At 65.5% G+C, this 57671-nt stretch carries 49 protein-coding genes (1 of these 49 running past the window's edge); 10 read left to right on the plus strand and 39 right to left on the minus strand.

Translation table 11 applies throughout. From position 1 onward, the window contains the following. The 3 genes from WBR68_RS22640 to WBR68_RS22650 all read right to left on the minus strand — a co-directional run. The coding region (locus tag WBR68_RS22640; RefSeq protein WP_230695316.1) for a two-partner secretion domain-containing protein at positions 1-6641 on the minus strand (6641 nt) is incomplete at its 3' end. A gap of 25 nt (positions 6642-6666) precedes the next feature. Further along, entirely contained in the window at positions 6667-8385 is a 1719-nt protein-coding gene (locus tag WBR68_RS22645; RefSeq protein ID WP_230695317.1) for a ShlB/FhaC/HecB family hemolysin secretion/activation protein, read from the minus strand. A gap of 264 nt (positions 8386-8649) precedes the next feature. Then, the gene (locus WBR68_RS22650) at positions 8650-11094 is read right to left on the minus strand and encodes a DNA internalization-related competence protein ComEC/Rec2 (protein ID WP_230695318.1); all 2445 of its coding nucleotides are present in this window, start codon (positions 11092-11094) and stop codon (positions 8650-8652) included. A gap of 308 nt (positions 11095-11402) precedes the next feature. Here WBR68_RS22650 and WBR68_RS22655 point away from each other — a divergent pair, with 308 nt between their 5' ends. Beyond that, positions 11403-13505, plus strand: a complete 2103-nt coding sequence (locus WBR68_RS22655; RefSeq protein ID WP_230695319.1) for a TonB-dependent siderophore receptor — start codon at positions 11403-11405, stop codon at positions 13503-13505. Positions 13506-13547: 42 nt separating this feature from the next. On the opposite strand, the gene WBR68_RS22660 is transcribed toward WBR68_RS22655, so the two are convergent. From WBR68_RS22660 to WBR68_RS22800, 29 genes are all read right to left on the minus strand, one after another. Then, entirely contained in the window at positions 13548-14342 is a 795-nt protein-coding gene (locus tag WBR68_RS22660) for an SDR family NAD(P)-dependent oxidoreductase (RefSeq protein ID WP_230695320.1), read from the minus strand. 18 nt (positions 14343-14360) lie between these two features. Further along, positions 14361-14867, minus strand: coding sequence for a 2,4'-dihydroxyacetophenone dioxygenase family protein (locus WBR68_RS22665; protein ID WP_050445352.1), 507 nt, complete (start codon positions 14865-14867; stop codon positions 14361-14363). Positions 14868-14892: 25 nt separating this feature from the next. Then, entirely contained in the window at positions 14893-15921 is a 1029-nt protein-coding gene (locus WBR68_RS22670) for a LacI family DNA-binding transcriptional regulator (protein ID WP_230695321.1), read from the minus strand. A gap of 60 nt (positions 15922-15981) precedes the next feature. Further along, positions 15982-16512, minus strand: coding sequence for a VOC family protein (locus WBR68_RS22675; protein WP_050445350.1), 531 nt, complete (start codon positions 16510-16512; stop codon positions 15982-15984). Between the two features lie 9 nt (positions 16513-16521). Further along, positions 16522-17286, minus strand: coding sequence for an SDR family NAD(P)-dependent oxidoreductase (locus WBR68_RS22680; RefSeq protein WP_230695322.1), 765 nt, complete (start codon positions 17284-17286; stop codon positions 16522-16524). Between the two features lie 60 nt (positions 17287-17346). Next, positions 17347-18306 carry a Bug family tripartite tricarboxylate transporter substrate binding protein gene (locus tag WBR68_RS22685; protein WP_230695323.1) on the minus strand — a complete coding sequence of 320 codons (960 nt, stop codon included), beginning with the start codon at positions 18304-18306 and terminating at the stop codon, positions 17347-17349. A 73-nt stretch (positions 18307-18379) separates the two neighbouring features. Beyond that, complete coding sequence (locus WBR68_RS22690) at positions 18380-18820, minus strand: nuclear transport factor 2 family protein (protein WP_230695324.1); 441 nt, start codon at positions 18818-18820, stop codon at positions 18380-18382. Between the two features lie 137 nt (positions 18821-18957). Further along, positions 18958-20130 (minus strand): RhtX/FptX family siderophore transporter, encoded by a 1173-nt coding sequence (locus WBR68_RS22695; protein ID WP_255696218.1) that lies wholly within the window; start codon positions 20128-20130, stop codon positions 18958-18960. A 45-nt stretch (positions 20131-20175) separates the two neighbouring features. Further along, positions 20176-20613, minus strand: a complete 438-nt coding sequence (locus WBR68_RS22700) for a cupin (protein ID WP_050445346.1) — start codon at positions 20611-20613, stop codon at positions 20176-20178. A 67-nt stretch (positions 20614-20680) separates the two neighbouring features. Beyond that, positions 20681-22723 carry a TonB-dependent siderophore receptor gene (locus WBR68_RS22705; RefSeq protein WP_370641268.1) on the minus strand — a complete coding sequence of 681 codons (2043 nt, stop codon included), beginning with the start codon at positions 22721-22723 and terminating at the stop codon, positions 20681-20683. A gap of 217 nt (positions 22724-22940) precedes the next feature. Beyond that, entirely contained in the window at positions 22941-23816 is an 876-nt protein-coding gene (locus WBR68_RS22710) for a helix-turn-helix transcriptional regulator (RefSeq protein WP_230695327.1), read from the minus strand. A 69-nt stretch (positions 23817-23885) separates the two neighbouring features. Next, positions 23886-24698, minus strand: a complete 813-nt coding sequence (locus tag WBR68_RS22715; protein WP_230695328.1) for an N-acyl homoserine lactonase family protein — start codon at positions 24696-24698, stop codon at positions 23886-23888. Between the two features lie 13 nt (positions 24699-24711). Beyond that, a complete protein-coding gene (locus WBR68_RS22720; protein ID WP_050445342.1) occupies positions 24712-25425 on the minus strand; it encodes an ABC transporter ATP-binding protein in 714 nt (237 codons plus the stop codon). Further along, entirely contained in the window at positions 25412-26194 is a 783-nt protein-coding gene (locus WBR68_RS22725) for an ABC transporter ATP-binding protein (RefSeq protein ID WP_050445341.1), read from the minus strand. Before WBR68_RS22725 ends, WBR68_RS22720 begins: the two co-directional genes overlap by 14 nt. Then, the gene (locus tag WBR68_RS22730; protein WP_230695329.1) at positions 26191-27165 is read right to left on the minus strand and encodes a branched-chain amino acid ABC transporter permease; all 975 of its coding nucleotides are present in this window, start codon (positions 27163-27165) and stop codon (positions 26191-26193) included. The genes WBR68_RS22725 and WBR68_RS22730 overlap by 4 nt, the downstream gene beginning before the upstream one ends. Before the next feature lie 3 nt (positions 27166-27168). Further along, positions 27169-28038, minus strand: coding sequence for a branched-chain amino acid ABC transporter permease (locus WBR68_RS22735; RefSeq protein ID WP_050445339.1), 870 nt, complete (start codon positions 28036-28038; stop codon positions 27169-27171). Positions 28039-28056: 18 nt separating this feature from the next. Beyond that, entirely contained in the window at positions 28057-29220 is a 1164-nt protein-coding gene (locus tag WBR68_RS22740) for an ABC transporter substrate-binding protein (RefSeq protein WP_083447227.1), read from the minus strand. A 50-nt stretch (positions 29221-29270) separates the two neighbouring features. Next, complete coding sequence (locus WBR68_RS22745; RefSeq protein ID WP_230695330.1) at positions 29271-30119, minus strand: alpha/beta fold hydrolase; 849 nt, start codon at positions 30117-30119, stop codon at positions 29271-29273. Next, complete coding sequence (locus WBR68_RS22750; protein ID WP_230695331.1) at positions 30116-30511, minus strand: hypothetical protein; 396 nt, start codon at positions 30509-30511, stop codon at positions 30116-30118. The genes WBR68_RS22745 and WBR68_RS22750 overlap by 4 nt, the downstream gene beginning before the upstream one ends. A gap of 111 nt (positions 30512-30622) precedes the next feature. Next, complete coding sequence (locus WBR68_RS22755) at positions 30623-31294, minus strand: 3-oxoacid CoA-transferase subunit B (RefSeq protein ID WP_050445336.1); 672 nt, start codon at positions 31292-31294, stop codon at positions 30623-30625. Then, complete coding sequence (locus WBR68_RS22760; RefSeq protein WP_050445335.1) at positions 31284-31976, minus strand: 3-oxoacid CoA-transferase subunit A; 693 nt, start codon at positions 31974-31976, stop codon at positions 31284-31286. Before WBR68_RS22760 ends, WBR68_RS22755 begins: the two co-directional genes overlap by 11 nt. A 35-nt stretch (positions 31977-32011) precedes the next feature. Continuing rightward, positions 32012-33184 carry a thiolase gene (locus tag WBR68_RS22765; protein WP_230695373.1) on the minus strand — a complete coding sequence of 391 codons (1173 nt, stop codon included), beginning with the start codon at positions 33182-33184 and terminating at the stop codon, positions 32012-32014. Further along, entirely contained in the window at positions 33184-33582 is a 399-nt protein-coding gene (locus WBR68_RS22770; protein ID WP_127184938.1) for a Zn-ribbon domain-containing OB-fold protein, read from the minus strand. Before WBR68_RS22770 ends, WBR68_RS22765 begins: the two co-directional genes overlap by 1 nt. Before the next feature lie 55 nt (positions 33583-33637). Beyond that, positions 33638-35725 (minus strand): 3-hydroxyacyl-CoA dehydrogenase NAD-binding domain-containing protein, encoded by a 2088-nt coding sequence (locus WBR68_RS22775; protein ID WP_230695332.1) that lies wholly within the window; start codon positions 35723-35725, stop codon positions 33638-33640. Between the two features lie 7 nt (positions 35726-35732). Continuing rightward, positions 35733-35945 carry an acetyl-CoA carboxylase biotin carboxyl carrier protein subunit gene (locus WBR68_RS22780; protein WP_050445332.1) on the minus strand — a complete coding sequence of 71 codons (213 nt, stop codon included), beginning with the start codon at positions 35943-35945 and terminating at the stop codon, positions 35733-35735. Positions 35946-36011: 66 nt separating this feature from the next. Continuing rightward, entirely contained in the window at positions 36012-37376 is a 1365-nt protein-coding gene (locus tag WBR68_RS22785) for an acetyl-CoA carboxylase biotin carboxylase subunit (RefSeq protein WP_157055328.1), read from the minus strand. Between the two features lie 20 nt (positions 37377-37396). Next, positions 37397-38944 (minus strand): acyl-CoA carboxylase subunit beta, encoded by a 1548-nt coding sequence (locus WBR68_RS22790; protein WP_230695333.1) that lies wholly within the window; start codon positions 38942-38944, stop codon positions 37397-37399. Positions 38945-39005: 61 nt separating this feature from the next. Beyond that, complete coding sequence (locus tag WBR68_RS22795; RefSeq protein ID WP_230695334.1) at positions 39006-39986, minus strand: Bug family tripartite tricarboxylate transporter substrate binding protein; 981 nt, start codon at positions 39984-39986, stop codon at positions 39006-39008. A gap of 84 nt (positions 39987-40070) precedes the next feature. Beyond that, the gene (locus tag WBR68_RS22800) at positions 40071-41039 is read right to left on the minus strand and encodes a Bug family tripartite tricarboxylate transporter substrate binding protein (protein WP_230695335.1); all 969 of its coding nucleotides are present in this window, start codon (positions 41037-41039) and stop codon (positions 40071-40073) included. 170 nt (positions 41040-41209) lie between these two features. Between WBR68_RS22800 and WBR68_RS22805 the strand changes: the two genes are divergently transcribed. From WBR68_RS22805 to WBR68_RS22815, 3 genes are all read left to right on the plus strand, one after another. Then, positions 41210-42664, plus strand: a complete 1455-nt coding sequence (locus tag WBR68_RS22805) for an aldehyde dehydrogenase (protein ID WP_050445328.1) — start codon at positions 41210-41212, stop codon at positions 42662-42664. A 75-nt stretch (positions 42665-42739) separates the two neighbouring features. Continuing rightward, positions 42740-43642: an NAD(P)-dependent oxidoreductase gene (locus tag WBR68_RS22810; RefSeq protein WP_342490515.1), complete on the plus strand. Its 903-nt coding sequence runs from the start codon at positions 42740-42742 to the stop codon at positions 43640-43642. Positions 43643-43659: 17 nt separating this feature from the next. Next, positions 43660-44376, plus strand: a complete 717-nt coding sequence (locus WBR68_RS22815) for an IclR family transcriptional regulator (RefSeq protein ID WP_050445326.1) — start codon at positions 43660-43662, stop codon at positions 44374-44376. A 15-nt stretch (positions 44377-44391) separates the two neighbouring features. On the opposite strand, the gene WBR68_RS22820 is transcribed toward WBR68_RS22815, so the two are convergent. After that, on the minus strand, positions 44392-45297 hold the full coding sequence (locus WBR68_RS22820) for a LysR substrate-binding domain-containing protein (protein WP_050445325.1): 906 nt from the start codon (positions 45295-45297) through the stop codon (positions 44392-44394). A 103-nt stretch (positions 45298-45400) separates the two neighbouring features. Here WBR68_RS22820 and WBR68_RS22825 point away from each other — a divergent pair, with 103 nt between their 5' ends. Genes WBR68_RS22825 through WBR68_RS22835 form a run of 3 tightly spaced genes read left to right on the plus strand, consistent with a single transcriptional unit; the run spans position 45401 to position 47831 of the window. Beyond that, entirely contained in the window at positions 45401-46384 is a 984-nt protein-coding gene (locus tag WBR68_RS22825) for a Bug family tripartite tricarboxylate transporter substrate binding protein (RefSeq protein WP_230695337.1), read from the plus strand. A 26-nt stretch (positions 46385-46410) separates the two neighbouring features. Next, positions 46411-47133 (plus strand): PIG-L deacetylase family protein, encoded by a 723-nt coding sequence (locus tag WBR68_RS22830; RefSeq protein ID WP_050445404.1) that lies wholly within the window; start codon positions 46411-46413, stop codon positions 47131-47133. Beyond that, the gene (locus WBR68_RS22835) at positions 47130-47831 is read left to right on the plus strand and encodes a 4-carboxy-4-hydroxy-2-oxoadipate aldolase/oxaloacetate decarboxylase (protein WP_230695338.1); all 702 of its coding nucleotides are present in this window, start codon (positions 47130-47132) and stop codon (positions 47829-47831) included. Before WBR68_RS22830 ends, WBR68_RS22835 begins: the two co-directional genes overlap by 4 nt. An 85-nt stretch (positions 47832-47916) precedes the next feature. On the opposite strand, the gene WBR68_RS22840 is transcribed toward WBR68_RS22835, so the two are convergent. Further along, entirely contained in the window at positions 47917-49179 is a 1263-nt protein-coding gene (locus WBR68_RS22840; protein WP_230695339.1) for an alpha/beta hydrolase family protein, read from the minus strand. A gap of 244 nt (positions 49180-49423) precedes the next feature. Between WBR68_RS22840 and thiM the strand changes: the two genes are divergently transcribed. Together thiM and WBR68_RS22850 are read left to right on the plus strand one after the other, a co-directional pair. Next, complete coding sequence (thiM, locus tag WBR68_RS22845) at positions 49424-50245, plus strand: hydroxyethylthiazole kinase (RefSeq protein WP_230695340.1); 822 nt, start codon at positions 49424-49426, stop codon at positions 50243-50245. Positions 50246-50370: 125 nt separating this feature from the next. Then, entirely contained in the window at positions 50371-51588 is a 1218-nt protein-coding gene (locus tag WBR68_RS22850; protein ID WP_050445320.1) for an MFS transporter, read from the plus strand. Between the two features lie 15 nt (positions 51589-51603). Here WBR68_RS22850 and WBR68_RS22855 read toward each other — a convergent pair whose 3' ends face one another. From WBR68_RS22855 to WBR68_RS22875, 5 genes are all read right to left on the minus strand, one after another. Further along, positions 51604-52362, minus strand: coding sequence for an iron ABC transporter ATP-binding protein (locus WBR68_RS22855; RefSeq protein WP_230695341.1), 759 nt, complete (start codon positions 52360-52362; stop codon positions 51604-51606). Then, a complete protein-coding gene (locus tag WBR68_RS22860; protein ID WP_370641270.1) occupies positions 52359-53243 on the minus strand; it encodes an iron chelate uptake ABC transporter family permease subunit in 885 nt (294 codons plus the stop codon). The genes WBR68_RS22855 and WBR68_RS22860 overlap by 4 nt, the downstream gene beginning before the upstream one ends. 100 nt (positions 53244-53343) lie before the next feature. Further along, complete coding sequence (locus tag WBR68_RS22865; protein ID WP_230695376.1) at positions 53344-54285, minus strand: ABC transporter permease; 942 nt, start codon at positions 54283-54285, stop codon at positions 53344-53346. A gap of 97 nt (positions 54286-54382) precedes the next feature. Then, on the minus strand, positions 54383-55333 hold the full coding sequence (locus tag WBR68_RS22870) for a siderophore ABC transporter substrate-binding protein (protein ID WP_230695342.1): 951 nt from the start codon (positions 55331-55333) through the stop codon (positions 54383-54385). Positions 55334-55389: 56 nt separating this feature from the next. Further along, positions 55390-57411: a ligand-gated channel protein gene (locus WBR68_RS22875; protein ID WP_230695343.1), complete on the minus strand. Its 2022-nt coding sequence runs from the start codon at positions 57409-57411 to the stop codon at positions 55390-55392. A 210-nt stretch (positions 57412-57621) separates the two neighbouring features. Here WBR68_RS22875 and WBR68_RS22880 point away from each other — a divergent pair, with 210 nt between their 5' ends. Further along, a protein-coding gene (locus WBR68_RS22880) for a response regulator transcription factor (protein ID WP_230695344.1) crosses the window boundary here: on the plus strand, positions 57622-57671 show its 5' end (the start). The gene runs 664 nt beyond the window's last position; 50 of the gene's 714 nt are visible here — the first part of the coding sequence; it begins with the start codon at positions 57622-57624; its stop codon lies beyond the right edge, outside the window.

A 57671-nucleotide genomic window follows, 5' to 3' on the forward strand; every position in this document is an offset into this window, starting at 1 on the left:
GCGCCGATGGTGCCGCTGTTGTTGATGTCGCCGTCGGCCGCAAGCTTGACGTCGCGGCCGGCCATCAGGGTGCCGTCGCCCTTCAGGTCGCCTTCGCGCACCAGCAGGTAGACCTGCGGCACCAGCACGGTCTCGGTGGTGCCGTCGGGCAGTGTGACGGTCTGTTCGACCAACCAGACCAGGTCGGTGGTCAGTTGGCGTTGCTGCGCTTCGGTCAGCGCCGCGCCAAGCTTGATGCCGTTGTCCAGGGCGAATTGCGCGCCGTTGGCAAGCAGCTGCTTGTACTGGCTGTCGTTGTCGCCAAAGCCTTCCAGGAAGCGCTGGCCGGTGGTGGCCAGGATCTGATCGGCGACTAGCTTCTGTTCATAGAAGCCGTCGCCCAGGCGACGGGGCTGGCCGGACGGGGTCAGGAATTTTGCGCCGGCGGGAATCAGGGCGTTCAGGCCGCCGGGGCGGCTGCCCAGGCCGGCGTTGACGGAACCGGACGCGCCAGCGTTGCCGACGGGTGCGCCGGGCTGTTGCAGCAGGTCGAACAGATAGTCGCTGGAAACTGTTGGGCGGTTGCCGACAAAGCGCGGATCGGTAGCGACGACGTAGGGCGCGTCGGGTGTACCACCCACGGCGAAAAGTTGGCTGTCCGGGATGGTGGCCGGGTTGGATACGCTGCGCACGACGCTGCCGCCAGGCAGGCCAAGGCTGGCGATCAGGACGGGGCCGGGCGCGGTGGCGCCGCTGGCGCCGGGGGCCGCGCCGCTCAGCGAGACAGAGACGTTGCCGCCGGAAGTGCCGACCGGCAGTTCAATGGCCTGCGCAGCCAGGGTTTGCTGGTAGGCGCTGGAATATTCCTTGCGGTCGCGGTCACGGGCCTGGGTGACGGTGGCCGTCCCTGTCCTTGTGACGATTCGCTGCCCGCCGGCGCCGATGTTGTTGATGGCGGGACCAGAGACGGTCAGGGCGCCGCCCGCGGCGATCTGGCTCTTGTCGTTGGTGACGGTGCCGCTCAGCGTCATGGCGCCACCCGACAGGATCTTGCCGGGGTCGGACGAGACGGTGCGGGTTTCTGTGACGGTTTCTTCGACCTGGTAGTAGGTGAAGGTGGCGACCAGGCGGTTGTTGAAGTCGGCGTTGAATTCGCGAATGCGCCGGTCCAGCTCAACATGCGGAGCTTTATACGCGGCGTAGGCATCTTCGTAGGCCTGGCGGCGGGCCGCTTCAGCAGCGCATGCCTCCTTGCCGCGGCACTCCTGCTGCGGCGGCACCCAGACCGGCATCGACCCGGAAGGCGGCGTGACGCCGAAGACGGCCCATACACGAGCATCTGAGCTGTAGACGAATGATTCGGGAATGGTCCAGCAATCGCCACCGTTATCCCCGCCAGAACACGTTACGGATTCGGGGATATGGGTAATTGGTATTGGCGCGGTCTCGCCGGCGCGGCCCTTTTTGCTCTGCACGTAATCAAACGGCGGCCCGTATCGCGATGCCGGATACTTGCTCGAAGGCAGCAGGAAACGGCGCTCGGGATCGTCATCCAGCCATTCCGGAACCTTGCCGCACATCGGTGTGACCTGGTCGCAGAACCAGTTGGTCTCCATGTCGTACACGTCGGTCGTGCCCGCCGGTGTCACGTACAGCTTGGGGACCGTCATCACAGGCACGACCTGGCTGACGTAGTTCGTGTTGACGTTCTGCAAAGACGCAGCCGAAATCGCCGCGTTCCCTGCCGCCTCGATCGTGGCCGATGCGTTCAGCAACGACGCGGCCTGGCCGATGGCTTTGCGGTTGGCATCCAGCGCGCCGCCGATGCGCAAGTCCGCGCCGGAATAGATCAGCGCATGGCTGCGGTTCACCAGCGATCCCACGCCCAGGTCCAAATCGCCGCGTGAGGCGATGACGGCGCCGCCGCCGGCGCCCGCGCCGTTGACGAGTTCACCCGCGCGAATGGCGATGGTGTTGCCATAGATGCGGCCGAAGTTGTCCAGGCGGCCGGCGGTGATGTTGGTAGCGCCGCCATCGATCAGGCCGGAATTGGTCAGGCCATTGGCGACGTTGATGGTGTTGGTGCGCCCGGCCAGCAGTTCGCCACTGGCCTGGTTGTTGAGCGAGGCGGCCGTGATGCTCAGGTCACGGCCGGCACTGACGGTGGCGCTGTTGTCCATGACGCCGCCGACGGACATGCTCAGGTCGCGGCCGGCGGCAATGGTGCCGGTCTGGTTGAGCGAACCCGTGTAGGTAAAGGACAAATCTTGCGCGGATTGCAGGGTGCCCAGACCTTGCAGGTTCTGGATCATGACGGCAAGACGCTCGCCCGCCATGACCTTGCCCTGGTGGTTCTTCAGGACGGCGGCCTCGACCGTGGCGTAGCGCTGCGCGGCGACTTCGCCGCCGGCGTTGTCCAGTTCGTCGGTGGTGACGGTCAGGTCCTGGCCCGCGCTGATGGAGCCGCCCTGATTGTTGACGCGGTCGGCAACGATGGCGGCCACCTTGGCAAGCACCCCTTTGGGCGGCGCGGCGGCGGCGGTCAGCGTGGCGCTGTTGTCCAGGCTGGTGGCGCTCAACGTCAGGGTACCGTCGGCCTGGATCAGCCCCCCCCGGTTGTCAACGGCCCCGGCCGTGGTCAGGGTGAGATCCCCGCCCGCCAGCGTGCCGCCGGCATTGCCGACGCGCGCCGCTTCAATTTGCACGTTGCTGGCGGCGGCGATCAGTCCCGCGGTGTTGTCCAATTCGCCGCCCAGCTTCAACGTGGCGTCGCCGGCAGACGTCAGCTTGCCGCCCTGGTTGCGCAGGTTGGCGGCGGTGATGTCAAGGCTGCCGCCATGCAGGACGGCGTTGCGCGTGGCAAGGTCGCCGGGCGAATTCAGCGCCAGCTTGCCGATGGCGGAAAGGTTGCCGCCGGACAGGTCCATGCCGTCCGCGACAAGTGTCATGTCCTTGCCGGCCGCGCTGATGCCCGGATGGGTGATGAAGGCGGCGGTCAGGTTGACGCTGCCCGGCAGGCTAAGCGTGCCGTCTGCGCCCACGCCCGCGATAAAGCGGCCGGTGTTGCCCAGCGCACCGCTGGTGACGGCGTTGACATCGCCGCCCGCCAGCACCGAGCCGGCGTTATCAAGCGTGGTTCCCGCGCGCAGGCTGGCCGCGCCCGCCGCCGACAGGATGCCAGCGTTCTGCAGCGCGCCGCCTGCTTGCAGATTGATCGCGTCAGCGGCCTGGATGCGGCCATCGGCGGTGGTAGTGAGATTGCCGTTCGCGTTGATGGTCACGTCGCCCGCCTGCGTGGCGGCGATGCCGCCCAGCGTGGCGTCCGTGCCCGCGCGCAGCGTCATGCCTTGGCCGGCGGCGGTCGATCCCAAGGCGGTGAGCGCGCCGCCCGATGTGGCGGTCAGTGTTGCGCCCGCCTGCAGATTCGACGCGGCGCCCATGACCAGGTCGCCGCGCTGCGTGTCCAGCGTCAGGTCGCCCTGCAAGGCCGCGACGGTGCCATCCACGGCCATGCCGTCGCCCGCGCTGAGCGTTTGCGTGATGCCCGCCAACATGCTGCCCGCGGCAAGCAGCGTGCCCTGTGCGGTAGTGGTGAGTGTGCCCGCGGCTTGCGCCAGACCCGCCACGCCAACCGCGATGTTGCGGCCCGCCATCGTCAGGTTTGCGTCGCTGGCCGCCGTGCCGTCCACGCGCGCATCGCGCGCGGCGGCCAGAATCATGTTCTGTACCGAGGCCAGTGCGCCGGTGGCGACCAGGTCGCGCTGGGCTTGTGCCGTCAGCGTGCCCGCGGCCTGCACCTGCCCGCCCTGCTTGACGATCACATCGCGCCCGCCCACCAGCAGGTTGCCGGCCATGGCGTCGCCCAGCGCGGCCGCCGTGCCGCCCAGGCGCGCATCGCCCGTCGCCATCAGCGTCAGGGCGCCGCCCGCGACGATGACGCCGTCAGAGTCCAGGTCACCGCCTGATTGGGCGCTCAGGTTCTGCGCCGCCTGCATGCGGCCGTTTGCGCCCACGCGCAACTGTCCGCCAGCGTCAGCCGTCAGGGTGCCCGCCAGCGCCGCCACCGTACCGTCGACGCCAAGGTCGCGCGTGGCGGACAGGCTGGCGGGCGTGCCCGCCGTGACGGTGCCGGTCACGAACAGGTCGCGCGCCGCTTGGGCTTGCAGGAAGCCACCCGCGCCCGGCACGGCTTTGGCGGTGCCGGCCGTACCGGCGATGCGCAGGTCTTGGCCGGCGCCCAGGATCAGCGTGTTGCTGCCTTGCGCCAGCCCGCCTTGGGCTACCGTCAGGTCCGCGCTGGCTTCTGCGCGCAGCGTGCCGTTGGCGACCGTCTTGCCGTTCAGTTCGGCGTTTGTACCGGCGGACAGAAGGACGTCTTGTTCACCGGAAATCGTGCCGTCCGCGATCAGCTTGCCGCTGGCCTGGGCGTTCAGTTGCTGGCCCGCCTGAAGGACGCTGGTGCTGCCCAGCGCCATGTCGCCGCCGCTTGCGATCTTGAGCGTGCCTGCGTCGGCAAGCATCGTGCCGTCCACGCGCAAATCGCCTTGCGTGCTGACTTGCGCGGACTGGCCCGCGATGAACAAACCTGCCAGCGATGCGCTGGCTGCATCCGCCACGACCGAGCCATCGGCCTGCACCCGCGACGCGGCCGATGCCGTCATGGCCTGCCCCGCCTGTAGCCGCACGTCGCCAGAAGCCAACGCCTGCCCGTCCAGCGTGAGGTCGCGCGCGGCTTGCAGCGTCACGTCCTTGAGGGACGTGATCTTGCCAGCGTTTTGAAGGCTTTCGTCCGCGGCAAGGCCCACGCTTTCAGCTGCGGCGATCTGGCCTTGGGCACCGACTTCGATATCGGCACCGGCCGCGGCATTGACGCCGCCAGCGGCCGCTGCAAGCGTGCCGTCGACGGAAAGCTTGCCCCCCGCCGACAGGTCCAGGTCGCCGTTGGCGCGCAAGGTGCCGGCCAGCGCCATGGCGCCGCCGGCCTTGGCCGCCGCGCCGCCTTCCGCTTCCCATTGCGCGGGCGCATCCATGCGCAGGTCGCGCGCTGCATCGATGGCGACGCGGCCGGTGGACGCGCCCTTGCCCGACACCCGCGCGTCGCGCCCCGCCATCAACGAAACGTCGCCGCGCGCACCGACCATGCCGTCCAGGTTGAGGTCGGCGGCGGCGCGCAACTTGGCCGATCCGCCTGATTGCAGTTGGGCGCTGGCGCCCGTGGTCAAGTCGCCCCCCGCCTGCGCGTGCAGCGCACCGACGGCAGTCACCTGGCCGGGCAGCACCATGTCGCGTCCGGCCGTCAATGCGACCGCGCCGCGGGCGGTGACCAAGCCGCTGGCATTGGTGCCCGCCTGCGCCGCGCCGGTGGTGGTGTTTGATGCGGTGCCGCCTGTGCCGGAAGCACCGCCGCCCGCGTTCGATCCGCCGCCTTCCGTACCGTTTGCGCCACCGACCGGTGGCGTCACGCCCGACGTGGGCAAGGCGCCGCCTATCCGCAGGTTACGCGCGGACTCGATGCCCACGCCCTGGCCGCCCATCAGCAGCGAACCTTCCAGCGACAGGTCCTGTCCCGCAGCGACACGCAGTGCGCCCTGCGTCTGCAACGCACCCTGCGCGGCAATCCTGACGTCGCCCGCGGCGCTCACATCGACTGAGCCGCCCGCGCCAACGGCGCCCTTTATCCCGGCATTGCGGCCAGCGGCCAGCGCCACACCACCCGCCGCCTGCGCCACGCCATCAACGGCCAGATCGCGTCCGGCCGCCAAGCTCAGATTGCGCGCCGCCTGCACGGCAGCACTGGGTGCGATGCGCACGTCGCCCGCCGCGCTGACCTCCAGGTCTCCCGTCAGGGCCACCAGGTTTCCGCCCACGTTGACGCCAACGCCGGCCTCGGTGCCGATCAGCCGGATGCTGTTGGCATACATGCCGCCCAGCGCAGCGGTATCCAGCGCCACCGCCGGCGCCGGGCCTTCGCCCGCCCGAGCCGAGACGGCGCCCGACGCATAGTCCACACGCGCCGCGCCCGCCGTCACGTTGAGCCGGTCGGCCCATACGCCAGCGTTGATCTCCAGCGACCGGGCGATCAGGTCCACCTGGCTGGCGTTGGTGCCGTTCAAGCCGTCGCCTTCAACACGGATCTTGCCTGCCGCCACGTCGAGCGCGATGCTGCCATCGGAGCCAACCTGGGGCCGTCCGGTGGTCAGGGTGGCCCGATTCGCGTTCAAGAAGCCGCAGCCGTTGCAAGTGATGCCCGCCGGGTTCGCGACGATGACATTGGCCCGATTGCCCGCGACCTCCAGCGTGCCCATCAGTTGCGAGGGGTTGGGCGCGGTGACCTGGTTCAGGATGGTGGTGGCGCGCTGGTTGCCCAGCATGACGTTGCCCGCCACCTGCCCGGCAAGCTGGGTCTGGCTGGCGCCGCCGCTGTTGTTCAGCACCACGCCCGACGGTCCCACGTTGAACTGCGTGTAGCGGTTGTTGGAAACCCCACCGGCGGACGGCGGCGCGATGTTGACGACGGGCACGCCATTGTTGACGCCCACTGATGGCTTCTGGCCGGCCACGTTCTTGTCCACCGAGATCGGCAAGGTCTGCGCCAGCACCGGCGTCCACACCTGCGTAAAAACGATGGACCAGACAATCAACGAGCGAAGCTTGGACATCATGTGCACCTGGGAAACAACAACGGATTCAGAACTCGAACATCAACGCCATCGCGAAGACGGTGGATGCGGTTTTTAGCGATTCGGGTTTCTTTAGCGGCCAGCCGGCCGACAAGTCGTAGCTGGCATTGACCACACTCGCGACACCGGGCAAAGAGAGCCGGCCACGCACCCCCGCGACCGCGCCAACCAAGGTGCGGCCGGACAGATACGCGGCGGATGGACCGCCGACGCGCCCCACGTCCACGCCGGTGTACAACTGCTGCCCCGACAGGCCAGTCAGGCCTTCCAGGTTCAGCGACAGATCGTTGCGCAGCGTCCAGCCATCCTCGGCAGCCAAGGTCATCTGCCCATCAAAGCCGCGCACGGCATAGCGGTTGCCGATGGTGAAGTAGTCGGCGGGCACGATTGCCGTCTTGGCATGCTGGATCTGCCAATTGGCCTGATACGCAAAGGGCTGGTCGGCCACCTTGAAGGGCAAATACAGGCCGGCGTTGGCGGTGTAGATGGTGCTGCGGCCGTTCCAGTCCGGGTCGCCATAGACGTAGCCGGGCTGGTCGGAGAACTGCGGCAAGGTGCCGCGCACGCCGCCACCAATGTCCAGCACGGCCTGGCCCACATAGTGGCGGTGCCCGTAGTTGATCTCGTAGCCGGTGACGTCGCGGCGCTGCACGTCGATGGGCACGTCGTTCAGTGTGCTGTCGGTGCGTTTGCGCAGCAGCATGACTGACAGGTTGCCCTTGTAGGCCGTGCCGCGGTACGGCACCACCGCCACGCCCGCCTGCAACTGCTTGGTGGTGCCGCCGTAGATGATGGGCTCTTCGAAGCCTGCCACGGTCTGGCGATAGGTGGACTTGCTGGCGCCGGCAAAGACGCTCCAGTAGCCAAACGGCACGCTGTAGTTCACGGACGCGGCGCGCGTGTTGGAGTTCGCGTCGCGCCAACGCGCGTTGCTGTTCCAGGACACCGATAGCTGGTCGTACAGGAACAAGGGGGAATCCAGCGTCAGCCCGGCGTTGACCTGGTACTTGCCCACGGAATCCATGCCGCCGTTGTCGCCGCCCACGTAGCCGTGCCAGCGCTTGCCTGTGCCGGGCTTGATCAGGATGTCGGAGTCGCCCAGCTCGGGACCGGGCGCGATGTCGATGGCCGCGTCCGCCTGACTGCCCAGGCGCCGGATGTTTTCAAGCGCCTGGTCCAGGTCGCGCTGGTTCAGTTCGCCGCCTGGCCCCGTAGGCAAGGCGGTACGCCACCAGCCGATAGCGCCCTCGCCCTTGACGGCCGAGATGCGGCCGGGCAGATAGCGCAACTTCAGGGTGCCCGCCGCCAGCGATTGCTCGGGCACGACGACCCGCGCGGTGACCTGGCCGTTGTCGATCAGCAGGTTGATCAGGTATTCCTGCAGGGCGCGCAAACCCTTGCCGCCCACACATTGGCCGACCACGACCGCAGCGGCGCGGCCAAGCGACTCGGACGGTTCCGCGCCATCCCAAACCACTTCACGCAGCAGGAAGCAAGGCGTTTCAGGCGGAAAGACCAAGCCGCGCGCGGCGTCCTGCGCGGGCGCGGACAGCACATCGGGCCGTTCCGTCGCGCGGGCGCGCTGGGCATCGACCTCTTGTTCCTGTCGACGTTCGATTTCTGTGGCGCGACGCACGGCGTCTGGCACGGGTTGCGCCACCGCTGCCGCATTGCCCGCCGCTATCGCCACCAACACTGCCAACCGCAACTGCCGGAATCCCCTCATACGATTGGACGCAAACGGATATCCGCCAATGCGCCGCCTCCTGTAGACCTGTTTGGCGCCGCATTTTGCTACCAGAAACCGTATATTGCAATATATATCTGCTGTGTCTATGCCGTTACACAGAGAAATTAGCAGATGATGGCAGACATAATGGTTTGATTGGCCGATTTTGGTGGTATTTCGTCGGGTGAAATTAACGACTCTGTAATAAATGGCGATTAATTCGGGCTGCTCGCTTACCGGGAAACGGCGTCTTCAAGCCTGTCATCGCCCATGCCAATATCTTCTTCCGTCCTCCCGCTGCGACCACACCTTTAATCCTTCCGCGCGGGATTCCGCCATCACCGCGCCATCCCGATCACTGCGCCAGAACGTCGCCCCCGCGCGTAGCCAGCGCCGTTGCACCGCAGCAGAGGGGTGACGAAAGCGGTTCAGATGGCCCGCCTGGGCTATCGCATGTGTCGCCTGCACCGCCAGCACCCAATCGCGTCCGGATGACGATGCCGAACCATGGTGCGGGGCCAGCACCACGTCGGTGTTGGGCACGCCACGCGCCACCAGTTCCCGCTCCTGCGCCACACCGATATCCCCGGTCAGCAGCAGCGAATGCCTGACGCCCTGCACTCGCAATACGCAACTGTCGGCATTCTTGTCTGCCGGCGCGCGGCCGCCGCCCTTGGCCGGGTGCAGAAAGGTGAACCGCACACCGTCCGCCTCCCATGTGTCGTCACGGCGGCAACGCAGCATGCGGGCAGGCAGCGTGGCGGGTCCGCCAGACAACGCTTGACCCCACGCGGCCTTTTGCACGGCCTCTTGCACGGGCCGCTGCCCCGGTCCAGTCGCCGGCCACACACTGGCATCGCGCCGCACAAACGCCGCCACATCAAACGACGCATAACTCAGACGCACCGGCACCGCCGCCAGCACCGCGCGCGCTCCGCCCACGTGGTCCTGGTCGGCATGCGACAGCACCAGCACATCCAAAGCCGTAATGCCACGCGCCTGCAGAAACGGCGCCAGCACGCGCTCGCCCGCATCGCTGCCGCCGTAGTGGCGCGGCCCCGCATCAAACAACAAGGTCTGGCTGGCGGTCTCGACCAGGATGGCGCTGCCCTGCCCCACGTCCAGCGCGCTCATGCGCCAATAGCCTGGCTCAGGCTTGTCCGGCCGCCAACACAGCAGCGGCAACATGCACACCCAACCCAATTGGCGCGCCGGCCATCCTCGTGTCTGCAAAGCCCAGACCATGCCCGCCACGGCCAACAAGAGCCACGGCCACGGCGCGGCCGCGACCGCAAAGCTTGCCCAGTCCGCATTGCCCACCCATGCCACGGGAACCATCGTCGCGTCAAAAGCGGCCAGCCCGCCTTGAGCCGCCCAAGTCGCTGCCGCTTGCGCGCCAGGCAAGACCGACAGCGCCGCGCACAACAAGGCCAAGGGCGTCACGATGAAGGTCACCGACGGAATCGCCACCGCATTGGCCAAGGGCGAACCCACCGACACCTGATACACCAGAAACGCCAGCAAGGGCGTCAGCCCCAAGGTGACCAGCAACTGCAAACGCGTCGCCTGCGCCAACCGGCTTGCCCAACGCTGACGCCACCCGGCCTCGGCATCAAAGGGCAGGTCGGCAATGCGCAGCAGTATCGCCACCGCCCCGAACGACAACCAGAACCCCGCCGACAGTGGCGCCCACGGATCCAACGCCGCCACGCCCGCCCCCGCGCACGCCAACACCCTGCCCGCCGTCAACGGCAGCCGAGACATCGCCGCCGCCAACACCACCGACAACATGAAGAACGTGCGCCGCGCCGGCACGCCCCACCCCGCCAACAGGCAGTACAGCAAAGCCACCACGGCCGCCGCCGCGCCGCCCGCCACGCGCGACGGCATAAGCTCCGCCAAGCCCACGCCCCGCCATCGTGTGCGCCGCCAAGCCGCCGCCACCAGCACGCCCGCGATGCCCGCAATGGACGTCACGTGCATGCCGCTGATCGACACCAGATGCGTAATGCCGCTGCGGTTGAAAATGCGCCAATCATCGCGCGCCACCCCGGCCTGATCCCCAATCGCCAAGGCAATCAGCACCGGCGCATAGCGATGATTCCCCAAGGCCTCGCGCATGCCCACACGCACATGGTGCCGCGCCCGTTCGATGGCCACGCCCGCCGACGCCCAAGGCTGATCGTCCAACAACTTTGGCCGCCCACGCACCGTGCCCACCGCCCGCAAGCCACGCGCGAACATGCGCGCTTCCGCATCCGGCCCCGCCGGGTTCAGCACGCCGTGCGGACGACGCAAGACAAGCGCCATCCGCCAGATCTGGCCGGGCAGCAACGCAGGCATGGGGGTGGAGGCGCCCGGCGGTGCTTGCCAGGTGACCTGGATGCGAGACGGAATGCCCGGGCGCGCGGGCTCGGCCAGCTCGGCGATGAAGCGATGGTGCCGTTCGTCGCCGTCTGGTAATTCGGCTACGCGCAGAATCAGGCGGGAGACTTGGTCTTGGTGCAGGTCCGCCAGCGCATCGTCAAGGCGGTGCTGTGCTTGCAGGCAGGCGTTAAGCGTGCCCGCGCAAAGGCCCAGCACCAGGGCGGAAGCAACGCGAGCAACATTGCTATGGCATCGCAGGCATAAAACCCCCGCGACTACGCCGGCAATGGCTACCAACGCCAGAACGAACGCGCCCGGCAACACCGCAAAGCACTGCAACCACGCCGCGCCGCCCACGAACGCCAGGCAAAAAGAACGACCGATGATGTCCCTCTCCTAAAACCAGGAGCGTAGGACGCGCGGGCAATACCGCCATCACCGAATGAACGGTTTCATCCACCTCGGCATGCCGCAACACCCGTCTTGCCGATCGGGCGCGCAGACTTTACTATCGCGGATCGCAATATAAATGCGTTTTATTATCATTAATAAATTTCAAGAACGACTCCGCCCGGCCCTTACCGTGCATTGCATCGCGCCTCACGGCCATCTTCACGCCCCTCTTCCAGCAGCCTTCCCCTCTTTTGATGTCGCACCTTCACGCCCCTGCCCTGTTCACCGCCCTATCCGCCGGCCTGGCTTTGCTTGCCCCCGGCGCCCTGCACGCACAGTCCCCAGACGTCGTCCAACTGCCCTCCGTCCGCGTCACCGCCGAACCTGAAGCCGACGGCAGTTTCAATCCCGTTCAGCCGCCCTCTGTCAACAAATCCTCCGTGCCGCTGTCACAGACGCCACAGTCGATCACCGTGGTCCCACGGGCCGTGCTCGACAGCCAACAAGCACAGACCCTGGCCGACGCCTTGCACAACGTGCCGGGCGTGGTGGCCAACCAGTTTGGGCGACGGGGGTGGGATGACCTGATCATTCGTGGGCAAGTCGCTTCCGATTCCTTGTTCCTGGACGGCCTGCGTACGGCGGCGTCCAACCGGGTTGCCGAGCAATTGTTCGGGCTTGAACAAGTGGAAGTGCTGAAGGGCCCGGCCTCGCTGCTCTACGGATTGGTGCTGCCAGGCGGCCTGGTCAACATGGTCAGCAAACGCCCCCAGCCCGAGGCTTTCGCGAACGTTGAGACCACGGTCGGCAGCCACGATTTCTATCAGGGGACCCTGGATATGGGCACGCCGCTGTCAGAAAACGGCAAGGCCGCTTTCCGCTTGAACGCGCTGGCGATGAACTCGCATGACGCCACCGACTACGTGTGGTTCAAGAATCGATGGATCGCGCCTTCACTGTCGCTGGATCTGGGAACGCGAACGGACTTCACCATCCTTACCAGCTATCAGGAACGCCGTTATGTGCGGCAGCAAGGCTTGCCGGTGATCGGGTCCGTGCTTGAAAACCCGAATGGCAGCATCCCTCGCGATCGCTTTATCGGCGAACCGGATCAGGACCCGTATCGCGGATTCCAGAGCCGGATGGGCTATGCCCTGACGCATCGCTTTGACAACGGCTGGACGGTCAACCAGAACCTGCGCTGGCAGGAATTCACGCTTGACGGCCAACTCGTGGCGGCCGGCACGCTTGCCGCAGGGGGCCGCAGCCTGCGGCGTACCGCCACCGACCAGCATTGGGATGGCGATACGTTTTCGATGGACACGAATGCGCAGCGCCGCTTCGATACCGCGTGGGGCAAGCACGAGATCACGGTCGGGGTCGACTATCTGCGCACGCGCGAGAACGCGCTGCAAACCAGTTGCTCCGTCGGTGCGTTGGATATGTACAACCCGGTTTACGGAAGCCCGATCACCTGCCCCGCGAATCCTCGCACCAACAGCCAAAGCACTGTGCGCTCCCTGGGCTTTTACTTTCGTGACCAGATCCAGCTTGGCGAGCGTTGGCGCCTGATTGCCGGCCTGCGGCGTGATGATGCCGCCAGCTATTCCACGGACAGGCTGACCGGCAACCGCCAGGACAACCCGGCACAGAAGACCACCGGTTCGGGCGCCGTCATGTATGAAATTGCCCCAGGCGTACGCCCCTACATCAGCTACGCCACCTCGTTCTATCCCAACGTAGGCACCGACGCCAATGGCCAGGGCTTTGCACCCGAGACCGGCCGGCAATGGGAAGCCGGCGTCAAGTTTGACCTGGATGACGGCAATACCAGCCTGACGGTGGCGGCCTTTGACCTGCGCCGGCGCCAGGTGCTTCAGTCCGACCCGATCAACGACGGCTACAGCATTGCCGTTGGCGAGCAACGTACCCGAGGCGCCGAGCTTGGCTTTGTGTCAGACCTGGGCAATGGATTGAGCCTGATGGGCGGCTACGCCTACATTGCGGCCGTCATCACGGACGACGGCGGGCAGGCGGCCTCCACCGAAGGTGGCTGGCTGGACAACGTGCCGCGCCACAGCTTCAACCTGACGGCGCGCTACCGCTTGCGCGGCCCTGCGCAAGGCTGGGAACTGAATGGTGGCATGCGTGGCGAGAGCCCGCGCCACGCTTATGGATACGTCATCCCGGGTTATGCCGTGGCCGACGCGGGCATCGCCTACAACGCGGACCGCTGGCGCGCGGCGCTCACCGTGCGCAACCTGTTCGACAAGGATTACTTTGCCGGCGGCCTGCGCAACGCCGTCGCGCTGGGTGACGGGCGCACAACGATGCTTACGCTGGGATATCGGTATTGACAGTCGGGGGCAGCATCTTCTGGCCTGCCCCCTACCGCCTCGCTACAAACTCGATCCCCCATCCACCACCATCAAACACCCCGTGACGTAAGCCGCTTCGTCAGACGCCAGGAACAGCGCCGCATTGGCAATATCCCAAGGGCTGCCCTGGCGCCCCATCGGGCACCTTGCGTCCCGCGTCTTATGCCCTGCTTCCGCCGCCTCTGCGTTTGCATACAAGGCATCCGCATGCGGCGTGCGGATCATGCCGGGGATGATGCAATTGCACCGCACCTGGTCCGGGGCATATTGCCGCGCGATGACCCGCGTCATGTGATTGACCGCCGCTTTGGAGGTGCTGTACGACAGGAATTGCATCGGGCTCCATTTCAGGCTTGCGGTTGACGATACGTTGATGATGGACCCGCCACCGCGCGCCTTCATCTGCGGCAGGAAAGCACGCGCCATCGCCATGGAACCGCGCACGTTGACCGTCATGACGCGGTCCCACTCGTCGTCCTGCACGGCAAGCAGATCGCCCTGGATTTCGATGCCGACATTGTTGTGCAGGATGTCGACGCCGCCGAAACGCCTTGCCACGTCTTGCGAGGCCCGTTCGATCTGTGCCGAATCCGTGACGTCAAGCGCTAGCGCTTCCGCAACACCGCCCTCCGCGCGAATCATCTCCGCAGTCTCTTCCGCGGCCGCCAGGGACCGGTCAGTGCAGATAACTGTTGCGCCTTCACGCGCGAACCGGATCGCACAGGCTGCGCCGTTGCCCACTTGATCGGCGGCCGAAAACGAATTTCTTAACGTGCCGGCGCCTGCTACCAGGGCCACTTTTGATGCCAAACGCATAGCCAGAAGCCTCTCGGATCAATCGCGCGTGAATTCGGCGCCGCCCTTGGGGCGGATATAGCGCGGGATCGGCAGCCCGGCCTTCTTGGCCGCGTCAAGAATCGAATCTTCGATGGCGCCCGCGTCGCGGATGTTGGCGAACTGGCCGTCGATGAAGTTGATGTTGGCGCCGAACACCACCATGAAGCCTTCGGCCGGTTCCGTGGCGTCCTCGGGCACCGAAAACGTATGGACCGAGCCGCCGGGTTCGTACAGATAGCTGCCGGCCTTCTGCACGTCATCCGGGTACTCCAGGTAGTTCCATTGCCCCTTGGTGGTGTAGAAGTGGACGACGCCGGTATGGAAATGCGTGGGCAGGCGCGTGCCCGGGGCGAACTTGCCGTACAGCACCCACACGCCGTTCTCCCGGTCCAGAAACAGGGGGATGATCGATGAGCCCGGGGCGGCGCCTGGCACTTCTACGCCGTCTTCAATGTTGACGGTCAGCAGGCGATCTTGATGGGTGATGGTGTACGGAAGTGTCATGAGCGTTCCTGAAGTGGATGAAGAGTCAAGACGGCGCCGCGGGCGCGCACGATTCGCGCAATATCAGCTGCGTCTTGATGACAATGCGATCGCCTTGGGCAGACGCCGTCTGGCGATCAAGCTGCTTTAAAACCAGTTGTGCCGCGCACGTGCCCACCGCCTCAAGATCCCAACTGAGCGAGGTGATGGCGGGGCTGAATAGCTGCGACAGATCGGTGTCGCCGATGCTGATCACGCTGATGTCGTTGGGCACCGAGTCTCCGGTATGGCGCAGGGCTTGCAGCACGCCGGACAGGATTCTGGTTCCCAGGCAGACAAATGCCGTGGGGCGGTTCGCGTGCGACAACAGTGACATTGCCTCGGTGAATGCGAACTGCATCGCAGACCGTTCCGCCCGGATCAACGCCGGGTCGGGAACCATGCCGCGCGCGTCGAATGCCTGGCGAAAGCCCGCGATACGTTCTTTACCGGTGCGCAGATCCGTGCCCGGCGTCAGCAGCGCGATGCGCGTGTGGCCCAGGTTCAGCAGATATTGCGTTGCCTGGAACGCGCCCGCCGCATGGTCGACGTGGATACCGACTGACGAGTCTCCGAACTCTCGGTCCAGCGCCACCACGGGCAGCTCTTGCGACAGCTTGTCGATGAGCTCGGCGGATTCCTTTTCGCAGGGGCCCAGAATCAAGGCGTCGACGCGCCGGCCGCGAAAGATGTCCACCAAAGACGCTTCACGGCGCCTTTCGTTGTGGGTGCTTGCCACCAGCAGTGAATAGCCTTCGGCCTGTAGCGCGGTCTCGGTGGCGGTGATGATGCGTGCGTACAGCGGGTTGGCAAGGTCGGACACCAGCAGCCCGATCACGCCGGAAGATTTGGTGCGCAGGCTTCTAGCCACGGCGTCCGGCCGATAGTCCAGGCTGCGCACCGCCTGTTCTACCGCCGCGATGGCGGCTTCGCTGACGCGTCCGGTGCGGTTCAACGCGCGCGATGCCGTGCCCAGGGAAACCCCGGCTTTCTTGGCGACGTCGCGTATCGTGATTCGGGTGTTTCGGTCTTTCATGATTGTGGTTCTGTCTGTGCCGGAAGTGGCTAACATACACCGTCTTCGGCACTCGGCCGGCTAGACGCGCGGGCGTATCGGCGCGGATCCATCCCACGATGCGCAAGCCGCTCTGATCTCGTCGAAGTACTCGCCTTTGCCGCCTTTCATTTCCGACACTTCGATCATGCCGCTGGGCAGGTCAGGATGAACGAAGTAGGCAAAGCGGCCGCGCAAGCCCATTCTTCCGCCGTGCCCTTCCTCGTAGCCATTACGCAGCAGTCGGCCACAAAACTCGTCGAAGTGGTCCAGCGTCCAGAACGCCACGTGCTGCGCGCACTCGCCGCTGTTGCGCAAGGAATCCAGATAGAGCGACGGCGCGTCATCGCGCTGTTGGATCAGTTCGATTTGCAGGTCGCCTGAGTTCGCCAAGGCAATGGACAGGCGCGGCGGTTGCGATACCTGGCCGCGATATCGAAATTCCGTGGTGCCAACCTCTTCCTTGTAGAACCAAGGGCCAACGCCCAACACCTCGGACCAGTGCTTCATGGCTTTTTCTATGTCGCGGACCACGTAGCCCACTTGCCGAACGCCACCAAAAATTCTGCTCATGAATGTTCCTTAGTTCATGTGGGCGCCGCCGTTGATATCCAACGTCGTGCCGGTGATGTAGCTGGAAAGGTCGCTGGCCAGGAACAGGCAGCCGCCGGCCACTTCATGCGGGCGTCCGGCCCGGCGCAGCGGCCAGCCTTGGGCGGCGTCGTCCTTGCTTTCATCCGAGCGCCCGGTGCGCGAGAAATCGGTGGTGATCAGACCCGGGGCAATCGCATTGACCCGGATCTTGTGCTCGCCGAATTCCTTGGCCATGGCGCGGGTCATGCCTTGCACGCCCGCTTTGGCCGCGCAATAGTGCGCGCCGCCAAAGATGCCGCCGCCGTTCTGCGCCGACAGCGACGAAATGGAAATGATGCTTCCCGCCGCGCGCTGAATCATCAACGGGATGACGGCTTGGCTCAGGTTGAAGACGCCGGTCAGGTTCACTCGCAGGATGCGTTCAAAATCCGCTGGGGTGATGTCGCGAAACGTAGCCTTCTGCGTGATCGCCGCATTGTTCACCAGCACGTCGACCCCGCCGCCCGACCAGGCCGCGATCTGGTCGACGGCGGCGCGGCATTGCTCGCCGCTACCGACGTCACAGGCCAGCGCCAGCAGTTGCGTGGGCGCCGCGCCCAGGTCCGCCGCGCTTTCCTGTATTCGGGCTTCATCCAGGTCAAGCATGGCCACGCGCGCGCCATGTTCCAGAAAGAGTCTTGCGGTGGCTTTGCCTATACCCTTGGGATGCGCGGCGCCAGAAATGACGGCAACGCGGTCTTGTAGCAGTTTCATCAAGGTCTCGTGTCTGAAGGCTTGGCTGCGAGATCACCCGCCGCCAAGCGAGTGGCCTGCCTACTGCGGCTTGATGCCGGCATCTTGCGCAACCGCGCGCCAGGCTTCGATGTCGGCGAGGTTCGCCTTTTCATGAGCGGGCCCGGGCACGTAGTTGGCCGAGATGCCCAGCCCAAGCAGTTTGGCAATCACTTCCTGCTCTTTCAGCACCTTTTCCAGGGTGCTGGACAAGCGTTCGACGATGGGCTTGGGCGTGCCGGCGGGTACGTACATGGCCCAGTTCAGGTCGCGATCAAAGTCGATGCCCTGTTCCTTATAGCTGCGCACGTCCGGCACGCTGGGGGAACGCTTGGTACAGACGGCCAGCCCTTTCACCTTATGCTGCGTCACCATCGGGGTGGCGGTCGCCATGTCGACAAAGCCAATATCAATATGACCGCCCATGACGTCGGTCATGATCTGCGTGGTGCCCTTGTAGGGCACATGCTGCATCTTCAGCTTGCCCTTCTGCACCAGGATCTCGCCGCAAAAATGGCCGGTGGAGCCCACACCCCAGCTTGCGTACTGCACGGGCGTCTTGCGGGATTCCGACAGCTTCCTGAGCCCCTCGATGTCATTCGCGGGAAAGTTGTTGTTGGCAACCACCATGATGGCGGAGTTGCCGATAGCGCCCAGCGACGTGAAACTCTTGATGGGGTCGTACGGCAGTTCCTTGTAGACCAGGGGCGAAAGAATGTGCGTGGTCATGCCGCCGATCGTGATCGTGTAGCCGTCAGGCGCCGCCCGGGCAACCGTTGCGATGCCGATCGTGCCTCCCGCGCCAGGCTTGTTCTCGACGATGACGGGTTGCTTCAGTTCTGCCGAAAAGCGCTCCGCCAGGATACGACCCAAGGTGTCGCCGCCCCCGCCCGCCGAGAACGGCAACAGCATGCGAATGGGGCGATTCGGGTAGTCATCGGCGTGCGCGGCGCCCATGCCGAACACGGCAAGCAGCGCGGCTGCAACGGACAGCTTTTTCATTGTTGTCTCCTGGTATTTATCTAATAGGTATTTTTATGGCTACCCGCCTCCTGAACGGGATAGCCGGGTACCGCTACAGCAACCCGAGCGAACGCAGCTTGGCGTTCTGACAGGTGTACGGACGCTCGCAAATAATCTTGGCTGAATTGGGCGCGAACTCGAATGTCGCCGCCATGCGGACGCGAAACTTGCGCCCCGTCGGCTCGTAGGTCTTGCCGTCGACGGTGAACGGCCCGGCATGCGTGCCGGACAGCCAGAACTCCACCAGGACGATGTCCGTCCCGTCGGCCGCGCCCACCGCGATGATCTCGTTTTTCAGGTCGGGAAACGAGGCACGCGACGAATGGAAGTACCCCATCACTTCGCGCTCACCGTCAAAGACGGCGCCGCTTGAGTGCATTTCATAGCGGGGGTGTTCAAAGGTATCGATGACCTTGCCCCATTCCTGGACGCACTCCAAGGCCATATGGTCGACGACGGTTTTTACCCGCTCAGCCTGCAACTCGGTGTTCATGCCAATCCTTTTTGTGGAAACGTTTCCGCAAATTATGGAGGCAAGTATTACCTAGAAAAAGCTAGGGATTACGATAATTAGTGGAAACGATAACGCATCCAGGATCAAGGCAGGCACGCTTGGCGCCTGGCAGGTAATCACCGCCGCAATGCCACCCCCACGAACCCCAACGTCGCCACCGCTATCGCCACGCCGCACGCAAAGCCGCCTCCATAGCCCAACTGCGCGGCAAGCCCGGTCATCATCGACGACGTCAAAATCTCGCCCAGGTCACGCGCGCTTTGCACCGCCGTCATGTCCGTGCCCGATTGCACGCCCTGCCGCGCGAAGCGCATGGCCAGGGTCATCAGCGCGACCGACGCCGCGCCCGCCCCGAATGAACCCAGGCTTTGCGCCGCGTAGGCCATGCCCGATACCGGCGACGCCCATCCTTGGGCTTGTGCCAGCCAGCACAACGCCGCGGTGCCGGAGGCGGCCAGCCCCAGCGCCAGCACGGTGCGCGCGCCCAGCCTTCCGATCAGCCACGCACCGCCGCCACAACCCAGCAACACCGTGACCACACCGCCCGCCATGCCAATTTGCCCCACGGCCTCGAGCGTCCAGCCCGCGTCCACCAAAAACAGTTTGGACAAGCCATAGCCCGCCACGGCGGTCATGGCAGACAGGAAAGCGGCCAGTGCAAGCTGCCATGCGCCACGGCGGCGCGCGAAGCCCGCCAAGGATGCACGCTGGCGCGGCGCGCAAGGCGCTTTGTCGTCAAGCGCCGTCTCGCGCCACGAGGCGGCCAGCAACAGGCTGAACGCCACCGCCACCGCCAGCACGGCCAGCGCGCCGCCCTGCCCAATGTAGCCCGCCATGATCAACGCGCCAGGGCCGCCAAAAAAGAAGCCGACCATCGTGCCGCCCACCTGCACGGCATTGGCCCGCGCCAGGGCCTGGCCTTCAAAGCGTTCGGCCGTCAGCCCATCGGTGGCGATGTCTTGCGTAGCGCTGGCCAAGGACGCCACCGCCATCAGGCCGACGACCCAGGCGGCGCTGGCGGATGAAATACCCAGCAGCGCCACGCCCACCATGCAGACCAGCACCAAGGTCTGCATCGGTACGATCCAACTTCGGCGGCGGCCCATCAGGGGCCGCCAGTGGTTGTCGACCTGCGGCGCCCACAGAAACTTCAGTACCCAAGGCAGGCCCACCAGCGGCAACCAGGCCAACGTACCCAGGCCCGCTCCGTCGCGCCGCAGGAGCGTCGGCAAGGCCTCCATCGCCACGCCCAGCGGGATGCCTTGCGAGAAATACAGGGCGGCGATCATGATGAACAAGCGCCTGTTTGCGAATCGATTCACGGTCAATATTTCCTAGATTGGGGATGCCGACGCGCGGCGGTGTTCGCTACGGTGTTCGCTGCGGTGTTCGCTACCATGGGCCGGCGTGACGAACATGATTTTTCCGGGGCTTGCCACATGCAGCCGATGCCACACGCCGCGCGGAACGACCGTGCCATGACAGGCTTCCAGCAGCACTTCGGTTTGCGCGCCGCTGTCTGTCATCAGGGTCAACACCACGCGGCCTTCCAGCACGCACAGCATTTCGTCGCCGGCGCCATGGCGTTCCCAGACATCACCGTGCACGTCGGCATCGTTGGCTACCGCCTTGATGCCGACCACCCAGCCTTCACGCGGCGACAGGCGGCTAGGCTTGCCGACTTGGCGCAAGCTGCCGCCCTGCCCTAGCGCCATGAAGTGATCCAGCCAGCCGAAAACGGCGGATGGCACCGAGGCATTCTCGATGTTCATTGTTGAAACTCCGAAATATTCAAATGGGCGGCATGCGTGGCACGCGCGCCGCCCGAACTCACTGCGATCAGTACTGCGCGCGCAGCGTCAGCATCGCGTTGCGGGGTTCGCCGTAGCGGTTGTTCCACGATGTGCCCGACAGGCTTTGGTAGTAGCCACGGTCAAAGACGTTGTTCAGGTTCAAGGCCACCGTCAGGTGCTTGTCCACGCGATACGCCGCGCGCAGGTCCACCAGCGTGACGCCGCCTTGGCGCAAGGTGACCGGGCCTGACACCGTCGTGTAGCCCGACTGCATCTGCACGCCGCCGCCCACGCTTAGCCGTCTATCCAGCACCGGCAGCGCATAGTTCGTCCAGACGCGGAAGATGTGTTTGGGCGTGAAGCTGGCGTAGGCTTGGCCGTTGGACACCGCGTCCTTTACGTACTTGCTGGTGTTGTAGGTGTAGCCGCCTGCCACCGACCAGTGCAGCGTGATCTGCCCGCTGGCCTCGGCTTCGATACCCCGGCTGCGCACTTCGCCGCCCGAGATGTAGTAGCAGTTATTACCCACGCACGGCCACGCGGGATCTTGCTGGGCGCGGTTCTTTTGCTGGATCTGAAATACCGCCAAGGACACGTTCAACGCGCCATCCGCCAGTTCGCCCTTGACGCCCGCTTCGTAGTTGGTGCCGGTGACGGGGTCCAGCGGCTTGCCTTCGCGGGTCAGTTGGCTTTGGGGTTGAAACACCTGCGCATAGCTGCCATAGAGCGACCACTGCGAATTCAGGTCCACGATCAAGCCGCCGTAGGGCGTGAACTCGGGGTCGATCTGTTGGCGCGCGCCGGGCGCGGTCTGGTTCCACCAGCTCATGCGCCCGCCCAACACCAGGGTGACCGGATCCGCCAGCGAAAAACGGCCCATGCCATACACGCCCTGCTGCTTCAGGCGCGTTTCACCGGGCGATGTGTAGGGGCCAACGCCGGGTTCCGGCACGCTGTGCGGGTCCCAGTCGAATACGTTCACCGGCACGTTCAAGGCCGGCGTCAACATGCCGGTGTACTGCTCGGACGTGGTTCGTTGCGCATTGCCGCCCAGCAGCAATTCATGGCGGCGCCCAAACAACTGGACCGGACCGCTGACGTAGGCGTCCACGCTGGCCTGGGTGTTGTCGAATTTATACGCGCCGCCCATCAGGCGCGCGCCCAAACCGGTTTGCCGGTCGATGGCGCCATAGGCCCCGGCGTACTTCAAGTTGCTGTCGGCGGTCAGATAGTTTGCGCTGATCTTCGCCGTCCAGCCTTCGCCAAAGCGGTGTTCCAAATCGGCGAACACGCGGGTCGTCTCCCAGTTGAAGCGGTCCCAGGCGGCATCCAGATACGTGGACCGGGGCAAGCCGATATCGCCGCCGTCCTTGTAGCGTGGCACGCCGGCCATATTGGTGGTGGAACGGATGCGCTGCGTTTGCACGCCGGCCGACAGCACGGTACGCGGCCCCAGGTCCACTTCGCCAATTGCGTAGAGCAAGGCCGATTGCTGATCGGCCACGTCGTAGAAATAGCCCCGATCTTCCACCGCGCTGACAATGCGCCCGCGCACGCTGCCGCTGTCGTTCAAGGGGCCGCCCAGATCGGCCTCGGCGCGATAGCGGTCCCAGCTTCCGGCGCTGACCATGCCGTTAAAGGCGAACTCGCGCTGCGGCCGCTTGCGCACCAGGTTCACGGTGGCGGCCGGGTTGCCCGCGCCATGCATCAATCCATTGGCGCCCCGCAGAATTTCCACCCGCTCGTACACCGCCATGTCTTGCGGCGACGCGGCCATATTGCCCATCAGCACGGGCACGCCGTCCTGCTCGAACGAATCCACCTTGAAGCCGCGCGCGTAGTACGCCGTGGTCAGCAACTGATAGGGCTGCACCGTGATGCCGGTGGCGTGCTGCATCACGTCGTCCAGGCTTTGCAGGTTCTGCTCGCGCATCTGCTCCAGCCCGATCACCGTGACCGATTGCGGAATTTCCCGCACGGTCAGCGGCAGCTTGGCCAGGGTGGGCGCTTCTTGCCCCACGCCGTCTCCGCTGACCGTCACCGCCGGCAGTGACGGCGCCTCTTCCGCCCAAACGGCGCTTGCCGCCATCGCCATCCAAAGCGGCCAAAGCCTGCTGCGCGCCACGACACCGCGCGATCCGACCGCCCCTGTTTTCACCTGTATACGCACCGCCGTTCCTCTATTTTCATTATTGAGAATGATTCTCAAATAATTCTAGAGACGCGCCGATGCGGCCGCTGGCGATTGCGGAAGTTTCAGTAGCGATTGCGGAAGTATTCGGCCCGAACGCGCGGCCGGCGCGCGTTCAGTGGCGGGGCGCCAGACTGCTGGGCAGCACGCCGTAGCGTCGTTGGAACGCCTTGGTGAAGTGGGAATCGGTATAGCCGCAGGTATAGGCGGCCTCGGATACCGTCAGCGCACCGGCGGCCAGCAACGCATGCGCCTGCGCCATGCGGTGTTCCCGCACGAAGGCGTAAACGCTTAGGCCGAACAGCTTGCGAAACCCCGTGGTCAGCTTGTTGACGTTGATGCCCGCGCGGCGCGCCAGTTCGGGCAGCGACGGCGGGTCCTGCAAGTCCGCCAGCAGCAAGTCCCGCGCGTGATGCAAGCGTTCGGCGTCGGCGCGCGACAGGCGGTGGTCGGCGGCGATTGCCCGCGCGGGCAGCAAGGCGTTGAACGCCAGCGCCGCCAGCTCCAGGGCTTTGCCTGACAGGTACATGCGCTTGATCGCCCCTTGCATCGGGCAGGCCAGCATCTGGTGGCCCAGGGCCAGCAGCGCAGGGTCTGCATGCAGGTTCGCGTCGGCATAGGGCTTGCCGCGCGGCGCCCGCAACAGCGTAGCGAAGTCGGCGGGCTCCATCGCGAAGGCGCCGCACAACTGATCCAGCCGGGTGCGCAGCGATACGAAGCGCAGTACCCGATTGGCACCGAACTCGTGCTCCATGCCCATCGAGTCGTGGCACAGGCTCATGTGCAGCGATGGTCCGCTGATATGAACGGCCGGCGCGCCGTCCACGCGGTAGTGCAAACCGCCCTCCACCACCAACACCAACTTCACGCCCGGCTCCAGGTCTTCATGCACCCGTTCGGGCCGGCCAAAGCGCAGCGTGCCTCCCGCAAGCGCCATGGCGGGCGTAGCGGCGGAGACGGTCCAGTCGATATCGGGGCGGTTCGGGGACACGAGTACGAAAGCGCCCGCGGATGGCGGGCGGGTGGCGGGCGGGCTGTTTGATGAGATTGAATATTATTACTATTTGCGCCCACCGCATAGCCGCGGTTCGCGATGCAGCATCACCACATGCGGCGAATCCTGCCACGCCGGATACCGCTCCAGCACCGCCGGGTCATGCCCCGGCACCACATGCTGCTCGGACTGCGCCGCGCCATACAGCTTCGCATATCCCGACAGCATCTGCGCCGTGTTGTAGACGATCGGAAACGGCCTGCCCTGCCCCATATTCTCGTAGTAGTGGCTGGCGTCCGACGCCAGCACCACCCAGCCACGTTCGGTATGCACCCGCACGGCTTGCAGGCCTTTCGTGTGGCCGCCGATATGCAGCAATTCGATGCCGGGCAGCAGTTGCCCGTCGCCAGCATGGAACTCCACCCGGCCGTCGTAGACGCGCCTGACCAGTGTGACCACGTCTTCCACGGCATAGGCATGGCGCAGCGGTGCAAAGCACATGCAGCGGCCAGTGGCATAGTCCATTTCATCGTCCTGCACATGAAAGCGCGCCTGCGGCAGCCGATCCAGATTGCCCGCATGGTCGTAGTGCAGATGGGTCAGCACCACGTGCTGCACGTCTTCGGGCTGCACGCCAAGCTGCGCCAGTGCGGCAATGGGACATTGGATCAGCTCGCGCTGGCGCGTGCGCGCCATGTCGGCGTTGAAGCCCGTGTCGACCAGCACGACACGACCCGCACCGCGTATCAGCCACACAAAGAAATCCATGGGCATGTCGCCGTCGTGCGGGTCACCGCCCAGGAAGTTGTCGCGCCGCTGGCGCGGCATGCGGGCGTAGCGAATGGCGTATACCTCGTACTCGGGAAGCGTGTTTTGCATCGTCAGGCTCGCGTCAAATGCCCAGATAGGCTTTCTGCACGAAGGGGTCGGCCAACAGGTCGGCGCCCTTGCCGCTGCGCACCACCTCGCCGTGCTCGAACGCATAGGCCTGATGCGCCAGGCGCAGCGCCAGCCGCGCGTTCTGCTCCACCAGCACGATGGCGATGCCGCTGTCGCGGTTGATGCGCTGGATGGCGTCGGCGATCTCGGCCACGACCTTGGGCGCGATGCCCAGTGATGGCTCGTCCAGCATCAGCAAGCGGGGCTGCGCCATCAGCGCGCGCCCGATGGCCACCATCTGCTGTTCGCCGCCAGACAAGGAACCCGCCAACTGCGCGCGCCGCTCCTGCACGCGCGGAAACAGCGTGTAGATCTCGTCCAGCCGCGAACGGACGCGAGCACGAGACCGGACGCCATGCGCGCCCGCCATCAGGTTGTCCAGCACGGTCATGCGGCCGAACAGGCGCCGACCTTCCGGCGACAAGGCCAAGCCGGCCGAGACGCGCGCCGCCGAACCCAGCCGCGCGATGTCGCGCCCCTCGAACAGGATGCGGCCGCCCGCCGCCGGGGCCAGGCCAATCAAGGCCTTCAGCGTGGAGCTCTTGCCCGCGCCATTGGAGCCGACCAGCGCCACGATCTGGTCCTGTTCAACCGTGAAGCTGATGCCGCGCACCGCTTCCAACGGCCCGTAGCGGACCTTCAGGTCCTGGACTTCAAGCATGGGCATAGTCGGGGGCTCCCAGATAGGCTTCGATCACGGCGGGGTTGTCGCGGATGGCTTGCGGCGTGCCTTCGGCGATTTTTTCGCCTTGCACCAGCACCACGATGCGATGGCTTAACTCCATGACCAGCGCCATGTGATGTTCCACCAGCAGCATCGTCAGCCCTTCTTCGGATTGCAGGCGGCGCAGCAGGCGCCCCAGCTCATTGCATTCTTCGTGGTTCAGGCCGGCCGCGGGCTCATCCAGCAGCAACATGCGCGGGCGGCAGGCCAGCGCGACGGCGATGCCCAGCTTTTTCTGCAAGCCATAAGCCAGTGACCCCGCCTCCGCGTCGCGCCAGGGTTGCAGGTCCAGCAGTGTCAGCAAGCGGTCCACTTCCTGCGTGACTTCGGCCGCTGACAGTAGATCTTGCTTACGTCCCGCCAGGCGGCGCAGCCACGAGTGCCGCACGCGCGACAACATGCCGCGCCGGATGTTCTCGGCAACGCTGACTTCGGGATACGTCGAGGTGGACTGGAAGGTGCGCGCCAACCCCAGCACCACCACCCGGCTGGGCGGGCCGCCGGAAATATCGCGGCCGTCGAAATGGACAGTGCCCGCCGATGGCGGCATGGTGCCGCTGATGACGTTGAACGCCGTCGTCTTGCCCGCGCCGTTGGGGCCGATCAGGCCGACGATTTCACCCGGGGCAACGGCAAAGCTCACATCGCGCAAGGCCGCCAGGCCACCAAAGCTGCGCGACAGGCCTTGTACCTGCAATAAAGGCTGGCTCATTGGGACTCCTTGTGCCGACGCGCCTGCCACGGCCCCGGCAAGCCGGCAAGACCCGCCGGCAGAAAACGCAGGATGAGGATCAGCGCCGCGCCATAGAAAATGTGCTGCGTTTGCACCGCACCGCGAAACAGCTCCGGCAGCGGCGTCAGCACCATGGCGCCGATCAAGCCACCCCATACCGAACGGCGGCCGCCGATGACCAGCATGATGATGAAGCCGATGGAAATGCTGACGTTGAACGATTCGGGCGACACGTAGCCCACATAGCGCGCCTGCAAGGCCCCGCCCACCGACGCCAGCGCGCAGCCGGCCACAAAGGCGCAAAGCTGGATGCGGCGCACGCTTAAGCCCGTGGATTCCGCCAGCGCCGGGTTCTCCGCGACCGCATCGATGGCATGGCCGAAGGGCCGCTTGGCCACCGCGTTCAAGAGCGCCACGGAGGCCAGCGCCACGCACAGCGCCAAACCATAGAAGCTGGCGCGCGTATCGAATACGAATCCCGCCAGCGCGGCTGGCAGAATGCCGGCAATGCCATTGGCGCCGCCCGACCAGGACGAGCCATCCAGAAGGATCAAGCGCACCAGTTCGCCGAAGGCAAAGGTGACCAGCACGAAGTACACGCCCTTCAAGCGCAGGATGATTGCGCCCAACGCCAACGCCACCAGCGCAGTCAGCACCACCCCGGCCAGCGTGGACGGCAGGAAGCTCCAGCCCAGCAGGCGCGTGGCCAATACCGAGCCGTAGGCGCCGAGCGCGACGAAAGCGGCGTGCCCTAGCGACAACTGCCCGCAGCGCGCGATCAGCGCCAGCCCGTTGACGATCAGCACGTTCAGGCAAGTCAGGACAGCCAGGTGCTGCACGAATGGCCCGGCGAACCAGGGCGCGACCGCGGCCACGGCCAGGGCCGCCCACAACAGCCAGCGCCAGGGCGCGGGCCGCGCCACGTCGGCGTGTAGAGAAAGTTCCGTCATGGCTTATGCCTCCCCTCGGCCAAGCAGCCCTTTGGGCCGCACCACCAGCATCACGATTACGACCGCGAAGATCAGCATGTCCGCCGTGCTGCTTTGAAACAGCAGGCTGCCGTAGCTTTCGGCCAAGCCCAGCGCCAGGCCCGCGACCGCCGCGCCCGGTATGCTGCCCAGCCCGCCCAGAATGACCACGATGAACGCTTTCAGCAGCGGCGTGGCGCCCACGAAGGGCGACACCGAGAACAGCGGCGCCATCAGCGCGCCCGCCACCGCCGCCAGTCCCACGCCTAGCCCAAAGCCCAAGGGGTAATAGATGCGCGAACGGATGCCCTGGATGCCGGCAATCTCAAAGTCCTCGACCACCGCGCGCAGGGCGCGGCCGGGGCGCGAATGACGCAGAAAGCCATACAGCAAGGCCAGCGCCAGCAAGGCGAACACCACCACATACACACGCGACAGCGGGATGACCAGCTTGCCCATGCGCGCCGTGCCCTGGGCGACGGCGGGCATGGACAAGGGATCCGGGCCAAAAAACATCAAGGCCAGGTTCTGCAAGATCATCGCCAGGCCGATGGTGGCGATCATGCCGTTCAGCTCATCACGGCGAAACGGTTTGAGCACGCCCCATTCCAACACCGCGCCGCCCGCCACCGCCAAGGCGAAGGTCAGCGCCACGGCGGGCAGGAAGGTGAAGCCCGCCTGCGTCGTCAGGTAATAAGCGCCAAACGCGCCCAGCATGTAGAACTCGCCGTGGGCGAAGTTCACCATCCGCATAACGCCGAACACCAGCGTGAAGCCCACGGCCATCAGCAGGTACAGCAGCCCCACGATCAAGCCGTTGATCGTGGCCTGCGTCAACAAAATGCTCCAATCCACGTGGCATCCCCCGCCGCGCTAGCGGCATCCCTCGACGGTGCAGCGCGCGCGGATCACCTCGCGGCCATCCTTGACCTCGGCCACATAGAACGGCGCGTTCAACTGGTGGTTGATGCCGTACATGGCCTTGCCGGTCCAACTGAGCTTGCCCAGCGATCCTTCAAAGCCATCCAGCTTTTCCAGTTCGGCGCGCACGCGGTCCGTGTCTTCCACGGTGCCGGCGCGGCGCATGGCCTCGAACAGCATGTTGGTGCCGTCATAAAAAGCCGGGCTGAAGCCGTTCATCGAATGCTTGTACTTGGCGGCGTAGCGCTCGGCGTAGGCCTTGGTGGCGGGCAGTTCCGGATCCATCGGCGTGTGCACCAGCATGCCTTCGGTCGCGGCTTTGCCGGCCACGTTCACGATCTCTTGCGTGGCGGGGCCGCCGGTGCGCACGATGCGCCCCTCGAAGCCCAGTTCGCGCGCCTGCTTGACGATCAAGCCCGCCGTGGTGGGCGAATTGCCGTCCAGTTCAATGGCGTCAATGCCGCGCGCCATCATGCGTGTCAGCACGGGCACGAAGTCGACGCGGTCGCGTTCAAAGAACTCTTTCACGGACAAGGCCGCGCCCGCCTTCTTGTACGCGGCTTCCAGGTCCAACGCGATTTGCTGGCCCGTCTCGTCGTTGGGAAACAGTGCGCCGACCTTGCGCAGGCCCTGCGACTTGACCACCCAGTCGATCTGCGGCTGCGACACCTCGGCGGTGGTGACGTTGGGGCGGAAGGTAAACGGCTTGTCGGCGGCCAAGGCCTTGGCGGTGAAGCCCAGCGTCATCACAATGACCTTGTTCTTTTCGGTCATGGGCTGAATGGCCAGCACGGGCGCCGACCCCACCGGGCCGATCACATAGCGCACCTTGTCTTCAAACACCAGGCGGTTGGCCACGGTCACGGCTTCGTTGGCCTGATATTTGTCGTCGTAGGCCACGACCTCAACGCGGTACTTTTTGCCGCCTACTTCCAGCCCGCCGGCCTCGTTCACCTGATCCGCCGCAATCTCGGCGGCGTTCTTCATGCCCTGCCCCCAGGCCGCGCCCGCACCGGAAAGCGTAACCAAGGCGCCCAGTTTCAGCGTGTCTTGCGCCTGGACGGCGGGAACTGCGGCCAAGGCGAACATGCCGGCCAGAATGATCGGATAACGCATGATGTCTCCTGAGGGGTCGCGGGCATGGTTGCCCGTCGGTTATGCCTGCGCTATAGGCGGGCGATGGCGTCCAGCACCGGCAGGACATAGCCGCGAAACTGCTGGGGGTTTTCGCTCATGGGGAAATGCCCCAACTCGCGCATGACGGTGACCTGCGCGCCGGGAATGCTGGCGGCGGTGCGCAGGGTGTCTTCCGGCGTGCAAGAGAAGTCGTATTCCCCCGTCAGCAGAAAGAGCGGGCAGCGATCGGTGCGGATGCCATCCAGCCGGCCCCGCAGATCACCATCCACGCGATAGAAATACAGGTCGCCGCGAAACACGCCGGGGCCACCCTGCATGTACTGCCACAGGGTTTCTTGGCGATGGACCTCGGGGGACTGCGGCGCGACCAAGCCGGACACCAGCGCGGCACAAACCTCGCCGCCATGGACGTCGCCACGATGCAGCCATGACGTGTCGTACCAGGGTTGTTGGAAGTCCGCCGCTTCCACTCCGATCAGCGCGCGAAAGTGATCAGCATGCTGATGCGCCAGTTGCAACACGATGCGCCCGCCGATCGAGCAGCCGATCAAAGCCGGGCGGTCCAGTGCCAAGGCTTGGCAAAACGCCATCACGGTTTCTACATAAAGCTCGGTGGACAGGCGGTATTCCTCGTCCTGCCAGCCGGGCGGCGGGTAAGACTTGCCGTGCCAGGGCATGTCGAAAGCGATCACGCGATAACGCGAGGTGATGTCGGGGTCGCACATCATGTGGCGGTACTGGCGACTGTCGGCGCCGGCGGTATGCAGGCAGACCAGCGGAATGCCCTCGCCCGCTTCTTCGAAATAAACGCGGCAGGGCCGACCCGCGATATCAACCGACACATAGCGGCCAACAATGGGTTCCAGCGCGGCGCTCATGCTTGCGCCTCGCGGCCGGTCGCCAGCAGGTCCTTGATGAATTGCAGATGCGCCATCAGCGGTTGCAGGTTGCCTTCGACGATCAGCTCGCCGCGCTTGCTGAGCGCAAAGATGTCATGCCAGCCCGCGTCCGGCACGGCTTGCCAGAAACGCGACCAGGCGTTGACGGACGCGCGCAAGGACACGTCGCACGACGGCAGCGGCGCCGTGGGCACGTCGGCGGCGGCGACATGGCCATCGCGGATCCGGACAAGCAGCGGGGCATCGCCGAAGCGCAGCAGCAGGTCCATATTGACCTGGCGTGGCCGCGAGAACGACAGCGCACGGCTGCGGAATCGATGTGCAAGCTGCGCGTCCAGGGCGGCTTGCGCTGGCATAGCGTTGGTTTCCATTGTCTCTTCCCGATGCATCGTTCTTATGTACAGAACGTTTATTCTTTCTATAAGAACATTCTAAGGATCGAAATATCCCCGTGTCAACACGGGGAAAGTACGAGCCGAACCTTATTGCGGCGCCAACACCCGGCAGTCGTCAGCGAGCGTCAGCGGGCAGTCCGTCAGGGCTTGCAAGGTGTCGAAGCGCAGCCCCGCCACCATTGCAATCACCCGCATGGCATCCGGCAGCACGTCGATGATGGCTAGGTCCGAATAGATGCGGTCCACCACGCCCGCGCCGGTCAGCGGGTAGGTGCATTCGCGCACGATCTTGGGCTGGCCGTCCTTGGTGACGTGCTCCATCGTGATGTACACCTGGCGCGCACCGGCCACCAGGTCCATCGCACCGCCAACCGCCGGTATCGTGCCCGGCGCGCCGGTGTCCCAGTTGGCCAGATCGCCACGCGCCGACACCTGGAATGCGCCCAGCACCGTCAGGTCCAGATGGCCGCCGCGCATCATGGCAAACGACACTACGTGGTCCGTGATGGACGCGCCCGGCAACAAGGTCACTGCTTCCTTGCTGGCATTGATCAGGTCCAGGTCCAGCGGCGCGTCGGGGTCGCCCGGCCCCATGCCGACTATGCCGTTTTCGGTATGCAGGATCACATCGCGGTCGGCCGGCAGAAAGGCCGACACCAAGGTCGGAATGCCGATGCCCAGATTGACGTAGGCGCCGTCCGGAATGTCGGCCGCGACCAGCCGAGCAATCTGCCGCCGGTTGAGCTTTTCATATTCCATGCTTGTCTCCCACCTGCACCACTCGCTTGACGAATATGCCCGGTGTCATGACGTGTTCGGGCGGGATGCCGCCCAGTTCCACGATGCTGTCCACTTGCGCCACCGTGGTGGTGGCGGCCATGCACATGACGGGCGCGAAGTTGCGGCCAGCGTAGCGGTACACCAGGTTGCCCCAGCGGTCCGCCGTGCGCGCCTTGACGAAAGCGAAGTCACCCTTCAGCGGCGACTCCAGCACGTAACCCACGCCGTCGATCACGCGGGTTTCCTTGCCGTGGGCCAGCGGTGTGCCGTAGGCGGTGGGTGTGAAGAACGGCCCCAGGCCCGCGCCGGCCGCGCGCATGCGCTCGGCCATCGTGCCCTGCGGCACGCATTCCAGTTCGATCTTGCCGGCGCGATAGGCCTCGGCGAAGGCGGCGGCGTTGGGGTTCTTGCGGTCGGACGAGCGCGCAAACGAGCAGATCATCTTGCGCACCCGGCCGGCCTGCACCAACTGGCTAAGGCCACGCTCGCCGTTGCCGGCGTTGTTGTTGACGATGGTGAGATCGCGCGCGCCTTGCTGCAGCAGCGCGCACACCAGTTCGGTGGGCACGCCCGACGCGCCAAAGCCGCCGATCAGGATGACCGCGCCGTCCTGCACGTCCGCCACCGCGGCGGCCAGCGTATCGAATGTTTTATCCAGCATGGAATTCCTTTTTTCTGGATGGGAAAGCGGCCCGCTCAGCGCGTGGACGGGCCGCCCAGAATGGCGGTGGACTGGCTGGACAAGGTGCCGCCGTTGCCATGCACCAGCGCAATGTCGGCGCCCGGCACCTGGCGTTCTCCCGCCTGCGCGCGCAGTTGGCGCACGGCCTCGATCACCAGAAAGATGCCGTACATGCCGGGATGCACGCAGGACAAACCGCCGCCATTGGTGTTCACCGGCAGCCGGCCGCCCGGCGCGATGCCGCCGCCTTGCACATAGGCCCCGCCCTCGCCTTTCTTGCAGAATCCCAGGTCTTCCAGAAACAGCAGCGTGTTGATGGTGAAGGCGTCGTAGAGCTCCGCCACGTCCACGTCCGCCACGCTCAGGCCGGCCATGGCCAGCGCGCGCTTGCCCGATTCGGCCGCCGCCGTCACGGTCAGGTCTTCCATGGACGAGATCTGGCGATTCCACACCGCCGTGGCGCTGCCCAGCACGTAGACAGGCGGCTGCCGTAGTTGGCGGGCGCGGTCGGCACGCACCATCACGTAGGCGCCACCACCGTCGCTGACCAAGCAGCAGTCGCGCACCGTCAGTGGGTCCGACACGGGCCGCGAGCGCAGTACGTCGTCAATCGACAGGGGTTCGCGCATTGCGGCTTCGGGGTTCAGGGCCGCCCAGGCGCGCGCGGCCACGGCCACTTCGGCCAGTTGCTCGCGCGTGGTGCCGTACTGGTGCATGTGGCGGGCGGCCGCCAAGGCGTAAGACGTGACCGGCTGCAAGGGCGTATACGGATGTTCGAATGGCTGCGGGTCCAGCAAAGTGCGCGCCTTGACGCCTTCCTTGCGGCCGAAGGTGGCTGTCTTCTGCGTGCTGCCATAGCAGACCAGCACCGCATTGCATTGCCCGGACACCAGCGCCATCACCGATGGCAACAGGTGCGAGACGAAGCTAGAACCGCCGAGCATGCTGGCTTCGATGTAGCGTGGGCGCAGGCCCAGGTATTCGGCAACCGGCATGCTCCACATCGTGGCGGACGAACTACATGTGGCCAGGCCGTCGATATCCCGCATGGTCAAGCCGGCGTCGGCAACCGCGCGCGACGCGGCCTGCGCCAACACTTCCATCTCGGTATAGCCGTGCGCTTCGCCCAGGCCCGCATGCCCGACCCCAGCAATGGCGACCTGCCCGCGCATTGATTCCAGCGACATCATGCGGCCTCCACGGCGTCGAACACCACCAGTGCCTGGACCGCGTCGCGCAGCACCCGCGCCTTGACCGGCATGCCGATCCGCAGCCGATCCAACGCCACGCCGTCCACCCGACTCATCATTCGCACGCCTTCGTCCAGGTCGATCAGCGCCACGTTGTAGTCGCCGCCCGCCTCGGGCTTGCGCCGCACGATGCTGAAGGAATAGACCGTGCCGGTGCCGGCCGGGTCCGCCCACGTCAGATCCGTCGCGCCGCAGTGCATGCATAGCGTGCGCGGATAGAACTGATGCCGGCCGCAAGCCGGGCAGTGTTGAATTTGGAAGCGGCCCTCGGCCAGGGCGGCAAAGTACTGTTCCTGCGGCCCCCGCGCCGTGGCGCCGGCCTGTTCCGTATGCATTGCTGTCTCCTCGATTTTTATCAGGACGCCGCGCCCGATGCGCGGCCCCTCTGCTTTACAGGTCCGCGAAGCGCTTGCCTTCGGCCACCAGCCGTTCCAGCAGCGGCGCGGGTTGCCAGAGTTCGCCGTGTGCTTCATGAAAACGCCGGATGGTGGCCAGCACGGCCGGCAAGCCTTGCTCATCCGCGTAGAACAAGGGCCCGCCCCGATACGCCGGGAACCCGTAGCCGTTGACATAGATCACGTCGATGTCGGACGCGCGGCGGGCAATGCCCTCTTCCAGAATGCGGGCGCCCTCGTTGACCAGCGCGTACATCGTGCGTTGCACGATTTCCTCGTCGCTGATCTCGCGGCGGGCAATGCCGTCCTGGCGGGCGCATTGCTCAATCAACGCCAGCACCTGAGGGTCTTCCAGCGGTTCGCGGCTACCCGCTACGTAGCGGTAAAAGCCGCTGCCCGTCTTCTGGCCAAAGCGCCCTTGTTCGCACAGGCTGTCGGCCACGCGCGAATAGCGCAGGTGCGCAGGCCGCGTGGGCGCCATGCGCTTGCGAAACGCCCAACTGATATCCAGGCCCGCCATGTCCGCCATGCGCAAGGGGCCCATGGCCAGACCAAAACGTTGCAGCGCGCCATCCACCTGCGACGGCGACGCGCCTTCCTCCAACAAAAAGTGCGCCTCGCGCGTGTAGGGGCTGACCATGCGGTTGCCCACGAAGCCATCGCACACGCCCACCAGCACCGGCAGCTTGCCCATTGCGCGCGCCAACCGGAACACGGCGGCGATGACGTTGCCGTCCGTGTCGCGGCCTTGCACCACTTCCAGCAAGCGCATGACGTTTGCCGGGCTGAAGAAATGCATGCCCAGCACCTGCGCCGGCCGGCGGGTGAAGCCGGCAATCTGGTCGATGTCCAGGCGCGACGTGTTCGACGCCAGGATGGCCTGGGGTTTGCAGATGGCGTCCAGCGCGGTGAAGATCTGGCGCTTGACGTCCATGTCCTCGAAGGCGGCCTCGATCACCAGATCGGCGTCGCGCAGATCATTCATGTCCAGGCTCGTGCTGATGCACGCCTGACGGGCTTCCACTTGCGCCGCCGTCAGCTTGCCCTTGGCCGCTGTCGCCGCGTAGTTCTTGCGGATGGCTGCCCAGCCGCGCTCCAGGGCTTGCGCGTTGCGTTCAACCAGCACCACGGCAAGCCCGGCGTTGGCCAGGCTCATCGCAATGCCGCCGCCCATCGTGCCCGCACCCACCACGCCTACCGTGGCGATTGGGCTTCGGGCCTTCCATCCCTCGGGCAGTTTGACGGCGGCGCGTTCGGCAAAGAACAGGTGACGCTGGGCCTTGGACTGGCTGCCGTTGACCAATTCCAGGAAGCGTTCGCGCTCAACCGCCAAGCCGTCTTGCAGCGTGGTCTTGGCGGCGGCTTCCACGCAGTCCACGCAGGCCAGCGGCGCCACGCAACCGCGATAACGGCGGGCAGCCTCTTTGCGGGCGCGGTCGTACACACTCGCGTCCGCCGGCGCCGCCACCTTGCGCGCACCGACGTTGCGGCCAGCCAGCGGCGCATCGGCATGGGCCAGTGCATAGGCGGCGGCGCGTTGCGGCAGATCGTCGGCAAACACCTCGTCAAGCAGGCCCCAGTCCAAGGCGGTGGCCGCGTCAATGGCATCGCCTTGTGCAATCATCGTCAGCGCGCGCTCGACGCCTATGATCCGGGGCAGGCGCTGCGTGCCGCCCGCGCCTGGCAGCACGCCCAGCTTCACTTCGGGCAGGCCCAACGACGCGCCGCCCAGCGCCACGCGGTAGTGGCACCCCAGCGCCAGCTCCAGCCCGCCACCCAGGGCCGCGCCGTGTATCGCCGCAGTCACCGGCTTGGATGCCCCCTCGATCAGCGCGATCACTGAACGCAGCGTCGGTTCACGCGTGGACATAGGCGTATTGAATTCGCGGATCTCCGCGCCGCAGCAGAAGAAGGCCCCATCACCCACCAGCACCAGCGCCTGCACGCTTTCATCCGCAAGCGCCGCTTGAATCGCCGCGTGCAGTTCAGCGCGCAGGGCCGCGCTCAAGCTGTTGACCGGGGGGTTGCGCAAACGCAGCAGCGCCACGCGGCCCGACTCTGCCCGTTCGATGTGGATCAGCATGGCGGCCTCACTCCAGCTCAACCACAATCTGGCCTTCGTCCACTTCGTCGCCCTCGCCCACCAGCACCCGCGTCACGATACCGCCGCGTTCGGCCTCGACGGGAATTTCCATCTTCATCGACTCCACCTTGATCACGCTATCGCCTGCTTCGACACGCTGGCCGTTGCGCACGCTGACGGCCACCACACGGCCCACCACGGGCGTTTCCACTTTGAACATCGTCTTCTCCTTGGATGCCGGGGCTTGAACCCCTGATGCTTAGCTTGCTTGAGTTTCTTGGCTTGATCAGGCCGCCTGCACCGCTGCGCGCGGCGTTTCCAGAATGCGGCTCACCATGCCAGTGCAGACCTCGCCCGCGCGAAACGCCGGGTCGTCCAGCACCTGCAGCATGAATGGAATGTTGGTCTTGACGCCTTCGATGCGGAACTGCGCCAGGGCGTGTTTCAACAGCGCCACGGCCTCGTCCCGCGTGGCCGCATGCGCGATCACTTTGGCCAGCATGGGGTCGTAGTGGCTGGACACGCGGCAACCTTCGGCGTAGCCCGTTTCCACGCGCACGCCGCGCAGGTCGGGCGGGGCAAACGCCCGCAGTACGCCCGGTGACGGCAGAAAACGCACGGGGTCTTCCGCATACACACGCGCTTCCAGCGCATGCCCCCGCAAGGGCGGCACCTGTGGCAGCACGCTTTCCATATGCTCGCCCGCCGCCAACCGCAACTGCGCGGCCACGATGTCGACGCCGGTCACCGCTTCCGTCACGGCATGCTCGACCTGCAAGCGGGTATTGATTTCCAGGAAGGAAAAGCCAGACTCCGGCGTATACAGCATTTCAACGGTGCCGATCACGTCATAGCCCAGGCCGGCCAACATACCTTCCAGCCGGGTCGCCATGTCTTGCACGGCGGCACGATCCAGCCCTGGCGCGGGCGCTTCTTCCAGCACTTTTTGATGACGGCGCTGGGTCGAACAATCGCGTTCGTACAGGCAACGAACCTGCCCGTGTCGGTCAGCCAGAAACTGGAATTCAATATGCCTTGGGTTACTCAGCAGCTTTTCCAGGTACAGGTCCGATCCACCAAAGCTGCGCTCTGCGATCAGCCGCGCCCGCGCCCATTCGGCGTCGACATCCTGCGGGCCATGCAGGGGAATCATGCCGATGCCGCCGCCGCCCGAGGCCGGCTTGATCAAGACCGGATAACCCAGTGCTTGCGCGGCCTGGCGCACCGCATCCAGGTCAGCGCCCAGCACCGCGCTGCTGGGCGCCATCGGCATGCCCAGCGCGGCCATGGCGTCACGCGCCTGCGTTTTGTGCCCCAGCATCCGGATCCAGCGCGGCGACGGCCCCACAAAGACCATGCCCGCCTGTTCCACGGCCTGGGCAAAGTCCGCGTTCTCGGACAGGAACCCATAGCCCGGATGCAGCGCGTCCGCGCCGGTCTCGCGCGCCACGCGCAGCAAGGTGTCACGGTTCAGATAGCTTTGCGCGGCGGGCGCGGGGCCGATCGCCACCGCCGCGTCCGCTTCACGCAGATAAGGAAGATCGCGGTCCGCCTCGGAATACACGGCAACCGATTCCAGGCCCAGCGCGCGCAGCGCTCGAATGACACGCCGGGCGACTGCCCCCCGGTTGGCAACGATGACTCGTTTCATATTGCGCTCCCGATGCGGCGTCATGGCCGATAGCCAAAGGCGCGCGAGCCGGGTTCGCGCAAGGGCATAACCACTTCCACGAACTCTTCCAGCACCTGCCGCGTGGTGGCGGGGTCGATGATGTCTTCCACGACAAAGGCTTCGGCGCTGCGAAATGGCGAGGTCAGGCCGCGCACGCGGGCTTCGATCTCGCGCATCTTGGCCTCCGGGTCTGACGCCGCTTCGATCTCGGCTTTGTAGGCCACCTCCAGCCCGCCCTCCACCGGCAAGGACCCCCACTGAGCTGATGGCCAGGCATAGCGGAAATTGAAGCGGCCCGCGCTTTGATGGCCGCCCGCCGCCACGCCAAAGGCTTTCCGCACGATGATTGAGCACCAGGGCACGGTGGACTGCGCCACGGCGGTCAAGGCGCGCACGCCGTAACGCATGGCGCCGGCCTTCTCGGCGTTCAGGCCAATTTGGAAACCCGGCACGTCCACCAGGTTCACGACAGGCAGGTGGAACGTTTCGGCCAGGTCCAGCAGGCGCGTGAACTTCTCGGCGGCGGGGCCGTCCCAGCCGCCGCCGTAGTGATAGGGGTCGCTGGCGAATACCGCCACCGGCCAGCCATCGATACGCGCCAGGCCCGTGATCACCGCCCTGCCCCAGCGCTTGCCGATTTCCATGAACGATCCCTCGTCCATCAAGGCCGATACGATGGGCCGCATCTTGTAGACGGCGCGCGGATCGCTGGGGATGGCGTTGCGCAGCCAGTCCTGGTCGCCGGCAGCGCTGCCGGGGCTTGCCGCGCGTGGCGGCAACTCATGCACCGAGCGTGGCAGATACGACAGGAAGCGGCGCGCCATGGCGAAGGCGTCCGCTTCCGAATCGGCTTCATCATCCACCACGCCATTGCGGGTATGGATGTCGCTGCCGCCCAGTTCATTCTTTTCCAGGTTCTGGCCGATGCGCGCCACGACCGGCGGCCCGGCGATGAAGAGCTGCGAGGTCTCGCGCACCATCACGGCGTAATGGCTGGCGGCCACGCGCGCCGCGCCCAGGCCCGCCACCGAGCCCAAGGCCAGCGACACCACCGGCACGGTGGCCAGATTTTGCGCCATCAGGGGCCACATGCGCAGCTTGGGCAACAAGGTGTGGCCCTTGATTTCGATATTGCGCACCGACCCGCCGCCGCCCGTGCCGTCCACCAATCGCAACAGCGGCAGGCGCAGATCATGCGCCATGCGTTCGGCCTCGACCAGCTTGTCGCCCACCGCGCCGTCGTTGGCGCCACCACGCACAGTGAAATCATCGGCGGCCACCACCACCGGTCGCCCTTCCACCTTGGCTCGGCCGATCAGCAGATTGGACGGCGTCAGGTCGGTCAGGCGTCCTTCGGAGTCGTACTCGCCGCTGCCCGTCAGCGCGCCCACTTCGCGAAACGAGTCCGCATCGACCATGGTGGCGATACGTTCGCGCACCGGCAGCTTGCCGCCTTCCCGATGCCGGCGCACCTTGGCCTCGCCGCCCATGCGCGCCGCCAACTCCTTGCGCAACGCCAGTTCTTGCAGTTCTTTATCCCAGGACACCTTGTGCTCCTCCCTGCCTGTTGCGATGGCGGCATGCGCCGCCGGTTCAGTCGATGCCGGATCAATCAATCTTGATGTTGGCGCGCTTGATCAGCGCTTCGTTCTGCTTGAGCTCGTCGGCAATCTTCTGCCGGAAAGCCTGCGGAGACTGCGTGGACGGATTGCCCTGCGCCGCCAGCCGCGCACGCACCGCGGGGTCCTTGGCCACCGCCGCAATCTCGCGGTTCAGGCGGTCCACCACTTCGGGCGGCGTGCCGGCCGGCGCAAAGATGCCCACCCAGAACGAGATGTCGAATTCCGGATAGCCCAGCTCGGCCACGGCGGGCACGTCCGGCAGGTCGTGCCAGCGCTTGGCGGTGGACACGGCCAGCGCGCGCAGCTTGCCGGCCTTGATGAGCGGCACGCCGGACAGCGTGTCGAAACCGAAGTCGACTTCCTTGGACAGCAAGCCTGCCTCCATCGGCGCCGCGCCCCGGTACGGCACATGCAGCATCTGCACATCGGACATGGCGGCAAGCTGCGCGCCGGCCAGATGCATCAGGTTGCCGTTGCCGGCCGAGCCATAGCTGATGGTGTTGGGCTTGCTCTTGGCTAGCGCAACCAGCGACTTGACGTCAGTCACGCCCGCCACGCGCGGGTTCTCGGCGTTGATGGTCAGGATGAAGGGCACCGACACCACGGTCGTTACCGGTGCGAAATCCTTCAAGGGGTCGTATTGCAGATCCTTGTAGAGCAAGGGGTTGACGGTGATGGAACTGGAATTGCTGACCAGGATGGTGTAGCCGTCCGGCTTGGCCTGCGCCACGGCGCGCGCGGCGATCATGCCGTTGGCGCCGGTCTTGTTGTCCACCACGAACGACTGCCCCATGCGGGTGGACAGCGCGTCACCGACGATGCGCGCCACGGTGTCGATGGTGCTGCCGGGGCTGAAGCCCACAACGAACTTCACTGGGGCATTGGGATAGTCCGCGGCGCTTGCCGCAATCGGCGCGGCCGTGGACAACGCGATCGCACCTGCTGCCAGCCATGTTGAAACGGTCATGATGTGTCTCCTCCGAGGTTGCCTGATGCCGTGCCCCGCGCTACATCGGCGCGGGGCTACGGACGCTTGCGTGCGCGGTTGCGCTTACTGCTGGGCGACGGCGCCAGACGCCTTGACGGCCTGGCCCCACTTCTTCTGTTCCTGCGCCATGAACGTGGCGAACGCCTGCGGTGTGCTGTTCACCACGTCGCCCCCCATGGCCTCGATGCGCGTTTGCATGGCGGGCGTGGCGACGATCTTGGATACGTCTTCATAGATGCGTTGCGCCTGGGCCTGCGGCAGCGATGCCGGCGCCAACAGGCCGAACCAGGTGGCCGCCTCGAAGCCGGGCATGCCGGCTTCCGCGAAGGTCGGCACGTCGCGCAGCGCCTGCACCCGCTTGCCGTTGGCAACGGCCAGCGCCCGCAGTTTGCCGGATTCGATCAAGGGCAAGGCCGACGTGATCGTGGCCAGCATCATCTGCACCTGCCCGCCCGCCAGGTCCGTGAAGGCCGGTGCATCGCCTCGGTACGGCACGTGCGTGATGCGCGATTGCGTGGCGATCTTGAACAGTTCACCGCTAAGGTGCTGCGCCGTGCCATTGCCGGGCGACGCGAAGTTGACCGACGCGCTGTTCTCTTTCAGGTACGCCAGAAATTCGGGCAGCGTCTTGGCCGGAATATCGGGGTTGACCACTAGCACCAGCGGCACCTTGGTCACCAAGGTGATGGGCCTGAAGTCCTTGACCGGGTCGTAGTTAAGCTTGCTGTACAGGTGGCCGCTGATGGTATGGGCGGACGTGGTCATGAAGAGCGTGTAGCCATCGCCCTTGGCGCGCGCTACCGAACTGGCGCCGATGGTGGTGCCCGCGCCCGCGCGGTTTTCCACGATGACGCTCTGGCCCCAGGCCTGCGTAAGTTTTTCGGCCACGGCGCGCGCCACCACGTCGGTGGCCCCGCCCGCGGGGTACGGCACCACCATCGTCACGGGTTTGGAGGGATAGGAATCGGCGACTGCCGTTCCCGTGAACAGCGCCGTGGCACATGCCAGGGCGCACAACCAATTGCGTTGCATCGAGAGGTCTCCTCTTGTCATCGAATGACGGTTTGTATATTCTTATCGTTCCAGTAGACAGAACGCTTATTCTATTTTATATTTTTTCGCACGAAGCCTGTCAACGAATAAATGCATCCGGACGGCGCACGGCCGGTCCGGAATTTCCATCAAGAGAGGAACAACCCGTCATGTCCGAATCCTCGGAAACCCTTAAATCCATGCTGATTGGCGGTGAATGGATCGCCCAGGGCGATGCCGCATTCGCGTCGGTCAACCCGGCCACCGGCGCCCACAACTACCTGATCAGCGCGGCCTCCGATGCGCAGGTGGACCAAGCCGTGGAAGCGGCCTGGCAAGCCCAGCGCCAGCCCGCATGGCGCGACATGCTGCCGCACCAGCGCGCGGCGATCCTGCGCCGCATTGCCGACGGCATGGAACAACACGCGGACCTGCTGGCGCGTTTGCAGATGATTGAAAACGGCAAGGTCTGGGCCGAATGCAAGACGCAGGTGGCCAGCGCCGCGGCCACCTTTCGCTACTACGCGGGCGTGTGCGAAACCTTGGGCGCTGAAGTCACGCCAGCGCGTGGCAACTACCTGTCCATGACGCACTACGACCCGTATGGCGTGGTGGTGGCGATCACGCCGTGGAATTCACCGCTGACGATGGAAGCGCAGAAGGTGGCCCCCGCGCTCGCGGCCGGCAACGCCGTCATCCTCAAACCTTCCGAAGTGACGTCCTCGCCCGCGCTGGCGCTGGGCCGCATCGCCCTGGAAGCGGGCTTGCCGCCGGGCATTCTCAACGTGGTCACGGGCCTGGGGTCCACGGTGGGCCGCCGCCTGGTCGAACATCCCGGCGTGCGCATGGTGTCGTTCACGGGCGGCACCGCCAGCGGCCGGGCCATTGCCCACGCCGCCGCCGAAAAGCTGATGCCGGTGGCGCTGGAGCTGGGCGGCAAGTCGCCGCACATCGTGTTTGATGACGCCGATCAAGACGCCGCGATAGCCGGCGTAATCGGCGGCATTTTCGAAGGCAGCGGGCAGTCTTGCGTGGCGGGTTCGCGCTTGTATGTTCATCGGAGCATCGCGGAATCCTTCATCGCGAAACTGGTGGCGCGCGCAGGCCAACTGAAGGTGGACCTGCCCGATGCCGCTGGCGCGCAGATGGGTCCGATCGCATCATTTGCCCATCGCGAAAAGATCGAAGGCATGGTCGACGCCGCCAAGCGCGATGGCGCAGAAGTGCTGCTGGGCGGACAGCGACCGGACGGCGCCGCGCTTGAAGCCGGCGCGTTCTACCGCCCCACCATCCTGGGCGGACTGGCGCGCGACGCGCACGTGGTGCGCGAAGAAATCTTTGGCCCCGTGCTGTGCGCGCTGACCTTCGACGACGAAGACGATCTGGTCGAGCAGGCCAACGACAGCGTCTACGGTCTGGCCTCCGGCATCTGGACGGCGGACTACCGCCGCGCCTGGCGCGTGGCCAAGCGCCTGGAAGCAGGCAGCGTCTGGATCAACACCTACAAGCAGCTTTCCATTTCCACGCCTTTCGGCGGCTTCAAGCAAAGCGGCATTGGCCGCGAAAAAGGCGTGAGCGGGCTGCGCCTGTACCAGCAATCCAAGGGCATCTACTTCGGCATGTAGGCCGAGCCGAATTTCGCTTTCTTTCTTCATTTTTCTTTCAGGGCCGCGACGACGGCCTCCCCTTCTTCGGAGACTATCCACATGTCTGAATTTCAACGAGCCGGCTTCATCGGCCTGGGCGTCATGGGCGAACCCATCTGCCGCAACCTGGCCACCAAGGGCGGGCTGCCCGTGCTGGGCTGCGATACCGACCCCGCGCCCTTGCAGCGCCTGGCTTCGCATGGCGTGGTAGCCGCGACCACCACGCAGATCATGCGCGAATGCGACGTGGTGTTCCTGTCGTTGCCATCCGGCGAAATCGTGGCGCAGCTTGCGCGCGCGGCGGATGGTTTGCTGGCCCATGCGCGCCAGGGCCAATTGATCGTGGACCTGAGCACCTCGCCGGTGGACGTCACCCGCGAACTGGCCGCCGAGTTCGCAGCCAAAGGGGCGATCTTCATGGACGGCCCCGTCGCCCGCACGCGCGCCGCCGCCGAAGCCGGCACGCTGTCCGTCATGATCGGCGGAGACGCAGAGACGTTCGCGCGCATCAAGCCGCTGGTGTCCACGTTCGCCAACGAGATCACCTATTGCGGCCCGGTGGGCAGCGGCCAGGTCGTGAAGATCCTGAACAACATGGTGTTGTTCGAGACCGTGGTGGCGCTGTCGGAAGCGCGCGCCATCGCACGCCGTTCGGGCGTGGATCCGCAGGTATTGCTGGAGACCTTCACACGCGGTTCGGCCGATAGCTTCGCGTTGCGCAACCACGGCTTAAAGGCTATTCTGCCCGGTGAATTTCCCGAAAAAGCCTTCCCCGTGGACTATGCCCGCAAAGACCTGCGCTACGCGCTGGCACTGGCGGAACAGACCGGCGTAGAGGCACTGGGCGCCCGCAACGTAGACCACTGGTTTGACGCCGCGATGGCCCAGGGCCATGGCAACCGCTATTTCCCGGTCATCAGCCGGGTCATTGATCCGGACCCGGGAACCACCGCCTAATCATCCCTATCATTCCAATGAGCCGTACCCCTACTCAGGACAATTCCAGTGACGGCGTCGCCGCCGTCGAACGCGCCCTGACGATCGTCGGCGCCGTGGCCGAACGCACCGAGCCCATCACGCTTGCCGACCTTTCCCGAGCCACGGGGTTTTACAAGAGCACGCTCTTGCGGCTCATCGCCTCGCTTGAAAAAGCAGCCCTGGTGGTGCGCCGCGCCGACGGCCGTTATTCATTGGGGCCTTACGCCCACCACCTGGGGCGCGCCTACGAAGCCACCTACCGGCTGACGGAAACCATTCTGCCGCTGCTGCAAGGCCTGGTCGACAAGGGCACGGAAAGCGCGTCGTTCCACGTCTATCACGACGCGCATTCCCGCGTGTGCGTGCTGCGCGTCGATTCGCACCATTCCACCCTGGACCGCATTCGCGTAGGCGATTTGCTGCCGCTGGACAAGGGCGCCGCCGGCAAGCTGCTGACGGCCTATCTGGTCGAAGGCAAGTCGCCCGCCGAAGTGGGCCTGATGCTGACATCCATGGGCGAACGCGACCCGAACTGCGCCGCGGTGGCCAGCCCGGTGTTCGGCCCGGACGGCGACATCTGCGGAGCCATCTCGTTGTCGGGTCCCAAGGAACGCTACTCGCCCGCCGCCGTCAAGAAGATGGCCAAGCTGGTGCAGGAAGCCGCGGCCGACGCCACACGGTCCCTGGGCGGACGCTGGCCGTCAGCAAAATAAAAAGCAGCGCGGTCCCTACACCGCCGTCCCCGCGTTTGGCCTGACCACGTCCACAAACCGTTGCAGCAACGGGGCGGCGTCATCGCGCCGGTACGCCAGCAGCAGGCGGCTGGTGGCGTCGGGCGTATCCAGGCTGCGATACACCACGCCGGGAATGCCGGTGCGCGCATAGGTGTCGGGCAGCACCGAAATGCCCATGCCGGCCGCCACCAGGCCGACGATCGTTGCGCCTTCACGAGCCTCTTGCATCAGGCGCGGCGCAAAGCCCGCGCGGCTGGCCAGCACCATCACGTGTTCGAACAAACCGCAGCCCAGGCCACGCGGAAACAGGATGAAGGGCTCGTCGGCCAGCGCCGCCATCGGCAAGGGGCTTTGCGTGGCGGCCAGCGCATGCCAAGCGGGCAGCACCGCCACCAGACGGTCGGTCCACAAGTCCAGCGTCTGGATGTTGGGCGGCGGGCAAAACAGCAGCGACGGGCGCAAGAAGCCCACGTCGATGCTCTTGTCGGCCAAGGCTTGAAGCTGCTGCCCGGTGGACATATGGATCAGGTCGGCGCGGGCGGCGGGATGGCTGCTGCGAAACGTCTGCACCACGCGCGGGAACGCTTCGGCCATGGGCACCGAGGCCGTGAACGCAATGCGTATTTCACCGGCCTCGCCTTGAGAAGCCAGCCGCACCACTTCGGCGGCACGGTCCAGATTACCCAGCGCGCGGCGCGCCTGTTCCAGGAACAAGGCACCCGCCGTGGTCAGGGCGACGTTGCGTTTATCGCGTTCCAATAGCACCGCGCCCAATTCGGTTTCCAGGGCCTTGATCTGCAGGCTCAGCGGCGGTTGGCTTACGTGCAAGCGCCGCGCGGCGGCGCTGAAGCTCAGCTCCTCGGCCACGGCAACAAAATAGCGAAGTTGGCGGAAGTCCAATTTATTTGAAAACCAAATAAGTCGTTGGCGGAAAAAGTATTGGACGATATTAGTCGCGCCCAAGCACCATGTCGACACGAGAACAAGCACACAGGAGACATTGATGCAGAAGACTTACCTCGCCCGTTTTGGCGTAACGCTGGGTTTGGTTGCCGGGCTGGTGGCGCCCTTGGGCGCGTATGCCGCCGACACCTATCCCGACAAGCCGATACGCATCGTGGTGCCGTATGCGGCGGGCGGTGGCGTGGACATCGTGACGCGGCTGATCACGCAGAAAATGTCCGAAGAACTCAAGCAGCCGGTCATCGTGGACAACCGCCCCGGGGCCGCCACCAACATCGGCATGGAACATGTGGCGCGCGCCGAGCCGGACGGCTACACGTTGCTGACTGCGTCGAACACGCTGGCCAGCAATGCCGCCCTGTTCCCGAAACTGAACTTCAATCCCGCCAAGGACTTCGCCCCCATCGGCGCCATCGGCTTCGCGCCGCTGGTCGTGGTGGTGCGCAGCGACGCCAGCGCCAAGACCTTGAAGGACCTGGTGGCGCAAGGCCGCGCCAATCCCGACAAGCTGACCTATGGCTCGGCGGGCAACGGCAGCTCGGGCCACTTGGGTAGCGAACTGCTCAAGTCAGAGGGCGGCTTCAAGGCGCTGCACATTCCGTACAAGGGCGGCTCGCCCGCCGTCACCGACCTGTTGGGCGGCCGGCTGTCCTTCATGTCGATCAATCCGCTGGAAGTGGCCTCGCACGTCAAGGCCGGCAAGCTGCGCGCCCTGGCCGTGCTGAACCCGCATCCGGCCAAACTGCTGCCGGATGTGCCCACCGCCGCATCGCAAGGCCTGTCGGGCGCGGATGCCACCGTGTGGTGGGGCTTGGTCGGCCCGGCCGGCATGCCCGAGCCCGTGGTGAACCGTTTGAACAAGGCATTGCAGGCCGCGTTGGCCGACCCGGCCTTCCAGCAACGCATGAGCGAAATCGGCGCCGAGGTCACGCCGGGCAGCGCCGCGGACTTTGGCCGCTTCGTGGCCGATGAATCGGTGAAGTGGACCAAGGTGATCCGCGCAGCCGGCATCAGCGCGGATTGAATGGTCTTTATATTCAGGAAGAAAGCATGAGCAGCACAACTCAAAACGGCCTGATCGTCAGCGCCCATTCGGCGGACTTCGTCTGGCGCGCGGGCGGCGCCATTGCGCTATATGCGCAGCGCGGCTTCAACATGACCGTGGTGTGCCTGTCGTTTGGCGAACGCGGCGAATCGGCCAAGCTCTGGCGCGAGCCAGGCATGACGCTGGAAAAGGTCAAGGCGGCGCGGCGCGAAGAAGCCACGCGCGCCGCATCGATATTGGGCGCGTCGGTGCGCTTTCTGGATTGCGGCGATTACCCGCTGCGCGTCAGCGACGACGCCTTGTTTCAGTTGGCCGACATCTATCGTGAACTGCGGCCGGCCTTCGTGCTGACGCATTCGCTGAAAGACCCCTACAACTTCGACCACCCGCTGGCGACCCATGTGGCGCAGGAAGCGCGCATCATCGCCCAGGCGCACGGGCATCAACCGGGCCAGCCCGTGCTGGGCGCGCCGCCCGTGTTCCTGTTCGAGCCGCATCAGCCCGAGCAATGCGAGTGGAAGCCCGAGGTGCTGCTGGACATTTCATCGGTGTGGGACGTGAAGCGTCGCGCCTTTGAGACCATGGCCGCGCAGGAACACTTGTGGGAGTACTACACGCGCGTGGCCTTGCAGCGTGGCGTGCAGGCATCGCGCAATTCCGACCTGAAGATCACGCATGCCGAGGGCTATCAGCGGATATTCCCGCAGGTGACGGGAGCCTTCGCATGAGCGCGCGCGCCATCGCCGTGCGGAACATTGCCCGTGCCGAGCCCGCCGTGATTGATCGCCTGCAAGCGGCCGGCGTGTCCACCGTGCATGAAGCCCTGGGCCGTTCAGGCTTGTTGCAGCCTTATCTGCGTCCCGTCTGGCGCGGCGCGGCGATTGCGGGTAGCGCCGTCACCGTGTTGGCCCAACCGGGCGATAACTGGATGCTGCACGTGGCGGTGGAGCTGTGCCAACCGGGCGACGTGCTGGTCGTGGCCTGCACCACCGAGAATCACGACGGCATGTTTGGCGAACTGCTGGCCACGTCCTGCGCCGCGCGCGGCGTGCGCGGGCTGGTCATCGATGCCGGCTGCCGCGACGTGATGGCCTTGGAAGCCATGCGTTTTCCGGTCTGGTCGCGCGCGGTCTCCGCCAAGGGCACCGTGAAGGCCACGCCGGGCAGCGTCAACGTGCCGGTGGTGTGCGCCGGCGCGCTGGTGCGGCCGGGCGACATCATCGTGGCCGATCAAGATGGCGTGGTGGTGGTGGAACGCCAGCACGCCTTGTCGGTGGCGGATGCCAGCGAGGCGCGGCTGAAGAAAGAAGACGCCACGCGCGCCAGGCTGGCCGCGGGTGAGCTGGGCCTGGACATCTACGGCATGCGCGACAAGCTGCGCGCGGCGGGGCTGGTGTATGTGGATGGGCCGGATCAGGTCGAATAGCGGGGACGCCCCGGCCGCCAGAGCCGGGGGGGGGTTACAGCGGAAGACACACCCGGGAGTCACACCGGGGAGTCACACCCGGAAATCACATCGCGTCAAACCAGGATTTCCATTGAGGCACGGCGTGCGCGTACGTGCCTCGGTGCGTGGTGGCGCCGGTTGAAATCGCTTCCACCTTGGCGTTGCCCGCCCCCATGGCGTGCTGATAGGTGGCCGCCAACTGGCCCAAACCCGTGCTGATGGCTTCGTCGGTATCGCCGTAGTAGTTGCGCACCGGCGTCTGGATGACCCAACGGTATGACTGCGCCTGGGCAACCAGGCGGCCATAGGCGGATGCGGCAAAGAACTTCGGGTTGAAGTATTCGGCCTTGATCAGCTTGCGCACATCGGTCGGCACGTCGGCGGCGTTGAACGGTTCACGCGCATAAGCCTTGCGCGACACCTCGTAATACGCCGGGTTGATCAGCGAACGCGCCAGGCCCGGTTCGCCGTAGTAGTTCTCGAACGAGAACGACGACAGGATGAACAGGCTGGTCACCCAGGTGGCGTCATTGGGGCGCGGGAACTGCAAGAACCCGTTCAGCGCCACGAATACATCAACCGGCGCGCTGGCCGTGGCGGTGGCCTGCACCGCCACGCCGGCCGCTTCCAGTTTTTCCAGAAAGGCCATCGTCACGAAACCGCCCTGCGACCATCCCGCCAGGAACAGCTTGTTGCTGCTGCGTTTCAGGGCGGCCAGCACGGCGCGGGCGGCAAGCAGCATGTCGTAGCTGGCTTGTTGATGGCTGCCCTTGACCATATAGCCTTCGGGCTCGGTCGAGTCGCCCAGCCCGAAGTAATCAGCGCCGATCACCGCGTAGCCCTGCCCCGCGAATTGGGCAATCATCAGCTGCGTTTCTGGCGACTGTTCGGGGTACGAGGGCACCTCGTGTTTGCCGTACACCGTGCCATGCTGGTAGGACACCATCGGCAATGCGGTCTGGGCCGTGTCCGGCACGGCGACGAGGCCGGTGGCCACCGTCGGCAGGTTGCCGCGTTCAGGGATGACCGACGCGTAGCTGACGCGGTACAGGTTCACCGCGTTACGCGCGGGCGTATAAGTGGCGCGCGTGCCGGCGAAATTCGGCGTGTCGGTTTGCAGGATGCGGTTGAGGCGTTCGGTGTCCCAGCGCGCAAGGAATTCGTAGCGCACGCCCGAGGCCAGCACGGCGCCTTCCGTGATCTGCGCCTTGGCCCCAGGCTCGGTCGCCTGCGCGGGCCCGCCCCAACCGCTTGCCAGGGCAAGCCCCACCGTCATGCAAAGGCTTGCCGCCAAACCACTGGCTCGGCTGCGTAAGACATGGCCCATTTGAATCACCCCTTGGTGCTATCGACCTGACGCGCAAAGATGGCGCGCCGCATTTACTTCGTTTTTCGAGGCGCGATTGTACTGTGGGCGCCCTTGGAAAATGAGGGCTGATCCGATCGGTCATTGGCAGCTTTGCTTGACAGCTTTGCTTGACAGCTTTGCTTGGCAGCTCTGCTTGACAGCCCTGCTTGCGGCGCAAGAACATACGCCGATCTATCGAAACGCGTTGCAAGGACCTTCTGGCATGGCTGAATCCCCGAACGACACCGCCGCCCTGGCGCGGACGTGCCAAAGCCTGTACGCCACGCTGCGGCAAGACGCGCCGCTGGTGCAATGCCTGACCAATTTCGTGTCCATGAACATCGCGGCCAACGTACTGCTGGCGATGGGTGCGTCGCCCGCGATGGTGCACGCCACCGACGAAGCGCCGGAATTCGCGCGCATGGCCGGCGCGGTGGTCATCAACATCGGCACCCTGTCCACGCCGTGGCTGGAAAGCATGCTGCTGACCGCCGCGGCCGCGCGGCAGGCTGGCATTCCCTGGGTGCTGGACCCCGTGGCCCATCACGCCACCGCCTTTCGGCGCGACGCCGTGCGGCAATTGTTGGCCTTGCAGCCGAGCATCGTGCGCGGTAACGCATCCGAGATCATTGCGTTGGCGGGTGGCCAAAGCGCCGGCAAGGGCGTGGACGCGCGTGACGCCGTGGCGCAGGCGGAACAATCGGCCCGCGACATTGCCCTCGCGCATCGCACCGTGGTGGCCGTAACCGGCGAAACCGATTACGTCACCGATGGCAAGCGATCGGTGCGCATTACCGGCGGGTGTGCGCTGATGCCCCGCGTGACCGCCACCGGCTGCGCGCTGACGGCCCTGGTCGGCGCTTTTGCAGCGGTATCCAAAGACGATCCGTACACGGCGGCGGTTGCCGCCCTGTCCTGCTTTGCCATCGCCGGGCGGCGCGCGGGTGAACTGGCCGACGGCCCGGGCTCATTCGCCTGGCGTTTCCTGGATGCGCTGGCGGCCCTGGAAGCCAACTGCCTGACACGGGAATCGCCGCTGCGCTGAATTCGGGTTGCGGCAGGCATGGGGATGTCACCCATCTGGCCGCCGACATCTTGATGACAGCTTGGGCTGCTTACAATAGCGCTGTTGCGTCGCAACATTCCTCGAATCACCCCTAGCCCTCCCCCATGTCTCACCCTGTTTCCCCGCAGCACCGGCCCGCGCTGGTGCTGCTTGCCCTTGCTGTCGGCAGCTTCGCCATCGGAACCACCGAGTTCGCCACGATGAGCCTGCTGCCTTATTTTTCGCAGTCGCTGGGCATCGACGCGCCCACGGCCGGCCACGTCATCAGCGCCTATGCGCTGGGCGTGGTGGTCGGCGCGCCGATCCTGGCCGTGCTGGGCGCGAAGATGCCGCGCCGCCGCCTGCTGATCGCCCTGATGGGGCTGTTCGCCGTGGGCAACGGCCTGAGCGCCATCGCGCCCGACTATCACTGGATGTTGTTCTTCCGCTTTCTTAGCGGGCTGCCCCACGGCGCGTACTTCGGCATTGCGTCGCTGGTGGCCAGTTCGCTGGTGCCGGCCAACCGCCGCACCATGGCCGTGGGCCGCGTGTTCCTGGGCCTGACGGTCGCCACCATCATCGGCGTGCCCATGGCCAACTGGCTGGGCCAGGTGGTCGGCTGGCGCTGGAGCTTCGGCCTGGTATCGCTATTGGCGGTGCTGACCATGATCAGCGTGGCCGTTTACGCCCCCGACACGCCCGCCGACCACAAGGCCAGCCCGCTGCGCGAGCTAAGCGCGCTGGGCCGGGGCCAGGTCTGGATCACGCTGGCGATCGGCGCGGTGGGTTTTGGTGGTTTGTTCTCGGTGTACACGTACCTGGCCGACACGCTTACCGCCGTTACGCAAGTTGCGCCCAGCACCGTGCCCTTCGTGCTCAGCGCGTTTGGCGTGGGGCTGACGGTGGGCAACATGGTGGTGCCGATCTTCGCGGACCGCGCCGTGATGCGCACGGCGGGCTTGCTGCTGGTGTGGTCGGCTGTCGTGCTGGCGTTGTTTCCCCTGATGGCGCACAACGTCTGGCTGATCACGCTGAACGTCTTCCTGGTAGGCGTGGGCGGCGCGCTGGGCACCGTGCTGCAAACCCGCTTGATGGATGTGGCGGGTGATGCCCAGGGCTTGGCCGCCGCGCTGAACCATTCCGCCTTCAACACCGCCAATGCGCTAGGCCCCTTGCTGGGCGGCCTGGCGATTGCCGCTGGCTACGGCTGGACGTCCACTGGCTGGGTGGGCAGCCTGCTGGCCCTGGGCAGCATGCCCTTGTGGCTGTGGGCCGTGATGCTGGAGCGGCGCCACCGCGCCGCGCGCCAGGCTCAACTGGTCGCCAGCACGGAATCGGCATAACAGGCCCGACCCTGCCTAGCGGTAATACACGCAGATGCGCTTGCCGCCGATGTCATGCACATCGATCGGCAGTTCATACAGGGGGCTCAGCACCTCGGGCCGGATCAGTTCCGCCGGGGTGCCCTGGTGGGCCACGCGGCCCTGGCGCATCGCCACGATGCGGTCCGCATAGCTGGACGCAAAATTGATATCGTGCAGCACCAGCACCACGGTCTTGCCCAGCTCATCCGCCGCGCGGCGCAAGGTGCCCATCATGGCCACCGCGTGCTTCATGTCCAGGCTGTTCAAGGGCTCGTCCAGCAACACGTAGCGCGTGTCCTGGCACAGCACCATCGCCACAAAGGCGCGCTGACGCTGTCCGCCCGACATCTCGTCCAGGTAGCGGTCCGCCAGCGGTTCCAGGTTCAGGTACGCAAGCGCGCGGTCGATGTGGACCTTGTCGTCCAGCGTCAGCCGGCCGCCCGTGTGCGGATAGCGGCCGAACGCCACCAGGTCCCTGACGGTCAGGCGCAGCGGCAGGTGGTTGTCTTGCCGCAGGATGGCCAGGCGACGCGCCAGCTCGCGGCTGTCCGCGCGGGTCACGTCCAGCCCGTCCACCAGGATCTGCCCGGCGGACACGGGCAGCAGGCGGCTCACCATGGAAAGCAAGGTGGACTTGCCCGCGCCGTTGGGGCCGATGATGGCGGTTACGCCCTGGGCCGGCAGTTGCAGGGTGACGTCGTCCACCACCACGCTATCGCCGTATTGCTTGCTGACTTCTGCGATGTCTATCATCGGCGCCCCTTGCGCAAGATCAGGGCAAGGAACATCACCCCGCCCACGAATTCAATGACCACGCTGACGGTGGTATTCAAGCCCAGCACGCGCTCCAGCAAGGTCTGGCCGCCCACCAGGAAGATGACGCCCAGCAGCGTCGCGGCGGGCACGGTGTACTTGTGCTTGTCGGACCCCATGGCCTGGTAGGCCAGGTTGCTGACCAAGAGGCCGAAGAACGTCACCGGCCCGACCAGCGCCGTGGATACCGACACCAGCACCGCTATCGCCGCCAGCGTCAGCATCAGGCTGCGGCGATAGTCCACGCCCAGGTTCACGGCAATGTCGCGCCCCAGCGCCAGCACGTCGTAGCGATGGCGCAAGCGCCACACCACCAGCGTCGCCACGCAGACGGCGGCCAGCGCAATCGGCAAGAGCGACACGCGCACCGTATTGAAGCTGGCGAACATGCGGTCTTGCAGCACCAGGAATTCGTTGGGGTCGATCAGGCGCACCACGAAATTGGACAAGCTGCGAAACAGCAGTCCGAAGACAATGCCCACCAGCATCATCAGGTGCAGGCTGCGCACCGCATCCGAAAACAGCCAGCGAAACAGCAGGCAGGCAAACGCGGTCATCGCGCAGACTTCCAGCAGGAACGCAGCCACGGGATGCTCGGCCGCAACCGCCGCCTGGCCGAAGCCGAACACCACCACCGCCTGGATCAACAGGTACAGCGCGTCAAAGCCCATGATGGCGGGCGTCAGGATGCGGTTGTGCGTGACGGTCTGGAACAACACCGACGACACCGCCACGGCGTACGCCACCAGCAGCATCGCAAGCAGCTTGCCGCCACGAAACGGAATCACGAACGACCACTGACCGTTGGCGCCCAAGGTCATGAACGCGATCACGCAAAGCAGCGCGGCGGCGGCCAGCCAGAGCAGGCGCGCGGGTTGCGGTGCGCGTGCAACAACGCGGGTAGCGCCATAGAAAGCAGTATCAACCAAGGCGATTCCTCCGCAGGCGCAGCAAGCCCAGGAACAGGATGCTGCCGACCACGCCGACCACGGTGCCGATCGGGATTTCGTAGGGGTGAATCACCAGCCGGCCAATGATGTCGCAGGCCAGCACGAACACGCCGCCCAGCGCCGCCACCCACGGAATGGCGCGCCGCATGTTGTCGCCCAACACCAGGCTGACGGCGTTGGGCACGATCAGCCCCAGAAACGGAATGCCGCCTGCCGTCACCACTACCACCGCCGAAATGGCCGACACAATCAGCAGGCCCACGAAGGTCAGGCGCGCGTGGTTCAGGCCCAGGTTGGACGCGAATTCTCGCCCCATGCCCGCCACCGTATAACGGTCGGCGGCGGCGTAGGCGGCGCATGCCAGCGCAAAGCCGATCCACAGCAATTCATAACGGCCGCGCAACACGCCCGAGAAATCGCCCGTGGTCCAGGCGTGCAGCGATTGCAACAGGTCGAATCGGAAAGCCAGGAAGGTGGTTGCCGCGTGGATGACGCCGCCCAAAATCAAACCGATCAGTGGCACGATGAAGGGCGTGCGCAGCGGCACGCGGCGCAGCAGCGCCAGGAACAGCAAGGTGCCCGCCAGCGCAAAGCCCGTGGCGGTGAGCATCTTGCCGATCACCGGCGTGTCGGGCGCCAGCAAGGTGATGACCAGGATGCCCAGCGTGGCCGATTCCACGGTGCCGGCGGTGGTGGGTTCCACGAAGCGGTTGCGCACCAGCATCTGCATGATCAGGCCCGCCACCGCCAACGCCATGCCGGCCAGCAGCAAGGCCAGCGTGCGCGGCACGCGGCTGACCATCAGCAGGCGCCAGGCGCGCTCGGCCTCTTCGCCCCCACCCCATAGCGCCGTAAGCGACAACGTGCCCGCGCCCAGGCTGACGCTGGCCACGCACAGCGCCGCCAGCAGCATCAACACCGCGGCCAGGCCGCCCCAACCGCTTAGCACCCGCCGCCAATTCACAAACGCCCTTCTTGTACAACCGTCGTGCTGATTGCTTTCATGCCAACTACTTGCCCGCCGCCAACGCCGCCGCGATGTCGTCCACGTTCTGCTGCATGGCGGTCAGGCCGGCGCTGCCCAGCAAATACCAGTTGAAGCCATTCAAATACACCACGCGCTTGTTCTTCCACGCCTTGGTGGGACGCATCAGCTCGTTGTCCAGCATGCGCTGCGCCGACACGCCTTCCCGGCCGATCGCGGCATCGCGGTCAATCACGAAGAGCCAGTCCGGGTCCATTTCGGCGATGAACTCAAACGAGACGGCCTGGCCGTGGTTAGACACGTTCAAATCCTTGGAGGCCGGCTTGATGCCAAACGCATCGTGGATGACGCCAAAGCGCGAGCCCGGGCCATAGGCGCTCATCTTGCCGCCAGTGGTCAGCACGATCAGCGCCGTGCCGGCCGTGGCCGCCTGGCTTTGCAGCGCGGAGATGGACGCGCGCAAGGCATCCAACTGCTGCTTGGCCTGCGCCTCTTTGCCGTAGATGGCGGCCAAGGTTTCGGTGTTGCGCGTGACGCTGCCGACCAGGTCGCGCGGGTTGGCGGTCAGGTCGATGGTGGGAGCCAGCTTGGACAGTTCATCGTATTTGGGCGCCGACCGGCCAGCCACGAAAATCAGCTGCGGCTGGGCGGCATGGATCACCTCGTAGTTGGGTTCAAACAGCGACCCGACTTTCAGGTAGCGCTCGTCGGCGTACTGCGCCAGTTGCGGCGGCAGCTTGGCCACCGTGGGCACGCCCGACACATCCACCCCCAACGCGTGCATCGTATCCAGCACGGCCATGTCCATGACGATGGTCTTGGTTGGATTGGCAGGCACGTTGGTTTCGCCGCGCGCGTGTTTGACGGACACGGTGGCCTGCGCCACGCACACCCCGGCCGCCGCGCTCAGCGCCAACGCGGCGCCCGCCTGTAGCAGCCAACGGCGGGCACAGCTCTTTTTTTTCAGCATCGTCATAGAACCCTCTGTGTATTGCGGGGGGACGAGAAGCGCCCCCCCCTTGCTCATTGCGATCAGAATTTCACGCCCACGCCCAGCCAGTAACGGCGGCCGTCTTCCACGTACTCGTAGTCGTCATACGTGACCTGCTTGTCGAACAGGTTGTAGATGCCGGCATACACCGATACGGTCTTGTTCACCGCGTACGACGCGCCCATGTCCACGAAGGTATAGGACGGCGCCACCACCGCCGACGACGACGCGCCCGTGGTGGGCTGGCTTTCCTTGCCTCGGTAGTTCACGCGCGCCCAGGCTTCCAGCGCGTCCGACGCCTGCCAGTTCACCGTGGTGGTGAACAAATGCTTGGGCAGTTGGTTCAGCGGTTCGCCCTTGTACTGGCCCGACTTCTGTTCCGACTTGGTGTACGTGTAGCTGCTGGTCAAAGACAAATCGCGCGCCAACGGCAGCTTCATGCTGGCTTCCACGCCGCGCGACACGGCCTTGTCCACGTTCATGTAGGTGGTGGGATTGGAGCCGAACTGGTTGGGGCCTTCCGTGCATTGCGACAAGGGGCAAGCCACGCGGGTGATCTTGTCCTTGAAGTCGTTGTTGAACAAAGTCAGGCCGGCGTTGAAGCCTTCGCCATCGTCATATAGGATGCCGATTTCCTCGGTAACCGACTTCTCGGGCGTCAGGTCGGGGTTGCCGTACATGTTGCCGCCCCGGCTGACCTGGCCCCAGCCCGCCACCGTCTGGCGCAGGTCCGGTGCGCGGAAACCCGTGGACACGCCGCCCTTCAAGGTCCAGCGCTCAGCCATGTGCCACACGCCATACAGGCGCGGGCTGAAATGGGTGCCGAAGTTTTCGTCTTCGTCCATGCGCAGGCCGGTGGTGACGGCAAACGATTCGGTCAGGCGCCATTCGTCTTCGGCGAACAAGGCCCACTGATAGCGGTCGACCTTGCTGGGGCCGCCGGCCAGTTGGTTGCCGGTCTGGTCGTTCAGGCGCTGGCTCAAATAGGTGCCGCCCAAGGTCAGCATGTGCGAGCCCAGCGGCATGGTCCAGCTGGTTTGCAGATTCAGGTTCTTGACCTTCATCTGACGCGAGCGGTTGTCAAACTCTTCCTGCTGCACATAGCTGTCCGACACGGCCCAGCCCCAGCGCCCGGTGTGCGACAGCGCCCACTTGTTGCTGCGGTAATCGTTCTGGCCCGACGCCGGGCAGCCGGTGCGTGGGCACGCCACGCCCGGCTCCAGCGGGGCCACCGTCTTGCCCAGCGTTTCCTGCATTTTCTGGCGCATCGTGGTGGCTTCCAGCACGATGTCGTGGTCGCGGTTGGGCGTCAGCGCCAGCTTGGCCGTCACGCTGTCCGAATTGCGCTTGCGAAAGCCGTTGACGATGTCGTCTTCGTCGCGTTGCGAGGCCTGGCCGTAGATCTGCAAACCCAGCAAATCGTTCTTGATGGGACCCGCCAGGTAGAAGTTGCCCTGGTAGATGTCGCCGGATTTATTGCTTTCCTGAATGGTCGTGTCCATGCGGATCTCGCCGCCCCATTCATCGGGAACCTTGCGGGTGATGATGTTGATCACCCCGCCCATGGCGTCCGAACCATACAGCGACGACATCGGGCCGCGCACCACTTCGATGCGCTCGATGGCCGCCAGAGGCGGCGTCCAGCCGCCTTCCACGCCGGCGGAATCCGAGTTGGTGCGGGTTTCGCGCGAGCTCTGGCGCTTGCCGTCGATCAAGATCAGCGTGTATTGCGGGCCCATGCCACGCAGGCTGATGTCCTGGCGGTCACCGCCACCCGTGATGATGACGCCCGGCACTTCCAGCAAGGCGTCGTTCACGTCACGGTAGAACTTCTTGTCCAGGTCTTCGCTGGTGATCACGCTGATGGACGCGGGCGCATCCTGAATCTGCTGTTCGTAGCCACTGGCCGTTACCACGACGGTTTCCAGGGTCTTGGCTTCGTTGGCGTTCTGCGCCCACGCCGCCCCCGGGCCCATGCCCAAACCCGCTGCGCAAAGTGCCGCCGCCAACTGCGTGCGCGATGTCAAAACACGGCCGCCCAAGGCCAGATCGTTGCTGCTCATGATGCTCGCTTGCTCCCGTACCAGACCTTGCCGCGCCCCTTGCGCGGCCTTGGGTCTGCCTCTTATTTCTTAATGAAAACTATTCTCATATTAGAATTGAGGCCTTCGGAACCCGGCAAACACCTTTCCGCAACTTTTATCTTCTTCGCACTTCTTGACACTCCGGCAGGCGGCGTTCAGCCACACTACCGAGTGCGGAACCCCATCAGAATGCTCTTCTCCCAATCAGCGCCTGCGCGCCGCATCCTGCTCATCGACGA

The sequence above is a fragment of the Achromobacter sp. JD-1 genome (assembly GCF_038594925.1).
Taxonomy (GTDB): Bacteria; Pseudomonadota; Gammaproteobacteria; order Burkholderiales; family Burkholderiaceae_B; genus Achromobacter; species Achromobacter spanius_C.

Bases quoted from the DNA above. Each gene is read 5' to 3' on its own strand.
- WBR68_RS22675 (WP_050445350.1), bottom strand. From the start codon at position 16,512: ATGAGCAGAATTTTTGGTGGCGTTCGGCAAGTGGGCTACGTGGTCCGC.
- WBR68_RS22765 (WP_230695373.1), bottom strand. From the start codon at position 33,184: ATGTCGCTGGAATCAATGCGCGGGCAGGTCGCCATTGCTGGGGTCGGG.
- WBR68_RS22660 (WP_230695320.1), bottom strand. From the start codon at position 14,342: ATGCGTTTGGCATCAAAAGTGGCCCTGGTAGCAGGCGCCGGCACGTTA.
- WBR68_RS22815 (WP_050445326.1), top strand. From the start codon at position 43,660: ATGAGCCGTACCCCTACTCAGGACAATTCCAGTGACGGCGTCGCCGCC.
- WBR68_RS22695 (WP_255696218.1), bottom strand. From the start codon at position 20,130: ATGATCGCCGCCCTGTATTTCTCGCAAGGCATCCCGCTGGGCGTGGCG.
- WBR68_RS22690 (WP_230695324.1), bottom strand. From the start codon at position 18,820: ATGAACACCGAGTTGCAGGCTGAGCGGGTAAAAACCGTCGTCGACCAT.
- thiM (WP_230695340.1), top strand. From the start codon at position 49,424: ATGGCTGAATCCCCGAACGACACCGCCGCCCTGGCGCGGACGTGCCAA.
- WBR68_RS22780 (WP_050445332.1), bottom strand. From the start codon at position 35,945: ATGTTCAAAGTGGAAACGCCCGTGGTGGGCCGTGTGGTGGCCGTCAGC.
- WBR68_RS22720 (WP_050445342.1), bottom strand. From the start codon at position 25,425: ATGCCCATGCTTGAAGTCCAGGACCTGAAGGTCCGCTACGGGCCGTTG.
- WBR68_RS22645 (WP_230695317.1), bottom strand. From the start codon at position 8,385: ATGAGGGGATTCCGGCAGTTGCGGTTGGCAGTGTTGGTGGCGATAGCG.
- WBR68_RS22730 (WP_230695329.1), bottom strand. From the start codon at position 27,165: ATGACGGAACTTTCTCTACACGCCGACGTGGCGCGGCCCGCGCCCTGG.
- WBR68_RS22830 (WP_050445404.1), top strand. From the start codon at position 46,411: ATGAGCAGCACAACTCAAAACGGCCTGATCGTCAGCGCCCATTCGGCG.
- WBR68_RS22670 (WP_230695321.1), bottom strand. From the start codon at position 15,921: ATGAAAGACCGAAACACCCGAATCACGATACGCGACGTCGCCAAGAAA.
- WBR68_RS22870 (WP_230695342.1), bottom strand. From the start codon at position 55,333: ATGACGATGCTGAAAAAAAAGAGCTGTGCCCGCCGTTGGCTGCTACAG.
- WBR68_RS22655 (WP_230695319.1), top strand. From the start codon at position 11,403: ATGTCGCACCTTCACGCCCCTGCCCTGTTCACCGCCCTATCCGCCGGC.
- WBR68_RS22775 (WP_230695332.1), bottom strand. From the start codon at position 35,725: ATGCTGATCCACATCGAACGGGCAGAGTCGGGCCGCGTGGCGCTGCTG.
- WBR68_RS22800 (WP_230695335.1), bottom strand. From the start codon at position 41,039: ATGCAACGCAATTGGTTGTGCGCCCTGGCATGTGCCACGGCGCTGTTC.
- WBR68_RS22705 (WP_370641268.1), bottom strand. From the start codon at position 22,723: ATGGCGGCAAGCGCCGTTTGGGCGGAAGAGGCGCCGTCACTGCCGGCG.
- WBR68_RS22680 (WP_230695322.1), bottom strand. From the start codon at position 17,286: ATGAAACTGCTACAAGACCGCGTTGCCGTCATTTCTGGCGCCGCGCAT.
- WBR68_RS22700 (WP_050445346.1), bottom strand. From the start codon at position 20,613: ATGAACATCGAGAATGCCTCGGTGCCATCCGCCGTTTTCGGCTGGCTG.
- WBR68_RS22855 (WP_230695341.1), bottom strand. From the start codon at position 52,362: ATGATAGACATCGCAGAAGTCAGCAAGCAATACGGCGATAGCGTGGTG.
- WBR68_RS22850 (WP_050445320.1), top strand. From the start codon at position 50,371: ATGTCTCACCCTGTTTCCCCGCAGCACCGGCCCGCGCTGGTGCTGCTT.
- WBR68_RS22685 (WP_230695323.1), bottom strand. From the start codon at position 18,306: ATGAAAAAGCTGTCCGTTGCAGCCGCGCTGCTTGCCGTGTTCGGCATG.
- WBR68_RS22725 (WP_050445341.1), bottom strand. From the start codon at position 26,194: ATGAGCCAGCCTTTATTGCAGGTACAAGGCCTGTCGCGCAGCTTTGGT.
- WBR68_RS22860 (WP_370641270.1), bottom strand. From the start codon at position 53,243: ATGACCTTGGGCGCCAACGGTCAGTGGTCGTTCGTGATTCCGTTTCGT.
- WBR68_RS22835 (WP_230695338.1), top strand. From the start codon at position 47,130: ATGAGCGCGCGCGCCATCGCCGTGCGGAACATTGCCCGTGCCGAGCCC.
- WBR68_RS22825 (WP_230695337.1), top strand. From the start codon at position 45,401: ATGCAGAAGACTTACCTCGCCCGTTTTGGCGTAACGCTGGGTTTGGTT.
- WBR68_RS22785 (WP_157055328.1), bottom strand. From the start codon at position 37,376: ATGAAACGAGTCATCGTTGCCAACCGGGGGGCAGTCGCCCGGCGTGTC.
- WBR68_RS22755 (WP_050445336.1), bottom strand. From the start codon at position 31,294: ATGGAATATGAAAAGCTCAACCGGCGGCAGATTGCTCGGCTGGTCGCG.
- WBR68_RS22665 (WP_050445352.1), bottom strand. From the start codon at position 14,867: ATGACACTTCCGTACACCATCACCCATCAAGATCGCCTGCTGACCGTC.
- WBR68_RS22715 (WP_230695328.1), bottom strand. From the start codon at position 24,698: ATGCAAAACACGCTTCCCGAGTACGAGGTATACGCCATTCGCTACGCC.
- WBR68_RS22750 (WP_230695331.1), bottom strand. From the start codon at position 30,511: ATGGAAACCAACGCTATGCCAGCGCAAGCCGCCCTGGACGCGCAGCTT.
- WBR68_RS22770 (WP_127184938.1), bottom strand. From the start codon at position 33,582: ATGCATACGGAACAGGCCGGCGCCACGGCGCGGGGGCCGCAGGAACAG.
- WBR68_RS22740 (WP_083447227.1), bottom strand. From the start codon at position 29,220: ATGCGTTATCCGATCATTCTGGCCGGCATGTTCGCCTTGGCCGCAGTT.
- WBR68_RS22840 (WP_230695339.1), bottom strand. From the start codon at position 49,179: ATGGGCCATGTCTTACGCAGCCGAGCCAGTGGTTTGGCGGCAAGCCTT.
- WBR68_RS22865 (WP_230695376.1), bottom strand. From the start codon at position 54,285: ATGCTGCTGGCGGCGCTGTGCGTGGCCAGCGTCAGCCTGGGCGCGGGC.
- WBR68_RS22745 (WP_230695330.1), bottom strand. From the start codon at position 30,119: ATGAGCGCCGCGCTGGAACCCATTGTTGGCCGCTATGTGTCGGTTGAT.
- WBR68_RS22760 (WP_050445335.1), bottom strand. From the start codon at position 31,976: ATGCTGGATAAAACATTCGATACGCTGGCCGCCGCGGTGGCGGACGTG.
- WBR68_RS22795 (WP_230695334.1), bottom strand. From the start codon at position 39,986: ATGACCGTTTCAACATGGCTGGCAGCAGGTGCGATCGCGTTGTCCACG.
- WBR68_RS22875 (WP_230695343.1), bottom strand. From the start codon at position 57,411: ATGAGCAGCAACGATCTGGCCTTGGGCGGCCGTGTTTTGACATCGCGC.
- WBR68_RS22805 (WP_050445328.1), top strand. From the start codon at position 41,210: ATGTCCGAATCCTCGGAAACCCTTAAATCCATGCTGATTGGCGGTGAA.